41 protein-coding genes (1 of these 41 running past the window's edge) are annotated in these 57671 nt (G+C 65.0%); 6 read left to right on the top strand and 35 right to left on the bottom strand.

Annotated elements, in window-relative coordinates; all coding sequences use genetic code 11:
• Both P4U43_RS08400 and P4U43_RS08395 read right to left on the bottom strand, forming a co-directional pair.
• On the bottom strand, positions 1–949 hold part of the coding region annotated (locus P4U43_RS08400; RefSeq protein ID WP_277358325.1) for an amidohydrolase family protein (this coding region is incomplete at its 3' end). Its footprint begins 180 nt before the window's first position; 949 of 1129 annotated nt are visible.
• Positions 946–2172, bottom strand: coding sequence for an allantoate amidohydrolase (locus tag P4U43_RS08395; RefSeq protein ID WP_277358324.1), 1227 nt, complete (start codon positions 2170–2172; stop codon positions 946–948). The genes P4U43_RS08395 and P4U43_RS08400, both read right to left, overlap by 4 nt.
• A 119-nt stretch (positions 2173–2291) precedes the next feature.
• Between P4U43_RS08395 and P4U43_RS08390 the strand changes: the two genes are divergently transcribed.
• The gene (locus P4U43_RS08390; protein ID WP_277358323.1) at positions 2292–2669 is read left to right on the top strand and encodes a VOC family protein; all 378 of its coding nucleotides are present in this window, start codon (positions 2292–2294) and stop codon (positions 2667–2669) included.
• 22 nt (positions 2670–2691) lie between these two features.
• Here the strand turns inward: P4U43_RS08390 and hutU are convergent, their stop codons facing one another.
• On the bottom strand, positions 2692–4371 hold the full coding sequence (gene hutU / locus P4U43_RS08385; protein WP_277358322.1) for a urocanate hydratase: 1680 nt from the start codon (positions 4369–4371) through the stop codon (positions 2692–2694).
• Positions 4368–5129 carry an IclR family transcriptional regulator gene (locus P4U43_RS08380; RefSeq protein ID WP_277358321.1) on the bottom strand — a complete coding sequence of 254 codons (762 nt, stop codon included), beginning with the start codon at positions 5127–5129 and terminating at the stop codon, positions 4368–4370. The genes hutU and P4U43_RS08380 overlap by 4 nt, the downstream gene beginning before the upstream one ends.
• 51 nt (positions 5130–5180) lie before the next feature.
• Between P4U43_RS08380 and hutH the strand changes: the two genes are divergently transcribed.
• Positions 5181–6758: a histidine ammonia-lyase gene (gene hutH, locus P4U43_RS08375; protein ID WP_277358320.1), complete on the top strand. Its 1578-nt coding sequence runs from the start codon at positions 5181–5183 to the stop codon at positions 6756–6758.
• A 108-nt stretch (positions 6759–6866) separates the two neighbouring features.
• Here the strand turns inward: hutH and P4U43_RS08370 are convergent, their stop codons facing one another.
• The 10 genes from P4U43_RS08370 to P4U43_RS08325 form a co-directional block, all read right to left on the bottom strand.
• Positions 6867–7409, bottom strand: a complete 543-nt coding sequence (locus tag P4U43_RS08370) for an AMIN-like domain-containing (lipo)protein (RefSeq protein ID WP_277358319.1) — start codon at positions 7407–7409, stop codon at positions 6867–6869.
• A 217-nt stretch (positions 7410–7626) separates the two neighbouring features.
• Positions 7627–8805, bottom strand: a complete 1179-nt coding sequence (locus tag P4U43_RS08365) for a cation:proton antiporter (RefSeq protein ID WP_277358318.1) — start codon at positions 8803–8805, stop codon at positions 7627–7629.
• 7 nt (positions 8806–8812) lie between these two features.
• Positions 8813–9295, bottom strand: a complete 483-nt coding sequence (locus tag P4U43_RS08360; RefSeq protein ID WP_277358317.1) for a cation:proton antiporter regulatory subunit — start codon at positions 9293–9295, stop codon at positions 8813–8815.
• A gap of 50 nt (positions 9296–9345) precedes the next feature.
• The gene (locus P4U43_RS08355; protein WP_277358316.1) at positions 9346–10452 is read right to left on the bottom strand and encodes an NAD(P)/FAD-dependent oxidoreductase; all 1107 of its coding nucleotides are present in this window, start codon (positions 10450–10452) and stop codon (positions 9346–9348) included.
• Positions 10453–10498: 46 nt separating this feature from the next.
• Positions 10499–11236 (bottom strand): protein phosphatase 2C domain-containing protein, encoded by a 738-nt coding sequence (locus P4U43_RS08350; RefSeq protein ID WP_277358315.1) that lies wholly within the window; start codon positions 11234–11236, stop codon positions 10499–10501.
• Complete coding sequence (locus tag P4U43_RS08345) at positions 11233–12135, bottom strand: aminoglycoside phosphotransferase family protein (RefSeq protein WP_277358314.1); 903 nt, start codon at positions 12133–12135, stop codon at positions 11233–11235. The genes P4U43_RS08350 and P4U43_RS08345 overlap by 4 nt, the downstream gene beginning before the upstream one ends.
• Before the next feature lie 49 nt (positions 12136–12184).
• Positions 12185–13699 (bottom strand): Asp-tRNA(Asn)/Glu-tRNA(Gln) amidotransferase subunit GatB, encoded by a 1515-nt coding sequence (gatB, locus tag P4U43_RS08340; RefSeq protein WP_277358313.1) that lies wholly within the window; start codon positions 13697–13699, stop codon positions 12185–12187.
• The gene (gene gatA, locus P4U43_RS08335; RefSeq protein ID WP_277358312.1) at positions 13700–15199 is read right to left on the bottom strand and encodes an Asp-tRNA(Asn)/Glu-tRNA(Gln) amidotransferase subunit GatA; all 1500 of its coding nucleotides are present in this window, start codon (positions 15197–15199) and stop codon (positions 13700–13702) included.
• A gap of 2 nt (positions 15200–15201) precedes the next feature.
• Entirely contained in the window at positions 15202–15498 is a 297-nt protein-coding gene (gatC, locus tag P4U43_RS08330) for an Asp-tRNA(Asn)/Glu-tRNA(Gln) amidotransferase subunit GatC (protein WP_277358311.1), read from the bottom strand.
• Between the two features lie 42 nt (positions 15499–15540).
• On the bottom strand, positions 15541–16068 hold the full coding sequence (locus tag P4U43_RS08325) for a GNAT family N-acetyltransferase (RefSeq protein WP_277358310.1): 528 nt from the start codon (positions 16066–16068) through the stop codon (positions 15541–15543).
• Positions 16069–16310: 242 nt separating this feature from the next.
• On the opposite strand from P4U43_RS08325, the gene P4U43_RS08320 reads away from it, so the two are divergent.
• Complete coding sequence (locus P4U43_RS08320) at positions 16311–17831, top strand: HNH endonuclease signature motif containing protein (RefSeq protein ID WP_277358309.1); 1521 nt, start codon at positions 16311–16313, stop codon at positions 17829–17831.
• Between the two features lie 128 nt (positions 17832–17959).
• Complete coding sequence (locus P4U43_RS08315; RefSeq protein WP_277358328.1) at positions 17960–18415, top strand: ASCH domain-containing protein; 456 nt, start codon at positions 17960–17962, stop codon at positions 18413–18415.
• 110 nt (positions 18416–18525) lie between these two features.
• Here the strand turns inward: P4U43_RS08315 and P4U43_RS08310 are convergent, their stop codons facing one another.
• The 21 genes from P4U43_RS08310 to P4U43_RS08210 form a co-directional block, all read right to left on the bottom strand.
• On the bottom strand, positions 18526–19017 hold the full coding sequence (locus tag P4U43_RS08310; protein WP_056548625.1) for a GNAT family N-acetyltransferase: 492 nt from the start codon (positions 19015–19017) through the stop codon (positions 18526–18528).
• 86 nt (positions 19018–19103) lie between these two features.
• On the bottom strand, positions 19104–19568 hold the full coding sequence (locus P4U43_RS08305; protein ID WP_277358308.1) for a DUF2087 domain-containing protein: 465 nt from the start codon (positions 19566–19568) through the stop codon (positions 19104–19106).
• On the bottom strand, positions 19565–20401 hold the full coding sequence (locus P4U43_RS08300; protein WP_277358307.1) for an inositol monophosphatase family protein: 837 nt from the start codon (positions 20399–20401) through the stop codon (positions 19565–19567). Before P4U43_RS08300 ends, P4U43_RS08305 begins: the two co-directional genes overlap by 4 nt.
• Entirely contained in the window at positions 20398–22539 is a 2142-nt protein-coding gene (gene ligA, locus P4U43_RS08295) for an NAD-dependent DNA ligase LigA (RefSeq protein ID WP_277358327.1), read from the bottom strand. Before ligA ends, P4U43_RS08300 begins: the two co-directional genes overlap by 4 nt.
• A gap of 179 nt (positions 22540–22718) precedes the next feature.
• Positions 22719–22988, bottom strand: coding sequence for a WXG100 family type VII secretion target (locus P4U43_RS08290; protein WP_026544706.1), 270 nt, complete (start codon positions 22986–22988; stop codon positions 22719–22721).
• Between the two features lie 178 nt (positions 22989–23166).
• Positions 23167–27606, bottom strand: coding sequence for an FtsK/SpoIIIE domain-containing protein (locus P4U43_RS08285; RefSeq protein WP_277358306.1), 4440 nt, complete (start codon positions 27604–27606; stop codon positions 23167–23169).
• A gap of 56 nt (positions 27607–27662) precedes the next feature.
• Entirely contained in the window at positions 27663–28370 is a 708-nt protein-coding gene (locus P4U43_RS08280; RefSeq protein WP_056548635.1) for a flagellar basal body rod protein FlgC, read from the bottom strand.
• Positions 28371–28386: 16 nt separating this feature from the next.
• Positions 28387–30051 carry a serine/threonine-protein kinase gene (locus P4U43_RS08275; protein ID WP_277358305.1) on the bottom strand — a complete coding sequence of 555 codons (1665 nt, stop codon included), beginning with the start codon at positions 30049–30051 and terminating at the stop codon, positions 28387–28389.
• Positions 30048–31742, bottom strand: a complete 1695-nt coding sequence (locus P4U43_RS08270) for a hypothetical protein (protein ID WP_277358304.1) — start codon at positions 31740–31742, stop codon at positions 30048–30050. Before P4U43_RS08270 ends, P4U43_RS08275 begins: the two co-directional genes overlap by 4 nt.
• On the bottom strand, positions 31739–32617 hold the full coding sequence (locus tag P4U43_RS08265; protein WP_277358303.1) for a PP2C family protein-serine/threonine phosphatase: 879 nt from the start codon (positions 32615–32617) through the stop codon (positions 31739–31741). Before P4U43_RS08265 ends, P4U43_RS08270 begins: the two co-directional genes overlap by 4 nt.
• Positions 32614–33696, bottom strand: a complete 1083-nt coding sequence (locus P4U43_RS08260) for an RDD family protein (protein ID WP_277358302.1) — start codon at positions 33694–33696, stop codon at positions 32614–32616. Before P4U43_RS08260 ends, P4U43_RS08265 begins: the two co-directional genes overlap by 4 nt.
• 182 nt (positions 33697–33878) lie before the next feature.
• Positions 33879–36305 carry a transglutaminase family protein gene (locus P4U43_RS08255; RefSeq protein WP_277358301.1) on the bottom strand — a complete coding sequence of 809 codons (2427 nt, stop codon included), beginning with the start codon at positions 36303–36305 and terminating at the stop codon, positions 33879–33881.
• Positions 36302–37687: a DUF58 domain-containing protein gene (locus P4U43_RS08250; protein WP_277358300.1), complete on the bottom strand. Its 1386-nt coding sequence runs from the start codon at positions 37685–37687 to the stop codon at positions 36302–36304. Before P4U43_RS08250 ends, P4U43_RS08255 begins: the two co-directional genes overlap by 4 nt.
• A gap of 15 nt (positions 37688–37702) precedes the next feature.
• Complete coding sequence (locus tag P4U43_RS08245; RefSeq protein ID WP_056548647.1) at positions 37703–38674, bottom strand: AAA family ATPase; 972 nt, start codon at positions 38672–38674, stop codon at positions 37703–37705.
• Between the two features lie 72 nt (positions 38675–38746).
• A complete protein-coding gene (locus P4U43_RS08240) occupies positions 38747–44866 on the bottom strand; it encodes an Ig-like domain-containing protein (RefSeq protein WP_277358299.1) in 6120 nt (2039 codons plus the stop codon).
• Positions 44867–45000: 134 nt separating this feature from the next.
• Entirely contained in the window at positions 45001–51048 is a 6048-nt protein-coding gene (locus tag P4U43_RS08235; RefSeq protein ID WP_277358298.1) for an Ig-like domain-containing protein, read from the bottom strand.
• Between the two features lie 244 nt (positions 51049–51292).
• The gene (locus P4U43_RS08230; RefSeq protein WP_235563308.1) at positions 51293–52375 is read right to left on the bottom strand and encodes an adenylate/guanylate cyclase domain-containing protein; all 1083 of its coding nucleotides are present in this window, start codon (positions 52373–52375) and stop codon (positions 51293–51295) included.
• Between the two features lie 55 nt (positions 52376–52430).
• Complete coding sequence (locus tag P4U43_RS08225; protein WP_277358297.1) at positions 52431–53039, bottom strand: PH domain-containing protein; 609 nt, start codon at positions 53037–53039, stop codon at positions 52431–52433.
• A 41-nt stretch (positions 53040–53080) separates the two neighbouring features.
• The gene (locus P4U43_RS08220) at positions 53081–53965 is read right to left on the bottom strand and encodes a biotin--[acetyl-CoA-carboxylase] ligase (RefSeq protein WP_277358296.1); all 885 of its coding nucleotides are present in this window, start codon (positions 53963–53965) and stop codon (positions 53081–53083) included.
• Between the two features lie 47 nt (positions 53966–54012).
• On the bottom strand, positions 54013–54732 hold the full coding sequence (locus tag P4U43_RS08215) for a VIT1/CCC1 transporter family protein (RefSeq protein WP_277358295.1): 720 nt from the start codon (positions 54730–54732) through the stop codon (positions 54013–54015).
• 83 nt (positions 54733–54815) lie between these two features.
• Positions 54816–55664: an SDR family oxidoreductase gene (locus P4U43_RS08210; RefSeq protein WP_277358294.1), complete on the bottom strand. Its 849-nt coding sequence runs from the start codon at positions 55662–55664 to the stop codon at positions 54816–54818.
• Positions 55665–55893: 229 nt separating this feature from the next.
• Here P4U43_RS08210 and P4U43_RS08205 point away from each other — a divergent pair, with 229 nt between their 5' ends.
• Positions 55894–57528, top strand: a complete 1635-nt coding sequence (locus P4U43_RS08205) for an acyl-CoA carboxylase subunit beta (protein WP_277358293.1) — start codon at positions 55894–55896, stop codon at positions 57526–57528.
• Positions 57525–57671, top strand: a 147-nt coding sequence (locus tag P4U43_RS08200; protein WP_318533015.1) for an acyl-CoA carboxylase subunit epsilon, incomplete at its 3' end; no start/stop codon positions are given. The genes P4U43_RS08205 and P4U43_RS08200, both read left to right, overlap by 4 nt.

Below are 57671 nucleotides of genomic sequence, written 5' to 3'. Positions count from 1 at the left end.
CGGTGACCCGCGCCTGACCGAGGAGATTCATGTCCTGGGCGGTCAGGTGGGTCGCATGAACCACAGTCAACCGTTCCGAGAGTAGATCATGCCTGGCCAGCAACCCGGTCGGTGTGGTTCCGGTCGCCTCGAGACACTCACGGTTCTCGGCAGGCTGCTCGGAAAGGTGAATGTGCAGGGGTACGTCTGCGGGAAGGTGTTGTGCAATGTATGCAAGCGCAGGTTCATCCACGGCGCGCACGGAGTGCAGGGCAGCACCGACAGAGACCTGGGATGCGTCGAAGCTGCCCGTGATGGCGGTGTGCAGGGAGTGCCACCGGCTGAGCCAGGCGTCCGCGCTGCCGTCGGTGAAGCGTGCCTGTTCGGGCAGCACCGGCGCGCCGAAGCCGGCGGAGAGGTAGCAGGTGTCCAGCAGTGTCAGCCTGATGCCGGCGGTGACCGCAGCGCGGGCAAGCGCCAGCTCCATGGCATGCGGGCCGTCGTCGTGCGTTGGTGTTGCGTGCGTTGGCGCTGCGTGCGTTGGCGCTGCGGTTTCTGGCGGCCCGATACGCTGCTTGCCGTACTCGGTGCCGTCCTGTCTGTGGTGCACGTAGTGGAATTCGGCGACGCTGGTCCAGCCGGCCGTGACCATTTCGGTGTAGACGGCGGTCGCAAGTTCCTCGTACAGCTCGGGCGTGAGGGTACCGGCCGCCTGGTACATCGCGTTCCGCCACGTCCAGAACGTGCCCGTGCCGGCATGGGTTCGCCCGCGAAGCACCCGGTGAAATGCATGCGAGTGTGCATTTGCCGCAGCCGGGAAGACCACGCCGTTCAGCCGCAGATCATCGGGTTCCGGTTCAGCACCGCGGCTAACGGTGCGGACAACGCCGTTGTCACCGAACTCGGCCCGCACGCCCGCCGCAATGTCCCCCGGTTCCAGCCAGGCCTGCTCGCACCAGAGTGATTTCACAGCAGCCGCTCCAGGGCGTCGGCGAGCGCAACGGCGCCATAGTCGGCGTCGTCGTTTTCAACATGTTCCTCCGGGGAATGGCTGATGCCGGTCGGATTCCGCACGTACAGCATGGCTGACGGTGCGTGGGCGGCGAGGATGCCTGCGTCGTGACCGGCACCGGTAGGCAGGCCGGGAGCGCCCGGAATGGCGAGCTGCAGCTGCCGTTGGAGTTCTCCATCGAAGGTCACGGTGCCGCTGACGGACTCCCGGGTCAGCGCGGCGGTGCACCCTTCGAACGCCGCAGCCTTCTGCGCCTGGCCGTGGATCGACTCCACCAGCGAGGCCGTGGTGGCGTCGTCGGGATGCCGGATGTCGATCCACAGCTCCACCCGGGAAGCGATTACGTTGGTACCGCCCGGGATCGGCTGCAGCCTGCCCACAGTGGCGCGGGCTTCGGGCGTGGCGGCGGCGGTCTTGCGGATGGCGAGGATGACCTGTGCTGCGGCCACCATGGGGTCCGCGCGGTCCTCCATCAAGGTGGTCCCGGCATGGTTGCCCTGTCCGCTGATGGTCAGTTTCCAGCGGCCGTGGCCGATGATCGAGGTGCCCACGGCGATGGCGGAGTCGAGGTCGATGAGTCCGCGGCCCTGCTCGACGTGGAGTTCCACGAAGTCACCGATCCGGCGAAGTGCCTCGTCGTCCCTGCCCAGATGTGCGGGATCCAGCCCGTTGGCGCGTGCGGCCTCGGCGAATGTGACGCCGTCCGGATCCTTGAGATTCCGGGCTGTATCCGGGTCAATGGCACCGGTCAGCAGCCGCGAACCAAGGCACGCCACACCGAAGCGCGAGCCTTCCTCCTCGGGAAATACTGTGACGGCGAGCGCCCGCTGCGGCTGGACTCCGCGTTCCTTCAGGAGGTCCACTGCAGCAAGGGCAGCGGCGACGCCGAGCGGACCGTCAAATGCACCTCCACCGGGCACCGAGTCGAGGTGGCTGCCGGTGACGAGCGCGCCGTCCCGGGTGCCGCCGTCGTTCCGGTCAGCGCCATCGACATCCCACCAGGCCCAGAGGATGCCGTTGCGGTCAGTTTCGATATCCAGTCCGCGCCGACGGGCCTCCTGCTCGAACCAGGACCGCAGGTCCAGTTCAGCCGGAGAGAACACAGGGCGGGAGTAGCCGCCGCGGACCGTATCCCGCCCCACACCTTCGATTGATTCCAGCAGGTTGCTTACGCTGTCCATCGGTTTCCCTTCCGGTTCTTCAGAGTTTTCCCAGTGCCACAGGTACCCCTGTGCAGACTGATTGATCAGGCCTAGACTCACCAGCATCTCGCTAACCGATCAATCTGGAGGAGTTCATCGTGGCCGGACGTGTTGTACATTTCGAAATCCCTTTTGACAATGGCGATCGCGCCCGGGAGTTCTACCGCGAGGCGTTCGGCTGGGACGTGACCCAAATGCCCGAGTTCGACTACACCGCCGCCGGCACCGGACCTGCCGGAGAACAGGGTCCCACTGAGCCGGGCTACATCAACGGCGGCATGTTCAAGCGCGACGGCGGCCCGCTCTCCGGTCCGATCATCACGATTGACGTCGAGAACATCGAGGAGTCGATCGCGAAGGTCGAAGCGCTCGGAGGGTCCGCCGTCGGCGAGAAGATGACCGTCGGTGACATGGGGTTCGCCGCCTACTTCCGTGACCCCGAGGGCAATGTGATGGGCCTCTGGCAGAACCCCTGACCTTCCGGGCACGGACCCCGGGTCAGCCCTCCATGGGCACACGGACTCCACGCTCATGGGCCACCTCCCGGGCTCGCTCGTAGCCGGCGTCGACGTGGCGGATGACGCCGGTTCCCGGGTCATTGGTCAGGAGACGTTCGAGCTTCTCTGCTGCCAGCGCCGTTCCATCCGCTACGGACACCTGCCCGGCGTGGATCGAACGGCCGATACCGACTCCGCCGCCGTGATGGATGGAGACCCAGGTGGCACCGGAGGCAGTGTTGAGCAGGGCGTTGAGCAGCGGCCAGTCTGCAATGGCGTCGGAGCCGTCCGCCATGGCTTCGGTCTCGCGGTAGGGCGAGGCAACCGAACCCGAGTCGAGGTGGTCCCGGCCGATCACGATGGGTGCGGACACCTTGCCCTCGGCGACGAGCCGGTTGAAGAGCAGGCCGGCTTTCGCGCGGTCGCCGTAACCCAGCCAGCAGATCCGGGCAGGCAGTCCTTCGAACTCCACGAGCTCACCGGCGGCGTCGAGCCAGCGGTGCAGGTGTTCGTTCTCCGGAAACAGTTCCTTGAGCGCGGCGTCGGTGACGGCGATGTCGGCGGGGTCACCGGATAGGGCGACCCAGCGGAACGGGCCGAGGCCCTCGCAGAAGAGTGGCCGAACGTAGGCCGGTACAAAGCCGGGGAATTCGAACGCCCGCCCGTAGCCGCCCTTGCGTGCCTCATCGCGGATGGAGTTGCCGTAGTCGAAGACGGTGGCTCCGGCGTCCTGGAACCCAACCATTGCCTCGACATGACGGGCCATGGAGGTTTGGGCCTTCTTGGTGAACCCATCCGGGTCCCCTGAGGCTTCCCGCTCCCACTCGTCCATCCCGATGCCCTCGGGAAGGTAGCTCAGCGGGTCATGCGCGGAAGTCTGGTCGGTGACGATATCGATGGTGAACTCACCGTTCCGCTGGCGCTCCAGCAGCGCCGGCAGCACTTCGGCAGCATTCCCGACGACGCCGACAGACAACGCACGCTTCTGGCGTTTCGCTTCGAGGACCTGCTTCAGTCCGTCTTCAAGGTCAGCGGCAACGACGTCGAGGTAGCGCTTGGCGGCCCGCCGGCGCAGGCGGGTCTCGCTGACGTCAAGAATCAGCACCGCGCCGCCGTTCAGTGTGACGGCCAGCGGCTGGGCACCGCCCATCCCGCCGCAGCCGGCGGTGAGTGTGAGCGTTCCCGCAAGAGTCCCGCCGAATCTGGCCGTAGCCACGGCGGCGAAGGTTTCATAGGTTCCCTGCAGGATCCCCTGGGTACCGATGTAGATCCAGGACCCGGCGGTCATCTGCCCGTACATCATGAGACCCTCGGCCTCCAACCGCCGGAACTCGGGCCAGTTGGCCCAGTCTCCCACCAGGTTTGAGTTGGCCAGGAGGACCCGCGGTGCCCAGGGATTGGTGCGGAAGACGCCCACGGGTTTGCCCGACTGCACCAGCAGGGTTTCGTCGTCCTCCAGGTCCTTCAGCGTGGCCACGATGGCGTCGTATGCCTCCCAGCTGCGTGCCGCCCGGCCGGTGCCGCCGTAGACAACGAGGTCTTCGGGCCGCTCGGCCACCTCGGGGTCGAGGTTGTTCATCAGCATCCGCAGGGGTGCTTCTGTCTGCCAGCTTTTCGCCGTGAGTTCGGTGCCACGCGGTGCGCGGATGGTGCGCGACGGATCGTGCTGGGTGAAGGTCATGATTGTGCTCCTGACGTTGAGGACTCGTTCGTGGGAGAGGTTTCAGTTTCCTGCGGGGCAGTGTCTGTTCGGGCGGTGAGAATACCTGTGGCTTCGCCGGCGACCTGGCGCCCGATCCGGCGCGCGCCGTCGTCGGTGATCCGGTAGGAGGGCACAACGACACTCAGCGCTGCCACCACGTGTCCGCCGGACAGCACGGGTGCGGCGATCGCGGTGACGTCGGGTTCGATGCCGTTGCTGACCACCACGTAGCCGTCGTCGGGAGTCTTGCCGCTCAGGACAGCACCGGCGGCGGAACCGTCCAGCGGAATGCTCCTGCCCACCCAGCTGGTGTGGCGAACCGAGTGGGTTCCTTCCCGGACGGACAGGTAGATCCCGTGGCCATCGTGGGAGGGCACATTGAGGTAGGCGGACTCCCCCGTTGAGTCGACCAATCGTTCCAATGCGCCCTCCGCCAGCGACACCAGCGATTCGTGCGAGAGCGCCTGCGCGCCGAGCTGGACCACGCGCATGCCGGGCCGGTAGCCGTCGTCGTCCCTGCGGACAAAACCGGTGCCCTCGAGGGTGCGCAACAGCCGCAGCGCAGTCGATGCCGAAAGTCCGGCATCACGGGCAGCATCGGCCAGGGTCACCGAACCACGGTCACAGACCGTGCCGAGCAGGAGCAGGGCCCGCTCAACGGTGCGGGTGGAGGTATCCGCCACGAGTTCTTCCTTGCGTTCGGTGGAAATATGTATTTCACTTATTGAAACGCTCATTTCATCTGTTGGCAAGAGCGGTCGATTGCGGGACGAGAAAAGGGACAGGTCATGCCAGAAGAGAACACCGTGACAATCGGTTTAGGAGCACTGGCGCCGGCGGAGGTTGTTGCCGTGGCCCGGTACGGTGCGCGGGTGGAGCTCGGCGACGACTCGCTGTCTGCCATGCAGGACAGCCGCTCGGTGATTGATGCGCTCATCGATGATCCGACACCCCACTACGGCGTGTCCACCGGCTTCGGCGCCCTGGCAACCAAACACATTCCCGTCCAGGAGCGCACGCACCTGCAGCGCAGCCTCATCCGCAGCCACGCGGCGTCGTCGGGCGCGGAAGTCGACCGCGAGGTGGTGCGCGGGCTGATGCTCGGGCGGCTCTCCACCATGGCTACCGGCCGGACCGGCGTGCGGCCGGTCGTCGCGCAGACCTACGCGGACCTGCTGAACGCAGGCATCACTCCCGTGATCGGTGAATACGGGTCGCTGGGCTGCTCCGGCGACCTCGCTCCCCTGTCCCACGTGGCGCTGGCCCTGATGGGCGAGGGAGAGGTAAGGAACGACGACGGCGCGCTGCTGCCCGCCGCCGAGGCGCTCAGTGCCGCCGGAATCACCCCGGTCGAACTGCGCGAGAAGGAGGGCCTCGCCCTCATCAACGGCACTGACGGCATGCTGGGCATGCTCGTTCTCGCCTCTGCGGATCTGCACCGGCTGCTGCGGACCGCTGACCTTGCAACGGCAATGAGCGTGGAGGGCCTGCTGGGAACCGACAGTGTCTTCGCGGAGGATCTGCACCAGCTTCGGCCGCATCCCGGACAGATTGTCTCCGCGGCGAACATCCGTCGCGTGCTTTCCGGGTCGCGCCTCATCGGCGAACACGCCTCTGATGAGCGCAAGGCACACCGGTTCACGCGGGTCCAGGACGCCTACTCGCTGCGCTGCGCGCCGCAGGTTCACGGGGCCGCGCGGGCAACGCTGGCACACGTCGAGTCCGTCGCGGCGATCGAGCTTGGCTCCGCCATCGACAATCCGGTGGTGACCGTTGACGGCCGCGTTGAGTCGAACGGCAACTTCCACGGCGCGCCGATCGGCTATGCGTTGGACTTCCTCGCGATCGCCGTTGCGGACCTCGCATCCATGAGCGAACGCCGGACCGACCGGTTTCTGGACAAGAGCCGAAGCCACGGGCTCAATCCGTTCCTCGCGCATGATCCGGGTGTTGACTCCGGGCACATGATCGCCCAGTACACCCAGGCCGGCATTGTGTCCGAGCTCAAGCGCCTGGCTGTTCCGGCCTCCGTCGATTCCATCCCGTCCTCCGCAATGCAGGAAGACCATGTGTCAATGGGCTGGTCCGCCGGTTTGAAGCTGCGGCGGGCGCTGGACGGACTGACGCGCGTGGTGGCGATCGAGCTGCTGACCGCGGCCCGCGCGCTGGACATGCGCGACGGCGGAATCAGTACCTCCTGCAGTTCGCCCGCCATCTCTGCGGCGCGGGCCGCGCTCCGGGAGGTGGTGGAGGGACCGGGGACGGACCGGTATCTCGCGCCTGAAATTGAGGCGGTGCGGAAGCTGGTGGAGGCCGGGGCGGTTCTTGCCGCCGTCGACCGCGTGTTGGGCGAGCCGCTCGCCTAGGTCGTCCCCATTACTCCATTACCCCATCGCACGCGCAGTAATGGCGCTTTGAGTAACTCAAAGCGCCATTATGTGACTCCACACGCAGGAGGGTTGGGGGCGGATCCCCTACCAGCGATGAGCCACATCGATGACCAGCCGGGATGAGGTACCCGGCCCGTCGAGTGAAAAGACCCGGAACGGAAGGCGGGCGCGAACGCCGAGGCCAAACGTGGTGCGGCTCTCGAAGCTGTCCACGTAGGCCACCTGCCGGAAGGTTGTGAAACCGGCAACATTGACCGCTTCGGACCTGACGGTCGGACGGTAGGTTGCGTTGCCCCGTCCGTCCTGGGCCGGTGCGTTGACGGTCACCTGGATGTCGGCCCCACCGCGCAGCGGCGTGGCCAGGCCGGAGGTCCCGACGACGGCGCTTACGTACCGGACGGTGTAGCCGGCACCTTTGCCCCGAACATCGATCACGAGCCGGTCAAAACAGGCATGGCGGCCGGCCCGTACGTTCACCACCGGGGCACTGGTCTGGGCCGTGCTGGTCTTGGCCAGTGAGCCCCAGGTTATTCCGCAGTAGGGAGCAGCGGAGGCGGAAGACGGCACTACCAGCCCGAACCCGACAATAAGTAGCAGGCTCGCCAGCAGCGCACGGAGTGTGTGCATGATGCACCACCTTTCAAAGAAGTAGGTGGGATCATCGTAGGGCCGCGTTTCCGGGGAAGATCCGGTCTGTGAACCATCGGCGCCCAACCGTTACGGGCGGCGCATGTGCCGGATGTTCACCGGGCTTTTCGGCGGTAAATCGCAATCATTCGGACACCGCAATGACACCGTGTGTGTTGCGGGATCCTGTGTTGCTTCTGCTGGTTTACGCAGGGTTCTAGGCTGGCTGCGGCGTCATGCGTAGGACCAGACGCATGGCTGGTTCTGCGAGCCGTGCCGCAATTGGACCAAGGATGGCCATTAGCAGCACGTAGGCCGTTGCCAGTGCAGCAAGCTCGTCTGTGATGGCTCCGGACGCCACGGCAAGGCCGGCAATGACGATGGAGAACTCGCCGCGGGCGATCAGCGCTGCACCTGCGCGCGCACGGCCCAACTTGCCGACACCCTGCCGTTTCGCCGCCCACCAGCCGGTTGCCACTTTGGTTGCAGCCGTGATGGCGGCCAGGAGCAACGCGTAGCCGAGCACCGGAGGAATGGTCGCGGGGTCAGTATTGAGTCCGAACACCACAAAGAAGATGGCTGCGAACAGATCGCGCAGTGGTTCCAGGAGGCGGGTGGCATTGGTGGCAGTGGCCCCCGAGATCGCAATGCCGAGCAGGAAGGCGCCGACGGCGGCTGAAACCTGCATCGCCGCTGCAAAGCCCGCGACAAGCAGCGCACCGCCGATCAGCGTCAGCAGGAACACCTCGCGGTCCTTGGAGTCAACGATGGCGGAAACGGTGCGGCCGAAGCGGAGCGCGATCACCAGGACGATGGTGACCACCACCAGCGACACGCCGACTGCCTGAAGCCCGCCGGCAAAGCTGACCCCCGCGAGCACCGTAGTGAGGATGGGAAGGTAGATGGCCATTGCGAGGTCCTCGAAGACCAGCAGTGACAGGATGACCGGGGTCTCACGGTTCCCGAGGCGCCCCAGGTCCGTCAGCACTTTGGCGATGATGCCCGACGACGAAATGTACGTCACTCCGCCGAGGACGAGTGCTCCGACACCGCCCCAGCCGAGCATGAGGGCAACAATCGCGCCGGGCAGGAAATTCAGCAGGATATCGAGGACTCCCGCCATCCATGACTGTTTCAGGCCGGTCACCAGTTCGCCGGCGGTGTATTCCAGGCCAAGCAGCAGGAGCAGGAGGATGACCCCGATCTCACTGGCTATCTCGCTGAACTCCTCCAGCCCGTCCAGCTCGACAAAACCGCCCTGCCCGAAGAACAGCCCTCCGATCAGGTAGAGCGGGATGGGCGAGAGACCGATCCGCCCGGCGAGCCTTCCGAGGATACCGAGGCCAAGGAAAACCGCTCCCAGTTCAATGAGGACCAGCGCGCTGTGATTCTCCACGGGCGGCTCAGCCGCCGCTAAGAATCTCGGCCGCGGCGTCGAGCCCTTCGGAGGTTCCAACGGCCACCAGCAAGTCGCCGGCAGCCAACGTGAAATCCGGTGTGGGCGAGGCCTGGACCTGCCCTCGCCGGAGCACCGCAACCAGCGAGACGCTGGTGCGCGTGCGCATCTTCGTGTCACCGAGTTTGCGTCCGTCATACGGGGAGTCGACATCGATGAGGAATTGCCGGGTGTTGACCCCCGGCAGATCCCGGTGGTCTTCCGTCAACTGCGCCACAATCTCGTGGGATCCGAGCAGGTTACCCAGCGCAGAGGCCTCCTCGGCAGTCAACGGGATCGATGCCAGACACGCATCGGGATCATCGGCACGGGACACGATCAACTCCGTCTCTCCGCTGCGCTGGGTGACTGTGCCGATCCGGCGGCCCGACGCCGTCACAATGTCCTTGCGCACGCCGATTCCGGGCAGCGGCGTCTCTTCAACCTTCATGGTTTTACTCTAGACCCGCCGGTGCACTCGGGATGCTCAGGATTCCTGATTCAGCGTCCGGCGGCGAGCGCTGAGGCGAGAGACTGGCCGGCGGCGGCTCCTGCTCCAGTGCCGGTGATGAGCCCGGCCGACAGTTCGGCAATGGCCGACGACGTCTGGAACCCGTAGCCGCCCTGGCCCGCCAACCAGAAGAATCCCTCGGCTTCCGGATCGAATCCGACAACCGGGAGACCGTCTGCCACCTGGGTCCGCAATCCTGTCCAGGCGCGCATCACGCTCCCGATTCCGAGTGTGGTCATGGAATCAAGGCGAGCGATCAGTGCCTCCAGGTCCTCGGGACGCGGCTGTGCGTCCTCCGGCACGCTCGGGACCGTCTCGGCAGGTGAGATGAGGAGGCCGTCGTCGTCCCTGCGGAAATAGAAACTGTCATCCGCCGCCGCTACCATCGGCGAATCGGGGGCGGGGATATTGTCTGCGCCGACAACCGCTGCCGTCCGTCGGTAGGGCCGCATGCCCTGTGTGGCCACACCGGAGAGGACAGCCAGTTCATCAGCCCACGCGCCTGCCGCATTGACGACGACGGCGGCGTGCACTGCCTGCGAACCGGCACCGACTTCCCAGGCCGTCCGGAGCCGCTGGACTGAGTGAACGCGCGCGCCGGTCATGATCCTGGTGCCGCCTGCCTCCGCTGCCGACCGGTGATGGTCCAGCAGGACGTCCGTGTTGCAGCCGACCGCCGTGGTGTCGAGTCCGGCGGCGTTGTAACCCTGCTGCCGGGCGGCCGGCTCGATTTGCGGACAAAGCTGCACTGCTTCTTCCCATGGGAGGCGTTCCATGGCGCCGCTGGCTCTGGCAGCGACGTCGTTGTCCGAACCGATCAGCATGAAACTGCGGGGAGTGAGCACCGGCGAGGGTAGCTCATCTTCACGTTCCCGGATGAGCTGAAGCGTCCGTGCGGTGAGTTGCTGGATCGCCTCGGGCCCGTAACTGGGGATGAGCTGCCGGGCCGACCTCGAGGAGGTGTGGTACGCGAGGGAATGTTCCGCCTCGACGAGGATGATCCTCAACTGTGCCCGCTGGTCCGATGCCAGCGCGGCCGCGAGCGAGAGCCCCGCGATACCGCCGCCAACAATCACAACGTCCGCTGTCTCAGTCATTGCGCTCCTTCGTTCCGCTTCCCTGGCGCTTTCACACCAGCCACAGCTACTCCAGTGCGACGCACAGGACTGAGGCGTCATCGGCCGATTCGCCGATCTCATCCTGTGTGGTCCGCAGCATCAGCATAAGCTCCTGCGCGCCCATCGGAGTCTGTACAGCCTCAAGGAAATCCGCCGGGCCGCTGACCAGCCCGAGGTCCACCGCCCGCCACGCGCCGTCGGATGCCAGCGCCACGGTATGGGCAGGCCCGAGCGTGACCAGCCGGGCGTGTTGCGCCGCTGCCGGTTCACGGCGTGCAACCCAGACCCCTTCCGGCGTGTTTCGCTCCAGCCGTGCCCGGCGCAATTCGTCACGCGATGACGGTCCGTCCAGGGCCTGCCCCACGTGTCTGACCTCCCCGTCATTGAGGGCCGCCACCACGTGGCAGTCGGCGAGGCTGAGGACCGAGAGGGCGCCGTCGTCGTCGGTTGTGACCAGGGAGACCGCGGCGCTCGGGAAGCGCTGGGATTCCGGTCCCACCAACTGGTGGCCGAGCTCGTCCACTTTCGCCAGCGCGGCGGCCAGAACGGCGCGGGGGTCCTGTGGTCCGGCGCTTTCCGCCAGCGCCAGCCCCAGGACCTGCGCATACCAGGAAGGGTTCGACGCGCCGGGGAGATCGAGTTCGTCGAGCAGCGACGTTGCGCCGTCGATCATCCAGGCGGCGTTGGCGCGGTATCCGCATGCGTCTTCCATGACGTGGTTGTCACCCTCGGTCTGGACCCGCGAGACATGTGTGAATTTCATCGGCAAGGCCCTTCGTCGATCAATATGTCATCGGCGAGAACGTCCTCGAGGATGCGGATCCCCATCGTGTGGAAGGCGGGATTGTCATCGGATGTTGCTGCCATGGCTGCGGCGATACAGAGCGCCCAACCGCGTGCCCGCTGCCAGGTCGCGGAATCCACAGACCGTTCCCTGGTGACCGTCTCGATGAAGGTACGCCTTCCAATGCGGTCGAAGACGAGCCAGGCCGCGGCGAGGTCCGTGGCGGGGTCCCCTGCCGTCAGGTCGCCGAAGTCAAGGACGCCGGCGAGCCTGCCCTGCGGATTCAGGACGAGGTTCGCTGCGTGCAGGTCGCCGTGCAGCCACAGCGGCGGTCCGGTCCACTCGGGTTGGTCCCGCAGGACCCGCCAGAGGTGCAGGAGTTCCTCGGGCTGGCCGGCTGCGGCGATTCGCTCCTCCACAACCGCGCTCCGTGTGGACAGTGGTACTCCGCGGACCGTATTTCGTGGGGCGTCAGCCGGTGCCGGGCGGTGGAAAGCGTTCACGAACCGTGCCAGATCGGCGGCCGCGTTGAACCTGTGCGCTGCTTCGATGTCAGCCGCCACGGTCCCCTTCAGCCAGCGCGTGATGGACCAATACCACGGAAAGTACGACGACGGCGTGCCCGTCCGCACCGGAAGAGGCATGACAGTCGCGAGGCCCCGGCTCACTTCCGGCAGCCAACGCTGCTCGTTGCGGATGAGCTCCGCCGCCGCCTGCCGCCGCGGAAGGCGGACAGCGAGCTCGTCACCGAGCCTGAAGATCACGTTGTCCCAGCCGTTGGCCACCTCTAAGAGCGGCAACTCGGCGAAATCAGGGTGCTGGTCAGCGAGCAGGCGCATGACCAGGGCGGCGGTGACGTCCACCTCTGCTGGCGGCATTCTGGTCACGTTGTCCTCACCGCTGAACCTGATCTTCTGCTGATGCCGGCTAGCCCTCAACCCCGAGGCGTTCGAGGATGAGTTGACGAACTCGCCCGGCGTCTGCCTGGCCGCGGGTGGCCTTCATGACCCCGCCCACAATTGCTCCGACTGCCTGCAGCTTCCCGCCACGGATCTTCTCCGCGACATCGGGCTGCGCGGCAAGGGCGCCGTCAATCGCTTCGAGGAGGGCGCCGTCGTCTGACACGACCTCAAGGCCGCGCTGCGAGACTACTTCGGTGGGCGTGCCTTCGCCGGCGAGGACGCCGTCGAGCACCTCCCGGGAGAGCTTGTCGTTGATCTTGCCGGCGTCGATGAGGCCCTGAAGTTCCACGATCAGCGCAGGGGTTACGCCCAACTCGGCGGGTTCAACATCAGCGACCTTGGCTCGGCGGGAGATCTCACCCATCCACCATTTGCGTGCGGTTGCAGGCTTGACGCCGGCAGCGATGGTCTCCTCAATGGCGTCCATGACACCGGCGTTCACCACATCGCGGAACTCAGCGTCCGAGTAACCCCAGTCGGCCTGGAGGCGCTTGCGACGTGCGGCGGGAGGTTCAGGGAGCTCGCTGCGGAGCTTCTCGATCCAGGCGTCGTCGGTAACCACGGGCACCAGGTCAGGTTCCGGGAAGTAGCGGTAGTCGTCGGCATCGGACTTGGGGCGCCCCGCCGTCGTCGACCGTGTGTCCTCGTGCCAGTGGCGGGTTTCCTGCGTGATGGTGCCTCCGGCGTCGAGCACTGCGGCGTGGCGCTGGATCTCGTACCGGACAGCGTGCTCAACGGCACGCAGTGAATTGACGTTCTTCGTCTCGGTGCGGGTGCCGAACTTCTCCTGGCCCTTGGGCTTGAGGGAGACGTTGGCATCGCAGCGGACGTTGCCGCGCTCCATTTTTGCGTCGGAAACGCCGAGGTTCTTCACGATCTCGCGGATAGCTGCCACGTAGGCCTTGGCCAGTTCCGGCGCGCGCTCGCCAACGCCGACGATCGGCTTGGTGACGATTTCCACGAGGGGTACGCCGGCGCGGTTGTAGTCGACCAGCGAGAATTCGGCGCCCTGGATGCGGCCGGTGGCGCCGCCCATGTGCGTCAGCTTGCCGGCGTCCTCCTCCATGTGGGCGCGTTCGATCTCGATGGTGAACACGGTGCCGTCGGCGAGCTCGATGTCGATGGAGCCGTCGTAGGCGATTGGCTCGTCATACTGCGAGGTCTGGAAGTTTTTCGGAGTGTCCGGGTAAAAGTAGTTCTTCCGCGCGAAGTGGCATTTCTCGGCGATTTTGCAGCCCAGTGCCAGGCCGATCTTGATGGAGGATTCGACGGCTACCCGGTTGATGACGGGCAGAACGCCGGGAAGCCCAAGGTCGACCGGTGTGACGTTGGTGTTGGGTGTGTCTCCGAAGGCGTTCGGCGCTGAGGAGAACATCTTGGTGCGGGTGTTCAATTCAACGTGCACCTCGAACCCGAGGACTGGATCGAACTTCTCCATGGCCTCGTCGAAGGACAGAATTTCGGCGGTTGCAGTGCTCATTTACTTCACTCCAGCGATCTCGGGTGCCTGTGCCAGCAAAGGTCCGCCCCACGTGTCTTCCAGCAGCGCTTCCAGTGCAGCGCCTGCCCGGTAGAGCCGTGCATCCTGGCGCGCGGGGGCGAGGAACTGGATGCCCACCGGCAGTCCGTCAGCCAGGCCGCCGGGGACCGAGATGCCCGGCACGCCGGCCATGTTCGCAGGGATAGTGGCGACGTCGTTCAGGTACATGGCGAGCGGATCGTCCAGCTTCTCCCCCAGCTTGAAAGCCGTGGTGGGAGCCGTGGGCGAGATAAGAACGTCTGCCTGAGTGAAGGCGGCGTCGAAGTCCCGTTGGATCAGGGTGCGGACTTTCTGTGCGGAGCCGTAATAGGCGTCGTAGTACCCGGCGCTCAGTGCGTAGGTGCCAAGGATGATGCGGCGCTTCACCTCGTCTCCGAAGCCGGCTGCGCGGGTGGCGCCCATGACGCGCTCGATCGTGGGAGCGCCGTCGGGCACTACACGCAGACCGAAGCGGACACCGTCGTACTTTGCAAGGTTGCTCGATGCCTCCGAGGGCATGATCAGGTAGTAGGCGCCCAGCGCGTACTTGAAATTGGGGCAGGAAACCTCGACGACGTCGGCACCCGCTTGGCGCAGCAGGTCCAGTGCTTCAGTGAAGCGTGCCTGGACGCCGTCCTGATAACCCTCTCCCTGCAATTCCTTGATGACGCCGATGCGCAGGCCCTTGACGTCCGCGTTGCGTGCAGCCTCGGCTAGAGCGCCGACGGGATCAGTCAGCGAGGTGGAGTCGTGTGGATCATGGCCGCCGATGACCTCGTGGAGGAGTGCGGCGTCCAGCACCGTGCGGGTGACGGGGCCGATCTGGTCGAGGGAGGACGCCATGGCGATGGCACCGTAGCGGGACACGCCACCGTAGGTCGGCTTGACGCCGACGGTTCCCGTCACGGCACCGGGCTGGCGGATGGAACCGCCGGTGTCGGTTCCGAGCGCCAACGGCGCTTCGAAGGCGGCGACGGCGGCCGCTGACCCGCCGCCGGAACCGCCGGGGATGCGGTCGAGGTCCCACGGGTTGCGGGTTGGACCGTAAGCGGAGTGCTCCGTGGAGGAGCCCATGGCGAATTCGTCCAGGTTGGTCTTGCCGAGGATCGGCATCTTGACGTCGCGAAGGCGCCGGACGACAGTGGCGTCATAGGGGCTGTGCCAGCCCTCGAGGATCTTGGAGCCGGCTGTGGTTGGCTGGCCTTTGGTGACGATGAGATCCTTGACGGCAATAGGGACGCCTGCGAGCGGATGCATCGTATCTCCAATTGACCGCTCCTTGTCCACCTCGGATGCTACGCGAAGGGCTTCATCAGTGTTGACGTGGAGGAACGCGTTGATCGCCGGATCCACTTCACCGATGCGATCGAGGTGAGCCTGGACAGCTTCCACTGCCGACACCTCGCGGGAGGAAAGCTTCTCGGCAAGCTGGGCGGCGCTGAGCCTGGTGAGATCGGTCATTTCTACTCCTCGTCCAGGATTGCGGGGACCTTGAAGCGGCCGGCTGCGTTGTCCGGGGCGCCGCTGAGAGCTTCCTCGTTGGTGAGCGTTTCACCGATGACGTCATCGCGGTAGACATTGCTCAGCGGAATGGGGTGGCTGGTTGCGGGAACGTCATCACCGGCAACTTCGCTGACCGTCTTGATGGAGTCGACGATGACGGAGAGCTCGCCGGTCATCCGGTCCAGCTCCTCGCCGGTCATGTCGATGTGGGCAAGCCGTGCCAGATGCGCGACGTCCTCACGGGTGATCTCGGGCATGTTTCTCCAGGATCTCGAGATGGCTGGGTTTCGGGTTCTAGTCTACGGGCGGGAGGTGACAGTCCTGTCCGGTTGCAGCCCAAGCCTGAAGACCCATAGCTGGATGTCTTCGTCGCGCACCCACCAGTCACGGCCTGGCACGCGTTCGAACCCCAAGGATTCGTACAGTCGGTGTGCCCGCACCATGTCGGAGCCACTGGTCAGGCTGACGGCGTCGATGCCGTCCAGGGCGCGCGCGTAGTCAATGATCCACTCGACCATCCGGCGCCCAAACCCACCACGCTGGACGGCGGGATCCACAGCGAGCATGCGGAACTCCAGCTCCCCCGCGAGTGCGATGTCGGTGTAGCGCTGACCCTCGAACGTAATGGCAAAGGAACCGACGACTACGCCGTCCTCCTCCCCTACCCATACCTCGGCGTGTTCGGCCCTGTGCTCGATATCGGAGAGAATCTGCACGTAGGGGTGGTCTGGGTCGCTGAAGTAGCCGGCGTGAATGTAGGCGTCCCGGGTGATCCGGCGGACGTCGTCGTAATCTGCTGCAGTGACGCGACGGATAGTGAAGGGCATAACGCAAGCCTTGTCGTGGAGTGGGCGGATCTGAAGCGGGCGGAAGATCCGCCTATCTATTGTGACGCACCCGGTTCTTATTACCGGGCTTCCTGGATGAAAGCCGAGGCGCCCTCGCCACTGAATTCATTACGGTCAACCGGACGGCCTGAGACGCTTCCGATGTTGGTGAGGCGAGCTAACGGTTTATCCCGTTACCCACAGCCCCTTTCTTTCGAAGATGTCTTCTAATAGAATGAAGTATGAGCCTGACAGCCGCACTCGACGCCCTCCCCGGCGAACGGCTGCGCGCTCTCCCAGCCTTCGGATTCGATGATCCAGCCGGTTGCTCCGAACCTTCGATCAGCGAGCTGAAGCAGCTCCTTGCCGCGTACACCTCGCGTTTGGTGGCCGAGATCGCGGGAATGGGACAGGATAAACTCGCCGAGCATTTGACCGGGATCGAGGATCTGTCCCGGACGGTCGAGTACCTTCAGCTCGTTGCGGCAACGGCAGTGGATCGCAGCAGCGCCGCAGCGGGCGGCAAGCCCACCGACACCAACAACACCACGACCGACGACGACGGGACCCCCACCGGTGGTGGTGTCGGTTTCGCGTTCGGTTTGTCCGGTCAGTCCGGTGGGCGTTCAGCCTACCGGTGCACCGCCGGATACCTGCAGGACCGGCTACGGATCAGCAGAAGCGAAGCCAACCGCCGGCTCCGCCTCGGCGCGAAACTCATCCCCCGCACCACACTCACCGGAGAACCCCTACCCGCTACCTGTGCACACCTCGCAGCGGCGGTCTCAGCCGGAGTGGTGTCCGGCAAAGCAGCCACCATGATCAGCAGCGCACTGGACCGCGCACAGTTCACCACCGAACCAGCCGTGCTCAACACGATCGAAGCCCAACTCACCGCCAGCGCCACCCGCTTCGATCCCGATTTCCTCACCAAACTCATCGGCCGCGTCGAAGCACACTTGGACCCCGGCGGACCGGAACCGAGCGAGAAGGAACTCACCGCCCGCCAAGGCGTATTCCTCCGCGGCAAAAAACGCGGCCTCCACCTACTCGACATCGCCGCCACCGACGAACAATACGAATACCTCACCACCATCATGAACACCGCCACCAACCCCCGAACCACCAACCCCGGAGACAGCGGAAGCGACGCCGCGGCAATCGAGACCAGAACCCGCGCCCAGCTGCTCCTGGACGGACTCGTCGGAGCCTGCCAACTAGCCCTGGCCACCGACAAACTCCCGGCCACCGGCGGACAGCGGCCACAAGTCCTCGTCACCATCGACTACCAAACACTCCTCGGCGACCTCGAAATGAGTACCGGCACCTTCTCCCCCACCGCCGGGGCATCGCTCGCCTACACCGGGCCCGTCAACGCCCGCACAGCCCGCAAAATCGCCTGCGACGCCGACATCATCCCGGTCGTCCTCGGCGGACAAGGCGAAATCCTCGACCTCGGCCGCACACAACGGCTCTTCACAGCCAAACAACGCAAAGCCCTCATCGCCCGAGACCAAGGCTGCGCCTTCCCCACCTGCACCATGCCTGCCCACTGGACCGAAGCCCACCACATCCAACCCTGGTCACACGGCGGAACCACCAGCACCGACAACGGAATACTTCTGTGCAGCCACCACCACCATCTGATCCATCAAAACGAATGGACCATCCAGATACGGGACCGCCTCCCCTGGTTCATCCCACCCCCACACCTCGACCCGAACCAACAACCCCGACGCAACCACTACTGGACACTCTGCTGAACAAATCGCACCCGGCTGGACAACCACACGGCTGTCTGCGGCTATTGCGGCGGGCTGATGCTGCCTGCAACCATGATGACGTGCAGCCTGAACCAGTCTCTCCACCCGATCTCTCAGCAGCCAGCCTCATGTGGAACGCTTATGCCCAAGCACATCCCGAAGCAGTAGCTGCCTCGCCCGAATACACGGTTGATCACTTCGGTGATTCGAAGCGGTTAGCCGACGAGCTCCTGAGCCTGGTCATCGGCGGTCGGAAACGGGCTACCGCGGATCTCGTCGCTGAATTCCTGGCACGCGGTGACGAGCTACCGCGCATCGGTTCCCACTGGGTCGCGTGCGACAGCGAAGGAATGCCCCGCGTCGTCATACGCAGCACTGGCCTTCGTGTCGGCCCTTTCACCAGCGCTGACGCGGCATTCGCCGCCGACGAAGGCGAAGACGACGGAACCCTGGCAAGCTGGCAGCACGAACACCGGCGCTACTTCACACGGGTCAGCGCCGCTAGCGGCCGGCAATGGTCAGAGGATGACGAGATTATCTTCGAGCGCTTCGCTGTCACCTGGCCACCGGAACACGCTGACTGACTCCGGTGAAACCCGCTGACTCCCGGCGAACTCCGGCACTCCGGCACTCCAGCACTCCGGCACTCCAGCACTCCAGCGATCCGACATATCGTCGATCCGGCGAAACGGTCCTAAAGAGTCAACTTGTAGACGTGCAACGCAAAAGTGTCGGACAAGAGAAAGTTCCGGGCAGGAACTCGGACAAAGTCCATTGACTCGTACAACTTGTGCTGTCCATCCATGTTCGGTGCGATGGTCAGGACAACCGCCGACACGTCAGGATCCATGCGAGCCCGCTCGATCACGGCCGCCACCAGCGCGTGCCCGATCCCCTTGTGCTGTTCGCCGGGCTCAACTGCGAGCATCCGAAACTCGAGTTCACCGTCATGGGCGACATCACTGAAATCACCGCCGGCCCTCGTAACAAAAACCGATCCCACAATTTTTCCGGCCGATTCCGCAACCAGTAATGATGACCCGGAGTACCCCTCCTCAATCGCCGCCAGGATGTGGTTGTATGCGTACTCATCGTCTATGTAGCCGGCATCCGAATAGGCGGCCACAGTGATACGCCGGATCTCTGCGAAATCGTTCCTGTCCGCCGACCTGATATTAATGTCCATGGACGCCTCCTCTTGCGTTGGACGAGCGATGATCTGAGTGTGGCAGACCAACGAACCGCGAGCGCCGGACGAATGCAACGATCAGATTAATTTAGCCGGCAGGCTCTCCGGTACCGCGTTCCGTCTGGGTTGCGCACGAGAAACCCGAAGTCGACAAGCGCACGCCGAAGAGTCGGGATGTCCCCCGTAACCGTCGCTATCAATAGGTTCACTGCCGGCTCATCCAGCTCCTGATCAAGCGGGAACAACCGATCGGCAAGGTGCTCCAGCACCGCCAACCGGTCCACCTGGCCCGCCGGCAATCCATCGAGTCTGCCCTCGTGAAAGAACCGGTCCACTCCCCGTGGCCGCGCACCCGCCGCAGAACCCAGTACGTCCTTGAACATCCCGTCATTGACGGATCCATCGCTCAACAGCAGCCCCGATTCAACGAGCTTCGAAAACTCCCTGGACCGGGCGCTGACGTCCTCACCAAGAATGGCCCGCGCATACGCTTCCCGAAGAGGTTCTGAGGCCAGCGTCGAAAAGACCTTCTGCCAACTGACCGTCACGTCCTGAGCTCCAGACGTTCCGTAACATCAATAACCGACTGCGGACCAGCCACTGTGAAAGCCGAGAAGCGCTCGGCTTCATCCGGCCCGCCATCGAGGACCGAGGTAATGCCGGGCCGACGGACGGCCACGCCTGCTTCCTCGGCAATCAGCGCACCGGCCGCCCAGTCATGCTCATTCAACCCTCGCTCGACATAGGCATCCAGCGTGCCGTCAGCCACCATGCACAAATCCAGAGCAGCCGACCCGATCCGCCGCAGATCACCGTGCCCCGCCAACAGCTCACCCAGTTCACCCAACTGCTGGGAACGCTGCCCCGGGTTATAGGTGAAGCCACTCCCCACCAGCGTGCCCGGTCTGCCTTCAGCCGGACCGTGCAGCTGCCGCACGGTACCCCGTTCACGTACCCACGCACCCTGCCCGTGCGATGCCCAGTACACCCGGTCCAGCGCAGGCGCATGAACGACGCCCGCCAGCCACACGCCGTCGTTGTCCACGGCTGCTACAGACGTACCGTAGTAGACGATGTTCCGGATGAAATTGGTGGTTCCATCAAGTGGGTCTATGGACCAGCGGACGCCGGAAGATGATCCTTCAGGCACGGTGGTCCCGTACTCCTCGCCGGTGATCGCATCATGCGGGCGGGACCGCCAGATCACATCACGGACGGCCCGCTCGGCAGCCGTGTCGAAAGCCGTCACCCAGTCACTGTCCGAACTCTTGTTCTCCGCCTGAAGCTCACCCTCACCGCGCTTCCGCAACACTGCCGCACCCGCTTCAGCGGCCTGCAACGCAACGTGTAGCAGTTCTGCCGGGCTGGCACTGGTGTTCATACGCTTCCCTCCTCAAGCAGCTTCCGGAAACCGTCTTCATCCAGGACCGGCAGTCCAAGCTGCTCAGCCTTGTCCAGCTTGGTTCCCGCGTTCTCCCCCGCCACCACGTAACTGGTGTTCTTCGACACCGAACCCGACGCCTTGCCTCCGCGCTGAATGATGGCTTCCTTCGCTTCGTCACGGCTGAAACCCTCTAGAGAACCGGTGACGACGACGGTGAGCCCCTCCAGCGTGCGTGGCATGGACTCATCCACCTCATCCGCCATGCGAACTCCGTCTTCTGCCCACCGGTCGACGATCTCGCAGTGCCAGTCCTCCGCGAACCACTCCTTCAGAGCTGCCGCGATAGTTGGACCGACGCCGTCGACATTGGCAAGTTCCTCTTCGCTGGCACCGCGGATCCGATCCATCGAACCGAATGCCGTGGCCAGTGCCCGCGACGCCGTTGGCCCGACATGGCGGATGGACAGCGCAACCAGCACACGCCACAGCGGCTGCGATTTGGCTTTTTCCAGCTCCGCGAACAGCTTCCGTGTGTTCGCGGTTGGTTCCGAAGGTTTCTTTGCTGTTCCACGCGTATAGAAATAGGGAACGAGTTCCTGGCCGCTGACCACCCCCTTGATCTTTTTGTCCCGAAGGATTCGCACATCGGCGAGCTTTTCGGGGGTCAGCCTGAAGAGGTTCGCTTCGGTGGTCAGCGGCGGTTCGTGAGGTTCAGCGGGCTGGGTGAGGGCGATCGCCGCTTCCCAGCCCAGCGCCTCAATGTCGAAGGCACCGCGGCCTGCTACGTGAAAGACCCTCTCCCGCAGCTGGGATGGACAGGACTTTGCGTTGGGACAGCGGATGTCGACGTCGCCCTCTTTTGCAGGTGCCAACGGTGTCCCGCAGGAGGGACACTCGGTAGGCATCACAAACTCGTGGGGCGGCGGATCCTGCTTCGAGCGAAGCGCCACTACCGGACCGACAATTTCCGGAATGACATCGCCGGCCTTACGGAGCACCACGATGTCACCGATGAGCACTCCCTTGGCCTTGACGACCTCCTGGTTGTGCAGTGTGGCCATCTCCACGGTGGAGCCTGCGACCTTCACGGGAACCATCATGCCGTAGGGCGTCACGCGCCCGGTGCGGCCCACATTGACCCGGATATCCAGGAGCTTGGTGTTCACTTCCTCCGGCGGATACTTGTACGCGACAGCCCACCGCGGCACACGAGAGGTGTGTCCGAGGGCCCGCTGCAGGGCGAAGCTGTCTACTTTGACAACAATCCCGTCAATTTCATGCAGCAGATCATGACGGTGCTCGCCATAGTGCTGAATGAAGTCGAGGACCTCCTGATAGGAACCGAGCACCTTGAAGTACGGCGAGACGGGCAGCCCCCACTGCTCAAGCAAGCCGTAAGTTTCCGACTGGCTTTCGGCTTGCAGACCCTCGCGCGCACCGATCCCGTGCACATACATGTCCAGCGGCCGCTGGGCAGTGAGCGCCGGGTCCTTTTGCCGAAGTGAACCTGCCGCTGCATTGCGGGGATTGGCGAACGGTGCCTTGCCTGCTTCAACCATCGACTCGTTGAGCTGGGTGAATTCCTTCGAGGGAAAGAACACCTCGCCCCGGATCTCCACCTCCGCCGGATGCTCGGAGCCCTTGAGCCTGCGCGGGATTGTCTTGATCGTGAGGACATTGTGCGTGATGTCCTCTCCGGTTGCTCCGTCACCGCGGGTTGCTGCCCGGACTAGTTCCCCGTTGCGGTAGAGAAGGTTGACCGCGAGGCCGTCAATTTTCAGCTCGGTCAGCCACGACACGCCGCTTCCCGGACGCTGCGACTCGATACTGGCCTCGGCACGCCGGACCCATGCCTCGAGCTCATCCGTGGAGAATACGTCTTCCAGGCTGTACATCCGTTGCAGATGCTGCACGGGCGAGAAGGCGGCAGACACATCCCCGCCGACCTCCTGTGTAGGGGAATCATTGGAGATCAGCTCCGGGTGCTCTGCCTCGATCTGTTCCAACCGGCGGAACAGTTCATCGAACTCTGCGTCCGAGACCAGCGGCGCATTCTCGTTGTAGTACGCGAAACGGTGACGCCGAACCTCCTCAACCAGGCTGCCGTATTCCTCCTTCAGGGAGTCATCCGGCACCTCGCCGGCGGGCAGCTCGACGTTGGGACCTGCTTCGGAATGCGCATCGGCGTGTTGGTTCACTGTGGCCACGCTTCCTATCTTGCCCCAGACCTCCGACACTTGCCCGCGTTGAAGGATGGGGTCAACGCAAACGACCCACAGCCGAAGCCGCGGGCCGTTCAGCCGTCCGAAAGAACCTACGCGTTGGAGGTTGCTTCCTGATCCTGGCGGTTGCGCTGTACGGTTGCGCTGACTTCCTGCAGCTGGGCTGCAATCTGGGTCAGCTGCGCGCGGTGGGTTTCCCACTCGCCGCGGAAGCGCTCGGAATCCGGGCCAACCCAGGCTGTGTTGCCAAGCTGCTGCGTCAGCTGGTTGGCGGTCTGGTTCAGTTCTTCGGACTTCTGGGTAAGCAGCTGTGCCAGCTGTCCCATCTGCTCCGGGTTGTTACCGTGTGTAACGTTGCTCATTGTCCCCACCTTTCGTCTGTGGCGGTCCGGCATTTCCGGAACCGCCTGCCCAAGCCGGGATATCCCTCGCGGGCTCCCCTGCTGAGCGACCAACTACAACCTATCCAAGCCCGCTTGCCGGTGTCGATGGGGACCGCTCCCCAAGCAGCACTCCCCACGTACGGGCTGGATCGGCGTGTCAGTCCAGGCCGCCCATGGTTGTAGCGACCTGTAGCTTGTAGGCCTTTCCGCGGCCGATCACGTACCCGCGGCCCGGAATGAAGCGGTTTCCGGCCGTCCGTCCGAGCGACGTGTTCAGGAGCGTGTCGCCGTCGAGCTCGTTCGGGTTGAGCAGAAGCCCCCGCCTGCCCGACTTGAACGGACCGGACAGGTTCCAGGCGCTGGACCAGGTTGAGGTCTCAGCCTCCCCGACCACCCATTGCCCGGCTTTCACTGCAGCCTTCACCAGCGAGCCCAGCTCGAGTTCCGCCAGCGAATCGCTGAACTCCGTCAGTCCCTCGATAAAGAACGCCACCGATCCTTCGGCGCCGTCCGCCAAGGTTGCGAGCCGCGCTAGCTCCGGCTGTACCAGTGCCGCCGTTGCATGGGCCTCGTCCCACAGCCCGAGCGACGCCACCGTCGATCGCCGCGCACCGAGGTAGATCCGCCTGACATTCGGCGACGACTTCTGCAGCGCCGCTGCCAGCGTCACGAGCGCGACGGTCCGCCCGGACCCAGGCGGGCCGGACACCATGAAGGCCCCGGTTGCAGCAACGGCTGCAGGCTCGAGGTTGAAGTCGTCGACGCCGATCACTGCTGAACCCGCCTGCGCCTCCGGCAGCACGTCCAGATCGATCGACTCCGGCAGGCTGAGCACGCCGGGCGCCTGCGGAACGCCCTGGCGCAGCATGGCATCACGCATGCGTTCGACCTCGCGAGCCTGGAGTTCCAGGTTGGCGTTGCCGCCGAAGACGGCGAGCTGCACCTCCAGCCCGTCGAGCAGCCCGCGCCCGGGTGGAGACGAGCTCGAAAGTACGTCGCGCGGCACCCCGAGGGTCGAGTAGTCGTCCTTGGCTGCCATCCGCAGGATGATCCGGCGGCTGATCGATGACGCCAACGACGGCGGCAGTGCATTGGTGCGTTCACCGGTCACGACAATGTGCACACCCATGGGACGGCCATCGGTCGCGATCTGCTGGAACAGTTCGAAGTGGCGCTCCCGCCCCTTGAACTCGTAGGTCTCCCGGAAGGTGGTGATGCCGTCGACCAGGAGCAGGATTCTCGGTTCGTCCGGCCGGCCAGCCAGCCTCCGGTACTCGGAGATACTTCCGGCCCGCACCTCGGCGAACCGGTCTGCACGCTCGGTGATGATTCCGCGCAGGTACCGGAGCAGCCTGCCGATCCGCTCGGAATCATCCCCGTCAAGGATCGCGCCCACGTGGGGCAACTGACCGAGCATCTGCAGCCCATTGGACGCGCAGTCAATGCCGTACACCTGCACCGGACCACCCCGCACCGTCACAGCACACCCGATGGCGAGTGTCCGCAGGGCGGTGGACTTGCCGGACCCACCGGATCCAAGGATCGCCAAATTCCCGTCGACATCCGGCTGGTAGAAGACCGTGGGCTGCTCCTGGTGCTCCGGATCATCAGTGACGCCAAGCAGCAGCGATTCATCGGTACGCGGGTTGGGCAGCTTCGAGAAGTCGTATGCCTCGGCCAGTTCGGCCAGCCAGGGCTTGCGCGGCGGTTTGATGCCAAGCTCCAGCGCCGCCTGGGAAACATTGCCCACGATCCGCGCGATGTCATTCGGCCCACCCGGCTCGGAGACAACCTCATCAGCTGCAGACTCCCACCTCGTGCCTGAGCCGAAATTCATCTCGACCACGTCGATGCGCGGACGCGCAGGCGCACGCGTGGTCCAGCCCCCCGCATAGCCCGTCTGGAAGCTCTGGATGCGGCCGGGCCCCGTCTTGGCAGCACCACGGCCCGGAATGGTGGGGCTGAAGTAGGCAGCCATCGGCGTCCCGAGGATGTCCTGTGAATCATCCGTGTCAGCCATCCGCAAAGCAATCCGGAGGTTGGTGTTGGCGCGCAGGTTGTCCTTGATGACACCGGACGGCCGTTGCGTTGCCAGGATCAGGTGCAGGCCGAGTGACCGACCGCGCGCCGCTATATCGACCACCCCGTCGACAAACTCCGGCACTTCGCGGGCGAGCGCCGCGAATTCGTCCACAACGATGACAAGGGAGGGCGGCGTCTCCGGATCCGCATCCCGCTCCATGGCCAACAGGTCCTTGGCCTTCTTGCGGTTGAACAGGTGTTCCCGGTAGTGCAGCTCGGCCCGCAGCGAGGTCAGCGCCCGCCGCACCAGGTGCGGCGACAGGTCCGTGACCAGCCCAACCGTGTGCGGCAACTTCACGCAGTCAGCGAACGCCGCTCCACCCTTGTAGTCGACAAACAGGAACGTGAGCCGGTCAGGACTGTACGCAGCGGCCATGCCGAGCACCCAGGACTGCAGGAACTCGGACTTGCCGGCGCCGGTGGTTCCCCCGACCAGTGCGTGCGGGCCCTCGGTCTTGAGGTCCAGGTACATCGGCTCGACGCCCTTCGAACCCACCAGTGCACGAAGCGATCCCTGGTGCTTCCGGTTGGGCAGCGCACGGGACGCCACCGAGTTATTCTCCGTCCAGCGGTCGGCGACCGCCGTCGTCGCCTCCACCAGTTCATGCCCCGCCAACGTCACGTAGGAGACTGCACGCGGAAGATCCGAATCATCCTCCACAGGCTTGCCGACGTCGACGACGGGAGTCAGCATCCGCGCCAGCTGCCCTGCCAGCTCAAGATCCACGCTTTCGCAGCTGACCGGCGTCGACAGTTCACCCAACCGCACCTGGCCGCTGACATTCGCCGCGTCGCCGTCGACAAAGAGGAAGTCGCGGCAGGCCGCCGGCAGCGCCGCAACCGTCCCGGCAACCCACACAACATGGACGCCGACGTCCGCTCCTGCCTCGGCAACTCTGGTCAGGCGGGCGCGGTCAACCGTGACATCGTCCTCCACGACCACGAGGACCGACGGCGTGACCGGCACAGGCTGTTCCACTTCCTTCGTGGGGTCTAACCGCCCGCGAAGCGCGACCCCCGAGCGTTCGGCAGCGCGGACCGAGACGAGGTCCTCCAGCCGGGACAACAGCAGTCCCGCCGCGGCCGGTCCGGCCGCCAGATGGTCACCGGTCAACGGGCTGTGGACTGAGCCGGTGTGCGGGAGCCACTGCAGCCAACCCCACCGTTCCTTCGACTGCACCGAGGTCAACGCAACAACGGTCAGCTCGGCCGGTGAATGCAGCCCGATCGCCTGGATGACCAGTCCGCGTGCTACGTCGTCAACGATCCCGCGTGCCCCAGCGACGCCCAGTGCGCCGGACAGACGGAGATTCGCCACGATGGGTACGTCGTCAATGTAGGCGTACTCCTCTGCGGCGTCGCGGATCTCCTCGGAGAACTCGGGCAGTGTGTCTGAGCCGGCAGGTTCAGACAGCTCGATCCGGGACGGTGCACGGCCGGTACCGAACCGCAGGCTCAGGAAGAAGTCGTGCTCCGGGCGGTGCGTCCACAGCAGTGGGCCCAGTTTGTAGACGGCGTCGACCGTGTCCGCCACCGAGGGCGCCTCGGCATGCCGGACGGCACGCTCTACTTTCCGTGTCCTTTCGATGTCGCTGCGGAAGAACGCCATCGAGTCGCGGAACTGCGCCACAGCCTCCCGGAAGGTCCGCTTGGCGTTGATCCGCTGGTCGAGGTAGCTGCCCACCAGGATCATCGGCATCATGAGAATGAAAATCAGGCTGAACGGGCTGCGTGTAATGGAGAACATGATGGCGCCCAGCAGGATCGGCGCAATGAGCAGCAGGTAGGGGAAGCGCATGGGATTCGGCCGCCTCGGGCCCGCCGGAATCTGCTTGGGCTTTTCGACGAAGGCCGGTACAACGCGCGGCGAGCGGTTGAACTCTATGAGCGGGTTGGTGGGATCGGCGGAGTAGGCGCGGGTCAGCGGCACCACTGCAAGGGTGGTGTCTCCCAGCGTGATCTCATCCGCGCTGGTCAGGGTTGTCCGCTCCACCCTCGTGCCGCCCATGAGGAGGCCGTTCGCGGAGTTCGTGTCAATGATTTCAATGCCGTCGGCCACGTTGATCCGCGCGTGCCGCTTGGACATCATCGGATCGGCGAAGCGGATATCGCAGTTGCGGTCCCGGCCCAGGTAGCTGGCGCCGGCCGGCAGCGAAAATTCCTTGCCGGCGTCGGGCCCTGACAGAACCCGTAGCGTGGCGACCGCCGGCCCCCGGTCCTGTCCCGGCACGTTGAACTGGTCGCTGACCCGGCTGATAGTCACGGCGGAGCCGGGCCGCAGACCCGATTCAAACAGGCTGACGTCGGGATTGAGCGTTCGGCCGCGCATGCCGCCGGCAACGTAGGACTCCTCGACTGTCAGGGACAACTGACCAGGAGGTTCAGCCCCCGCACGCGCCGGATCAGCCACATACAGCTCGCGGGCAACATCGCTTACGGTAGCGAGCCCGTCCACGGTGACAGCGAGATCCTTCGCGGGGTCAGGATCACGCCGCAGGGTGAGGCGCAGCAACATGTCAGGAACACTCCGGGTGGTTGAGGTGGACGTCAGGACGGAACGGCGCGGACAGCTCAGTCCTCATCCGCCTTGCCCTTCATGGTTTCGAGCAGATCGAGGTCCTCGGGCGTGACCAGGTGCGAGGTCACGGCATGTTCCACCAGCCGGGCGCGCCGGTTGGTGGCGAGCTTGCCGCCGCCGCCGCGCAGGCCCACGACTCCCACCCGGTCCAGTTTGTCGCACACGTTGTCCAGCTTGCGGTTGAACTTGGTCAGCGCCCAGCCCAACCGTTGCGCAGCCGCCGCAGAGGATGGAATGGAACTGAACCCGGTCCCTTCACGGCGCAGCATCGGTTCAGCGAGCGCTACGATCAGCGCACGCTGCGAATCGGTGAAGCGAACCGGGCCGATCGTCGTTGTCCCGGAGCCGTCGTCGACCTGGCGCTCCTGGCGGAAGGCGGGGGTCTTGAGGTGCACGTCGAACTCGTAGGTAGTGGGGCCGGCCGTGAAGACAACGCGGGTCTGCCCGAAGACCAGCGGAATCCTGGCACCGGGCGCAACCCACGCCTGCATTCCGCCGGTGGTGTCCGCAACGGTGGCCGAGAGCATGGTGCCCACGTTATTGAGCCACCAGATTCCGTTCTGATGGGCAATCTGGAGGAACTTGCGGTGTAGGTACGGATTGTCGTCCACCTCAAGATCGCCTTCGCGACCGATGTTGAACGGCTCTCCGTCCTTCGGCTCATGCCACTCACCGCAATAATCTATTGCCAGTTCCCCCACGGGTATTCCCTTCAACTCACTCAGGCCAGCAGGCGCGTTCGGGCTCGGAAGCAGTTCCGTTTGCCCGCACTATCTGTATATCAGCGCAGGTGCGTCCGTCCGGATTGGCCGCGACGGGCGCCTCGGTCTGCACTGTGCGGTCCCAGTCCCCCTCCTCGGTGACGGTCACGGTCCGGAAGCGGTACACGTCACCTTCCTGCGGATCGGGATTGGTCCAGGTGAAGACAACAGTGTTACCGGACTCCCCTGCGGTGATACCCGTGGGCGCCGGCACAACGCCCTCAACACCGGCCAGCGCGTCCGGCGGCGGCTGGGTGGGCGGTGCCACGGTCGGTTGGTCTTCCGGTTGCCCGTTCACGATGGCGAATACCCCGATTCCGACGCCGGCCAGCAGCACCAGCCCCAGCAGGATGCCCACCAGTGGGCTGCGCTTGCGACGGACAGGTTCGGCGTCGGCTGGAGCGGCTTCCAGCCCCGTACCCACGGGCCTGCCGAGCGTCGTATCCAGACGGACGGAGTCGCCCTGCGGCTCACCCCCACGGAGGATGGTGCGGTCCCGCCACGCGTGGTCTTCGGTTGCGCTATTGTCTGCCGCGTCCTCCGCTGCTGGAGGTTGGTCGACCCTGGAGGACATGGACGACGACGGCGCGGAGTAGGTGGGCACGGAACCGTGCGAAGGGCGACTGGGCGCGGTGGGTGACGCCGTCGGGAAGGTGGGTGAAAAGGTGGAAGACTCCGGGTCGATGGAGACGACCTTGCGCACGCGGGTGGCTTCGGCGCCGTCGTCGTTCTGATACACGTGTTCGGTGTCATCCAGAACTTCAAACGGGGTGACCGAGATGCCCAGTTCCGTCTGGATCCGCTGCAACGAAAGCGCAAAGGAGTGTGCCGAGCTGTAGCGGGCGGCCGGGTTCTTGGCCATCGCTGTTGCCAGCGCAAGCTCCAGGGATTGCGGCACATCATCCCTGCCGATCGGGGCAAGCGGCATTGACCCGATGCGGTCCATCAACTGGCTCTGCGAATTGTCCAGGCCCGGGAACACGAAGGGCGAGCGGCCGGCAAGAAGCGTGTAGAGGGTGGCTCCGAGGGACCAGACGTCCATCCGGATCCCGTCCACGCTGCCGCCCTCGAATGCTTCCGGCGGGGACCAGGGGATGGACATGCCGAGGTCCTCATCGGCGCCGCCGTCCGTGGTGCCGGAGATGCCGAAGTCCGTGAGCGCAGGGCGGTTGTATTCGGTGACCAGGATATTTGCCGGTTTGATGTCGCGGTGCACGATGCCGGCGCGGTGGGCAGACTCGACGGCTGAAGCGACCTGAATGCCGATCGTCAGTGTTTCGGCCAGCGAGAGCCGCCCCTTGCGGTACCGCACGTCCAGGCTCGGGCGCGAGCAGTACTCCATCGCGAGGTAGGAGTGCCCGTCGTCGGTGATGTTCGCTTCGTAGATCGTGACGATATACGGGTGCGTGGAGAGCTGGGCCATGAGGTTGGCCTCGGACTCGAACGCCTTGCGGGCGCCTTCGGTCAGCAGACCGGACACCAGGACCTTGACGGCTACGCGACGGCGCGGACGGTCCTGCTCGTACAGGTACACGTCGGAGAAACCACCCGATCCGAGCAGGCTGACGTAGCGGTAGCCCGGGATGTGCGGCGGTGGTGCGGCGGCGCGCCGTGAAGTCATCGCAGGCCCTCGAAGCGCAGGAAGATGTCGTCACCGAGCTGGGCGACATCACCATCAAGGAGGAACGCGGTCTCCGATTCGCCCAGGCGGCGTGGCGGCTGGCCCGCGCGAATCAGCACCGTGCCGTTGGTGGCCTTGAGATCGCACAGCAGGACGTGCCAGCCGTCGAGCCGCACCTCGACGTGTGAGCGCGAAATATCCCCGCCGGCGCTGGTGACCTGCACCAGCTTCGGCATACCACGGCCCTGAACCCGTGAGACGGACGGCTGCCGGCCAATGATCAGCGACTGGTCCAGTTCCACCACCTCACCGGTTGAAATGCGCATGGTGCCAAGACTTGGCCGGCGGACCTCACGCGGTTCGCTGTCAAGGGGCTGGGAACAGACTTTGCAGTCCGATGCTTCCGGCGGATTGGCGTGACCCTGCCCGCACAGCCTCGCCAGCACCAAAGGTCCGGTACCGGGACGCGGCTCAGCTGCCGGTTGGGCAGGCTGCTGCGATGGTTGGACCTGCAGGTCGCTGCGCATGATCGTCTGGCCATCGTGATCTTCGGCGTCGGGGAGGCCGCGGGGCTGCTTCGGTGCGGGGGCGTCAGGCGTGATCGACGTGTCAGGCGTGATTGAGGTTGCGGACTTGTTTGAGGTTGCGGGCACTGTTGCCGTTCCGCCGGTCCCGGCACTCTTGCGTGCCCACGGTACGGAGTCGATCAGCTGCCCGGGTGCAGTCAGCGGTATCGGCGACGCATCGGCCGGCGGCGTGGACGGCTCCGGCTGTGGCTTTGACAGCTCTGACTGCTCTGACAGCTCCGCCTGCTGTGGTCGTTCCGACGGCCGTGACGGTTGTTCCGGCACCTGAGCAACGTCCTCCTGAACGTCTACCTCGTTCGACGGGTTAGCTTCCTCAGGTGGACGCACCGCAGCGTCCTCCACGCGCCGCATGACAGTTTGGTCCCACAGGTGGTCGTAGCCGGTGGTCTGGAGCTCGGGATCCGGTTCGGCCTGCTGGTTCTGGTCCTCACCGATGCTGTCCGCACCGTCCGCCGCACGTTGGCCGTCTTCATCGACGCCGTCAGTGGAGCTCAGATAAAGGCTCGGGTTGATTGTGGCGAGTTCCTCAGCCTCAGCAGCACCCGTCACAGCGCGTTCGGGATCAGCGGGTTCGGGCTCGGCGCGCACGGGATCAGCCGGCCCGACCGGCCCAAAAGACTTAACGGAGACGACAGACGCCCGGACAATCCCTGACTCAAGCGGCAGGGTAGCAGTGTCCCCGCCTGCCCCGGAATAACCGCCTGGGCCAATAGAACCGGCTGCGTCGACAGAGCCGCCGCTCAGCGTGAAGCCGTTTCCGCCGCCGTCGACGATTCGCTCCACCCACGTGGTCACCTGTTGCCCGGACAACTCAACCTGCGCGCCGCCGTCGTCGGTGTCGACACTCAGGTGAACATCGCCTCGAAGCAGTACATGGAGCCGGTCCGTGTGGGACACCACACCGAACGGAGGCATGGATTCGAGCCCCTGCCCAAAACCACCCGCGACGATCGGCAGCACAGCCTGCAAATTGGGGTTCTCCCCCAGTTGGTTCCAGAGCCGGTCGGTCAGCTCAGGTGCGGTGGCAGCAGGGACCAGCACTACGACGCCGGAACGCACCACACTGAGCCACCCCTCCCCTGGAAGGTAACGGACTGCGCTCACGAACGCTCCACCTCGGCGTTGGAAGCATCAGCGTCCGGAGCACCCGGACCATTCGGACCATCCGCAGCAGCGGTATCGGCACCGATCATGCGTGGCGCTGTGGTGTGGAGCTCGGCATCGGGGTCGATCCCGTGGGCGTCGATCACCACCACGGTCACGTTGTCGCGGGCACCATTGCGGAGAGTCTCCTGCACCAGCGCGTCAGCAGCCTGCTGCGGATCGGCCGTGGAACTGAGGAGAGTGTAGATGCGATCGTCGGAGACCTCGGTGCTCAGTCCATCCGAGCAGATGAGGATCCTGTCGTCCTCTTCCACCGGCATGAGCCAGTAGTCGGCCTCGGAATCGTCACCCGTTCCCAGCGCACGGGTGATGACATGCCGTCTGGGGTGGCCAACGGCCTGCTCCTGCGTGATGTGGCCGCGGTCCACCAGCTCCTGCACCTCGGAATGATCAACGGAAATCTGCCCGAACCGGCCCTGACACAACCGGTAGGTGCGTGAATCGCCCACATTGAAGAAGAGCCAGTAGGGCATCCCGGACTCTTCCACCAGGACGACGCCGGACAGCGTAGTGCCCGCCCGGCCTCCCGTCTCTGAGCGGATGTGCTCATCAGCAGTGCGCAGCAATTCCTCGAGATCCGCCGCTGAAAAGTGCGGGGCATGCTCGCCGATGATGCTGCTCTCCGCCAGGGTCCGCACGCAGATTCCTGAAGCGACCTCCCCTGCCTCGTGCCCGCCCATGCCGTCCGCCACCGCGAAGATCGGCTCGGACGCAATCAGGGAGTCTTCGTTCAATTGGCGCTTGAGGCCGCGGTCGGTCGCGTACCCGACGGTGAGTTCGATGTTCCGGTCCTTCATCTGTTCGAAATTGCTCATGCCTGTTCCACCCTGAAGCTGCGGTCGCCGAAGTACACAGTGGAACCGGGTGGCGCCCACGAAGGCTGGCCTCCCGGCAGCGGAGTACGTTCACCGTCCGCACCGCCCACGGCACTGCCGTTGGTTGAATGACGATCGGTCACCCACAGCCTGCCCGCGTCGACGCGCAGGTGAAGGTGGGTTTTCGAGACTGAGCGCCCCTCGTCCTTCACGGGGATCAGCTGTGCCGGCTCGTTGTCCTTTCCTGCAGGGTTGCGGCCGATCAGCGCCACGGATTCCAGCACCAGGTCGCGGCCGTCGTCGAGCAGGATACGCACAGCTTTACGGCCGGCCGGCTCAGCGTACGTTTTCACCGGCGCGGACCCCCGGGACATGACCGTCTCTCCGGCTTCCTCATCGGGGTGCAGGGTGCCGAAGTCAGGAAGCGGGGCCGTCCTGCCCGTTGGAACCTTCTCTGGCTGGAAGAGCACCGGTTCTGCTGTGCGCGCCACCGGTTCAGGCCGGGCAACGACCGGCGACTGGATGGGCTGGACGGCAGGCGGAACCGGTTGCGGAGCGAACGACGACGGCCCGTTGATTCCTCCGGTCAGCAGCGGATTGCGGCCGCGCCGGACATCGAACACAAACGTTCGCGCGGCTTTGTCATACCAGCCCTGACGCTTCCCGTGGGGGTCGAACAGGTTGGAGATCATGACGATCACGAAGCCAAGCACCGGAATGATCCCCGAGAGCGCGATGATGAGGTTGCGCAGAAAGACAGCCAGCCAGCCGGGCGCGAAGCCCTCCTCGTCGGTGGTCCGCAGGCCGAACATCAGGTTGCCAGGGGTCTTGCCGGTTTTCGCTTCCCAGCCCCAGAGGAAGATCCAGTAGCCAAGCGCCAGCAGGCTGCCTGCACCCATCACAACGAAAAACATGGACAGATCGACGACGGCGGAACTCGCCGACACCTGCTCGTAGCCAATCAGTGGCATACCGACCACGGCGGCCAGTGCGCTGATCAGCGCAGGCGGAATACCGTCAACCAGCTTTGCTCCGAGCCGCTTGCCTGCCGAACCGTTCTCAAGGTTGAGCTGAGCCATGGTGCCCCGCGTTCCTCCCTCACCGTTCATCCGGGCATCAGGATGCGCCAACGCACCGCCCGGTGGGTCCACTGTACGGACATGCGGGGCACGATTGGGAATGGAAGCGCCGCAGCGCACGCAATACGCCGTGCCGGCGGCCACCCGTGACGAACAACGCGGGCACTGGAGCCCGTCCACGCTCACGGGTCCTGCCTTCGCTCTGAACCACGGCGTGCTCCCCGGGCAGTGCTGCGCGGACGCACCTTTGACCGCGCCTCCCGGATGAGGGAACGCGGCGAGAAGCGGGCACGCTGCCGCCGGAACCAGCCAACCGAGCCGCGCATACCCTCCAACGATGACTCGACGGCGCTCCAGTACTCCTCGACCTCACGTTCGGTCGGTTCACCGTACGCAAAGATGTTGGCGTCTGCGCGCTGTGCGAGGAGCGTGGTTGATCCTGCGCTGGCGGGAAAAGCCGTTCCGAGTTCATGTGCACTCTCGCGGCGGGTTGCCCTGGCGTTGGTCTCCGCACCGAGGTCCGTAGCGAGGCTCAACACCTCGCTCCATCCTCCGCCGACCCGCTGGGAAGGCGCGCCGATGTTCGCGCGCCGCTTCCGCCGTCGTACTTTCAGCAGAAAAATGAGCAGCAGCGGAAGCAGCAGGACACCCAACGGGATCAGGGCGAGCGCTATAGCGCGGACCAGCGGACCCCAGTCATCCCAGAAGTCCTTGGTGCGGTCTTCGGCGTCCTGGGGCTCCGGTGCGGAATCCGGCGGCAGTTCGGCCGGTTCCTGCGGCGGCGGCGGAGGCTGGAGAACCTGCGGCTTAGGCGAGGACTTGGGCTGCTGTTGCGGCGGCACCGGTTCGTTGTCCTCCGGAGGGGTGGGGTCGAACGGAACCCAGCCGGCATTGTCGAAGGCGATCTCCACCCAGGCGTGCACGTCTTCACCGGTGAGGGCGAGGGGCGCTGAAGGGTCCTCGACCTCGTCCCAGTCGGGGTAGAAACCCATCACTACCCGGGCCGGAATGTTGAGCTTGCGAGCCATCAGGGCCATCGATACGGCGTACTGCTCGTCGTCGCCGACCATCTGCTCGGCGTCAAGGAGGGTGAGCATGCGGGCGGCGCCGTGGCCGGGCAGGGACGGCGCTTCACCGTCCTTGCCGTTGCTGAAGAAGCCCTGCGAGCTGAGCACCTGCTCGAGGCGACGCGCCCGCTCGATCGGGTCGGAAACTTCTCCCACGTATTCGCTCGCCTTGGACGCGATGATGGGCGGCTCGTTCTGGACGCGCGGGAGGCTAAGGTCCGCGAAGTCATACTGGGTGAGCACCTCGTCACCCGGAACCTCCGGGAAGACCACGTTGATGCTGTAGGTGTCGCCCGACTGCACCCCGATGGTGGACAGTGCGGTCAAGGCGTCATTGTTGTAGTACAGGGACCGGTTGAGGTCCTGTGAGCGTGGTCCGTCCAGATCCACGCCGAGCAGCTCGCCTCCCGTGGGCAGCCACACGCCGTTGTACGCCTCGACGGTGATGTCGAGGGTGGCGACGGTGCCTTCGTCCTCCGCGACGTCCGCGCTGCCGAGCTGCTGCGCATCCCCTACCCGGGCAAAGTTCCCGGCAGCCTGCGGATTCACGTTGTACACCACGCCGTCGTAGGCATCCATCGCGGCGAGCCGGATGCGCTGGCCCTCGGGCAGCCCGTCCACGGTCAGGAGCGTCTCATCAGCCTGGTCCTTGACGTACTTGCGGAAGCTGGTCAGTGGGCTGGGGTAGTCGAACAGATCAACCGGAGGCTCGACGACGTCGCGGAGCACATCGCGGTCCGTGTTCCCCGCCAGCACCGGACTCACCACGAGGGTAACAATGGTGCCGACGGCGAGGACAGCTCCGCCCAGTCCCAGCCGGCGTGCCGTGTTGGAGCGGAAAAGACCGCGAACTCCAACGACACCGACGCCGGGAGGGTCCGGCTGCGCAGCTGTATTTGCCGACAGCGCTCCGGTCTGGTCAGTTCGTGCAATGTCCCGGCGGTACGCCAGCCAGGCGGTTGCTGCGACGATCAGCAGGATGCCACGGAGTTCCGGCAGCGCTGCCCGGTTGGTGCCGAAGGCGATGCTGACGAGGAACAGTCCGAGGACCGGCAGGAGCACCCAGTACGGCGTGCGCACGCGCCAGGCCAGCAGCCCGGCGACCGCCGCGAGCAGGAGGGCTGAAAGGAAAGGCACCACAAGCATGCCGCGGCTGATTCCCACCGGATCCGCGACCGTCAGCAGATCCTTCCAGGAGAAGACGACGCCGACGATCACGACCCGCAGCGATTCAAGCGTGGGCAGGAACCCGAGGAAGGATTCCACCGGCGCGGCCAGCGCGTGTCCCAGCACCAGGTAGGCGCCCAGCAGGACCCCTGCAGTCGGCCAGAAACCCCAGCGGTGGCGGGTGCTCAGCCAGGCCGTGACGAGGCCGATCGCGATCCCACCGAATCCCGCCGCAAGATAGCGCAGGTCCCCGCCGAAAGTGGGGCCGAATCCAACGATTCCGAGACCGAGAAGGAGGACCAGGGCGCCGATATCGATGCCGGTCTGCAGCCTTCCCGGCAGCGTCCTTGCGGCGCGTCCCGCACGGCGGCTCATGCTGCTGCCTTCCGGAGGATGAGGGCGAGGTCGGACAGGTTGCCGAGGGTGAGCACGGTGAGATCTCCGATCGTGGCCCGTCCCGGATCCTGGTCACTCACGCAACGGATGGCAATGCATCTGATGCCGGGCGGAACCGAGGCGGCTGCGGAGCGGAGCTGGGACGGGGTGACGTGTGGGCCCACCACGAAGAACACAACCGAGGCATTCGGTACCGAATCCGCCGTCGTCCTCGCAAGGTCCACTGCGGTGAGGCGCCGGTTCCGGCCCTCGATCCGCGTCATGTCATCGAGCAGGTTGCGCCCGGTTTCGGAGCGCACGGGGCCGTCCTGGGTGAGCACGCTCAGGTTCCGCTGCTCGCGGATGGCCTGCAGTCCGATGGAGCCGGCAACGGACACGCCGAGCTCGAACTCGGCGTCTGATGCGTATTCGGATGTGTTGGTTGAGAGGGCAACGGCGAGGTGGGAGCGGCGGGTTTCCTCGAACTGGCGGACCATGAGCTGGCCGGTCCGCGCCGTCGTCTTCCAGTGAATGTGGCGGCGGTCGTCTCCGGGTACGTAATCGCGCAGCGCGTGGAAGGAGACGTCAGCGCTGGAGAGGTCCTTGGTGGGCAGTCCCTCCAGATCCTTGATGAAGCCGGCCGCCGAGCCGACCAGCGCCACCGTCCGCGGGTGCACGTACAGGTCGGTGGGTTCGGTCCAGAACACCTGGCGGCGCAGCAGGCTCAGCGGATCAGCGCGCACCGAGCGGACCGGCCCCACCACGATGACGGCGCGGCGCTGCGTGGGGATGGTGAACAGGTCTTCGTGCTGCTGGTTCGGCTTGAGTCTTGGCAGGTGGAAAATTGCCGTCGCCGCTCCTACCGGCAGCTCCAGCGAGGCCGGAAGCAGCGCCTTGGCTGAGGTGTTGGAGACGGCAACGCTTCCGACGGCGCGGTCCCCCACCGCCACGCGCGTACGCGTCAGGTCCAGCTCCACAGCGTAGGAGGAGCGGCCGAGAATGAATCCGACGGCCAGGAGAAAGAGAACCGTGCCCAGCAACGCTGCAACGAGCGCTTCCCGCCAGTCGAAGACAGAGCCGAGTATCCAGAGTGCGGTGACAGTTGCGGCAATGATCCACCCGAGCGGACTGACCACTCCCACTACGGGGCCACAGTATTTCCTCAGTCCGTCGAGGATCCGGCTGGCCACCGGCGCGCCTGCGTCCCGCGCCAGCTGCCAGGCTTCCCGGGTCAGTGACCGTGGGTGGAGACGGGACGACGACGCCGTGCGTTTCTGTCTTCCGGTCCGTTCCGGGGACGGCTGGGACGCCCGACGGCGCGCAGGATCAGCCGCGCGCCGTCGTGAGGCGCTTTTTTCCGCGGTTTCCGTGTTCGTTGCCATGAATCCTCAGGAGTGTCAGGCGGTGGCGCGTTGCTGGGGAGCTGACACGTCGGCAAGCACGCGGCGCAGGACGGCCTCGGGTGTTGCTCCGGCGAACTCCGCTTCCGGGTCCATGACAAAGCGGTGGGTCCACACGTACGGCGCCAGTTCCTTGACGTCGTCGGGCAGGACGTAATGCCTGCCCTGGCCGGCAGCCCAGACCTTCGCTGTGCGGACCATGGCCAGTGCCCCGCGCACGCTCACTCCGAGACGCGTCTCCGGTGCAGAGCGGGTCTCCTCCGTCAACCGGGAGATGTACTCGAGCACCGCGTTATCCACGTGGGTTTCCGTCGCCAGATCCGCCATGTCCTTGATGGCCTGGGTGGTGATGATCGGGGTCAGCGCCGCCGAACGGTCACGGGTTGCCGAGCCGCTGAGCAGTTGGACGGTGGAGGCATGGTCCGGGTAGCCGATCATGGTCTTGATCAGGAAGCGGTCAAGCTGCGCTTCCGGAAGACGATAGGTTCCGGCCTGTTCGATCGGGTTCTGGGTTGCGATCACCATGAACGGGCGGTCGTTGGTGTAGCTCACGCCATCCACTGTGACGCGGGATTCTTCCATGACCTCCAGCAGCGCCGACTGGGTTTTCGGCGAGGCGCGGTTGATCTCGTCTGCGAGCACGATGTTCGCGAAGATGGGGCCCTTGTGGAACTCGAACTCCTGCGTCTTCTGGTCATAGATGGTGATGCCCGTGACATCAGAGGGCAGGAGGTCCGGGGTGAACTGGATGCGGGAGTGCGTTCCCTGCACCGTCGCAGCGAGTGACCGTGCCAGCATGGTTTTTCCGGTTCCCGGAGCATCCTCGAGCAGCACATGACCCTCGGCGAGCATCGCGGTCAGGACAAGCCGTACCACGTGGGACTTGCCGAGGACTGCCTGCCCCACGTTGCCAACCAGCTTGTCAAACGTCCCGGCGAACCACGCGGCCTGTTCAGCGGTCATTGTCATGATGATCTGTTCCTTTTTCTCTTGCGGAATCCGTGCTGCCCACGGGAAAGAATACGTGCAGGACGTCGGCTGTCAGCACTGCGGCAGTTTGCTCTGGGCCGGCCCGCCGACGGTCACGTGGCCGGCGTCGATGTAGCGGCCAACGTTGCGCGGCCCTCCAACAATCCGGTACCACTGACCGGTCCGGCCGTAGCCATCGGTGTGGCTGATCCAGCAACCGACAGTGAACTGGTGCTCGGCGTAGAACCACGGGGGATTATTTCCGCCCACGCCTTCACAGGTGAACTCCTCGGGATCGTAGGTGGCCCGGTTCGCGGGGTCGGTGCAGCTGCGCTGCATATGTCCCAGGAGCCGTGTGTCGAGCTGGCTCGGTTGTTCCTTGCCCGCGCGGGCTGTAGCGTTCGCGATTCCCCCTGCTTCGCCGCGGGAGTTCAGCGAGCGAACCCGAATCTCGTGTTGTTGTTCGAAGTTGCCGCTGACCCGCCTCGAACCGGAATTGGCAACATTCTGCCACCCACCGCCGTCGATGCTGATCTGAATCTGCTTGACGTCATGAGCTCCGGTGTTGGGCGGTGCCCAGTTGAAGGTCACGCTGTTTTCGTTCTGTGTACCGTTCTGTCCGCTCGCCGAAGGCTTCCCGGGGTTGCCGTAGGGGCTTACCTGGTTGGAGGTGGCGGGTGAACTCGAGTAGCTGGCGCCGTCGCTGTTGACGATGGCAGTGACCGTAGCGGTCACTGCGGATCCGTTGGCGAGCCCGCCGATCTCCTGGCCGGGCCTGACCGTCATCTGACGACCATCGCTGAACACCGCCTGGTAACTGACTTCGGACGCTCGTGCGCCGTTGCGCTGCTCCGCGTTGAGTTCGCTGAAGCTGATTTGGACGTGGCGGCCCTCGGCGCCGGTACGAGTCTCCTTCAGGCTCACGTTACTCGGCGCTGCAGGAGAACCAACCGCGCGACGAGGTGCTGATTGGGCACCGTATTCGGTCCAGCCTGCCTTGTTGTAGGCGCGGACAGCGTAGCTGTAGTCAGCTTCGGCGTTGGGCACCACGATCGTCTGCTCGGACGCCTGGACCTCGGGCAGGGTACGCACCAGGGCGCCACCGCGGAACTCCTGCACCTGATACTTCGTCACCGCGTCACCATTGGGCGACACGTCTGCCCAGTCGACCACCAGCTGACTCTCCGTGCCCACCGAATCGGCACGCGTCGTCGTCGGCGCAGCAGGGATTCCCGGCAACCCAGCCGGAATCTCAGCCGCGGAGTAGTCGCTCCACTCCGACGGTTCCGGCGCGGCGTTGCGTGCCTGCACCCGGACTTTATAGGCGGTGCCGTTCTCCAGGCCTTCCCAGGTCAGCGGGCTGCCGGTTGCGCTGCGCTGGACCGCACCGTTGGGTGGTGCGGGCGAAATCTGCAGGTCATAGCCCTCGATCGGTGAGCCCTCGTTGGCGGGCGGTGTCCAGTTGACCGTCAGCGATCCGTCACCGAACACCAGCGCCGGCGGAGCGGGCTGGGCCGGCTGTGTGTCCGGACGCGCTACAGCCGATTCCGGCGACGGATCGGAGGTACCGATGTCGTTGGTGGCGGTGACCGTGAATACGTACTCGACGTTGTTGGTGAGCCCGGTCAGCGTGCACGTGGTCGCCGGGCATTCCTGCGTGAACCCGTTGTTGCTGGTGACTGTGTAACCGGTGATCGGCGAACCGTTGTCGGCCGGCGGATCCCAGGACAGGACCACCGACTTGTTCCGGGTGCTTTCGACCACAGGCGTTGACGGCGCCCTCGGCTTGCCCTTCACCGTCAGCACAATTTGCCCCGTCGCCAGGCGCGACTGGTCAGCCGTCTTGTCCTCCACCGTGTACTGCACCGTCATCGTCCCAACAAAGGACTCATCCGGCGTCACCAGAACCGACTCGCCCTGCTGCGACACGCTGCCGTTCCCGTCAGCGACCACATCGACAATGCGCAACGGTTCCTCCGGGAACGGGTTCACGTCGTTGGCCAGCACATCCACCGGGACGGGCTCACCCTGCACGGCGTCAGGCACCTCATCGTCATTCGCCACCGGAAGCGGCCGGTTCGACGCCAACACCGCCAACGCAACTGAACTCGCTGCGGTCTCCTCACCGTCAGATACCGAAATTCCCACGACGCCGGTGAGCCCAGCCTCAGAATTCTCACCGGGTGCCACGCTCAGAACCGAGCCGTCGAGGGACACTTCGAACCCGGCGGGTTGATCACCGGTCAGCGAGAACTCCAGGGTGTCTTCCGGGTTCGGATCGGATGCAAGGCCGGCCAGATCCAGGGAGACCGCCGGCTCAGCAACTGCAACTTCCAGCGATCCAGAGTTCAGGGTGGGCGGGATGTTGGGGCTTTCCGCAGCGGGGATCACGTTGGTGAGTACGGTCAGGGTTGAGCTCAACCCTTCGGGGTCGTCGGGGCCGGTGCCGTCGGTGACCTCGAAGGTGATGGAGCCCTTGCCGGCGTAACCGACGTCCGCGGCGTAGCGGAGGTTGTTCGGATCGACCACCCAGTCGTTGGCGTTGCTGGTCCCGATTGCGGAGACCTTCTCGGTCACCGTCAGCCGCGGCGTCCTGCCTTCCCGGACCTCCACCAACTCCCGCAGGTCGAGAGCCAGTTCCTCTCCTGCCTGCACGTCGATCGGTGCGTCACTGATGAGCGTGGGGTACTGCTCGCTCAGTCCCGGCACCCAAATCACGGCGGTGGCAACACCGCCGTCGATGTCCTCCACCGTGTACGGGATGATCTGAGCCTGCTCGGTGAGCTCAACGCGGACTGCGTTCTCCGCTCCCACTGAGGCGGTGACGGCTGCCGGATCGACCCGAACAACGAGGTCCTCGGCCACACCGTCAGGGTCCTCATCGTTTTTCAGGACCGGCACGTCCACAGCCGTCTGGCCGCGGGTCTCTTCCGACTCCACCCGATCATCACGGGCGATCGGCAACAACAGCGGAGCGTTCTGATCGACGGTGACACTGATATTGCCTGCGGCGGTGCCACCCCGGCTGTCCTGGATGCCATAGCGGACGCTGAAATCACCTTCTGCCTGAGGCGCACTGAACAGCACGCGGCCCTCGACCACCTCCGGAGTCATCTCCTCCGGCGTGCCCGCCAGAGCCTCCGGATCAAGCGCGATCGGGTCACCGTCCGGGTCCGAGTCATTTCGCAGCGCATCGACAGCGATCGCGCGCCCAGGCCGGAGGATCACACCATCGTTCACGGCGATGGGTTTCTGGTTCGCTTCCGCTGCAGGCGCTATGCCCACCTGAATGGTGCCGGTGTTCTCCAGGCCAAGCCGGTCACGGACCGTGTAGGTGAAGGTATCCGTACCCGCTCCGGTGGCCGATGCGGTGAAGTCGATGTAATTGGGGCCGGGAACCGCCGCGCCCATCGTCGGAGCGACGTCGATTCCTGTCAGGAAAGCGGAGTCACCGTCGGCGTCAATGCCGTCCAGCGGAACCGGGATGCGCACCGTCGATCCGGCGATCACACGGGCATCGAGGTTCTTCGGCACGGGTGGGGTATTCGGTGCATCCAACGGTCGGATATTGATCCGTACCTCTGCGGAATCGGTCTGCCCGGTGCTGTCCAACACCTCGTAGATGGCGTAGACAGTCTTCGCCGTGGGTCCAGCCACGAAACGCAGCGAGTTCTCCGACGCGAAGATCCGGCCGTCCGCGAGGTCGATCCCCTGGGCCAGGACAGGACTCAGCGTGAGTTCGTCGCCGTTGGGGTGGGTGTCATTGTCGAGCACCGGGATATTGACGACGTCTCCTGCACGCACTGTGACCTCGTCGGAGTTGGCCTGCGGCGGCAGCAGCGTTTCCGGGCCCTCCACGGGCAGCACGCTCACCTCACCGGTTGCCGAGGCCGTGCCGTTCGACATCGTGTAGGTGATGGTGGTCTGCTCGCTGAGATTCCGCACGTCATGGATGCGCAACACATTGTGATTCAAGATTGCAACGTCCACTGGCGAATCTGCCGGGACTTCGACGGACTGCACCACCAGGACGCCGCCGCCCGGGTCGCTGTCATTTCCGAGAACGTCGACCAACACGTCGCCATTCCGTGGCAGCAGTGCCACATCACGGACGGCGATCGGCGCGCCCTCCGCACCGTCGGCTTTCGCATCGACGCGAATGAGACCGCTGGCGCTCTGCGGGCCGTTGGTCACCAGGTATTCGACGTAATAGGTTCCCGCCGAATTCGGAGTAAAGGCGATGGTGCCGGTGTCATAGTCCGGCGTCACCACTGCATCCCCGCCGGTCAGCTCCGCCTTCGCGAGGCTCAACTGGCCGCCCGCCGGATCGAGGTCATTCTGCAGCGGGCTCAGTTGCGATTCCTGCCCGACGACGGCGGTGAAGTGGTCAAAATTGACCACCGGCGGCAGTGTCCCCGACGCACGCACATCGAAACTGATAACACCGGACACCTCTTCACGGCCGTCCGAGACGACGATGTTGACTTCCTTCACCCCCTGGCCCTTGCCGACATCGCGGAACGTCAACAATCCGTCCGAGCGCGTGCGCACCTGATCCCCATCCGGCGTCGGCTCCGCACTCACCAGGAACAGGTCATCGCCGTCGGGGTCCGTCCAGCTGGAGAGGATGTTCTGGCTGACCGACTTCCCCTCCTCCACAAGGATCTTCGTGGGACGCAGAGGATTTGGCGGCTCATTCGTGTCAGCCCCGCGAACCTCGACGTCGACCTGGGCGGCATCCGTGCCGCCACGTCCGTCCTCGACCTCGTAAGCGAATGTAGAAATACCCACAGGGGCATCTGCCGGCACCACAATCTGCAGTCCTGCACCGTTATAGATGGGCTGCACACTGCCTGCGGCCGGCTGGTCCCCGCTCAATCGCGCCGTGAGCAGGTCACCATCCGGGTCCGTGTCATTGGCGACGACGTTGAGGATGCTGGTCTTGCCTTCACGTGCACCGTAGGAGTCGTCTTCGGCGACCGGAGGACGGTTCTCACCCGTGCGGTCCGGGAGTGTGTTGACCGGGTTCTCACTCGCCGATTCCTGGTCCTCGTCATCGGAATCCTGCTTCGGCGGGATGATGTCGCCCCAGTTGTCCACAAGCTGCATGTTCTGCAGGACCAGCCAGACGTCGCCGGCGTTGACGTCGTTGAGGACCACAACGCTGCGGTTGACCCGGAACACCAGTTCCGATTCCGCACCGAGTTCAGGGATGTCCTGCCGCTGGTCGCTGGCGTCATCCGCGCAGTCGCGGACGTAGACGGCAGGCCCGGCCCACGCCGCGTGGACACAGCCGTCCAACTGCACCGGCGCAGCAGGAACCCCTGTCGCATCCAGCGGTGTGATGACCGGATCGCCACCATTCAGCGGCTGCTTGATCAGCGACGTCGGCGTCGCCACCACCGCAAAGCTGCCCGCCGGTCCGCTCTGCTGCAACCGGCCACCGGCAGCATCCGGCAGGGTGACCGCCTCCCCATCAGGCAAAATGAGCTGCCCGGATTCGCCGTCGAACACAACTGCCTGGTCTCCCACGGCGGCGATCTGCGCGTCACCGAACGTTGACAGCGTTTCCGCCTCGACGACCGTCGGCTCCTCGTAGGTGCCGTCGCGGGCGACCACGTAGGTAGAGACCGTCTTTGCGCCCGGGTCTGCGACCAGCACACGGTTATTCGAGGACACCGCCGCGACCGCACCGGAAGAACCGGTCACCACCGGTTCGGTCTCCTGATCGCTGAAGGCAGCGAGGTTCTGCACCGTTGTAATCCAGACCGCACCACCGGCGCGGTCGGTGACTGCCGCCGTCGTACCGCCCATCGCCACAGCCGCTGAACCGGGAAGCTGTACCTCGGTTCCGCGAACCACGTTGGCGACATCGACGGGGCTGACCTTCGACTGGTCGGAGTTGATGTTGAAGACCGTGGCCTGGTCCTGAATGATGTCGAAGCTGTCGCTATTCGCTGCGTACCCACCGTCCAGAAGCCTGGACTGGTAATTGAGGTGACCCACCATGCCGGTGTTCCGGTTGGTCACCCATACACCGCCGTCGTTCAGATCGACCTCGGCAGTGGCAAAACCGGGATAAAGGAGCGCACCGCCCACCACGGCGATGCTCACTGCGGAAGTGGTCGATACCGACAATGCCCGCTTGTGCCTGGTGCTGAAACGACGCAGGCGATCGAGACCACGATTCATGAGCTGAAATCCCCCCGAAGAATGTACGCCTTGCCCCTCAGGCGTCAAGGACGAGTCTATAGCCTGGCCTGCCGTCCTCCCATCGGCACCGGCACCCATGGGAGGAACGATCGAAGCCTTTGGTACGCGGGAAATCAGCAGCCGCCGTCCCTGCGCGGCATTCCGGCGGGAGGGTTGGCGCCGTGCCCCTGCGCGTGAATCCCCTTCATGATGAGTCCCTGGTTCTTTCCACCGGAGTTCTGGAAGTACCAGACGTTGCCGCCATAGATTACATAGCACCTTGACTTGAAGGACTCGCCGGCATTGATCCAGTGACCGCCGGTGCAGTCTCCCGGCCCGCCGTAGTTTGTAGGTCCGCTGGGAGGATCCATGCAGCTGCGAGAGCTCAACTCCGGTCCGCCGGCCGTGATGGTCCACTCTGTCGGCTTGGGAGGTGGCGGCGGTGGAGCCTCACCGCTTCTGGCTGTTGCTTCAGCAACCGGCCCGAATTCGCCCCGTGAATTCATTGACCGCACCCGGATGATGACACGCTCGTTATAGCCGTCGGTTTTGATGGTGCGGCTATTGGAATTACGGACGTTCTCCCACCCGCCGCCGTTGATCCTGATCTGGATTTGCTTCACATCGTGGGCACCCAGGTTCGGTGGATCCCAGCTCACGGTAACTTCTTTCTGTTCCTTGGCCCCGTCCCGGGCGCCCGCTCTCGCCGCACCGGGGCTGCCGAACGGATTAACCCGGTTGGAGCCTGCAGGTTGGCTACTGTAGTTGGCGCCGTCGCTGTTGACGATGGCGGTGACCGTCGCGGTCACTGCCGTGCCGTTCGGGAACCCGCCGACTTCCTGTCCCGGTCTGATGCCCATCTGGCGGCCGTCGCTGAAGTTCGCCTGGTAGCTCACCTCGGAGGCTCGGGCACCGTTGCGCTGATCAGCGCTGAGTTCGCTGAAGTTGATCACAACGTGACGGCCTTCCGCGTTGGTTCGGGTTTCCTTCAGGCTCACGTTGCTTGGCGCCGCAGGAGAACCAACAGCACGACGCGGCGTGGACTGGGCGCCATATTCGGTCCAGCCGGCCTTGTTGTAGGCACGGACCGCGTAGCTGTAGTCCGCCTCGGCGTTGGGAACGACGATGGTCTGCTCGGACGCCTGCACCTCGGGCAACGTGCGCACCAGGGCGCCCCCGCGGAATTCCTGCACCTGGTACTTCGTCACGGTGTCGCCGTTCGGCGCCACGTCTGCCCAGTCGACCACCAGCTGACTTTCCGTGCCCACTGAGTCGGCGCGCGTCGTCGTCGGCGCAGCAGGGATTCCCGGCAGGCCGGCCGGAATCTCGGCAGCGGAGTAATCACTCCACTCCGACGGATCCGGAGCGGCATTGCGTGCCTGCACCCGAACCTTGTAGGCGGTGCCGTTCTCCAGGCCTTCCCAGGTCAGCGGGCTGCCGGTTGCGCTGCGCTGGACCGCCCCGTTGGGTGGTGCGGGAGAGATCTGGAGGTCATAGCCTTCGACCGGGGAACCCTCGTTGGCTGGAGGTGTCCAGCTCACCGTCAGCGATCCGTCACCGAACACCAGCGCCGGAGGAGCAGGCTGAGCCGGTTGTGTGTCAGGACGCGCGACCGCCGATTCCGGCGACGGGTCGGACGTACCGATGTCGTTGGTGGCGGTGACGGTGAACACGTACTCGACGTTATTGGTGAGCCCGGTCAGCGTACACGTGGTCGCCGGGCACTCCTGGGTGAACCCGTTGTTACTGGTGACCGTGTAACCGGTGATCGGTGAACCGTTGTCAGCCGGCGGATCCCAGGACAGGACCACCGATTTATTTCGCGTGCTTTCGACCACCGGTGTGGAGGGAACGCCCGGCTTGCCCTTGACCGTGAGGAGAATCTGGGCCGTTGCGACGCGGGACAGTTCCCCGGTCTTGTCCTCAATCGTGTACTGCACGGTCATGTTTCCCACAAAGGACTCACCCGGCGTCACGAGGACTGAGTCTCCCTGCTGGGAAACGCTGCCGTTGCCGTCCGCGATGACGTCGACGATCCGCAGCGGCTCTTCCGGGAACGGGTTCACGTCGTTGGTGAGCACGTCCACCGTCACCGGCTCGCCCTGAACGGCGTCAGGCACTTCGTCGTCGTTAGCGACCGGAACCGGCCGGCTGGACGCCAACACCGTCAGCGCCACCAAACTGTTCGCCGTGTCTTCCCCGTCCGTCACGGAGATTCCGATGGTTCCGGTGGTGCCGACCTCGGCGCCGTCCTGGGCTGCGACGGTCAGCACCGAACCGGCGAAGGAGATATCGAAGCCGGCAGGTTGCTCACCGGTGAGCGAGAACTCGAGGGTGTCCTCAGGATTCTGGTCGGCGGCAAGACCGGCCAGATCGAGCGTGACTGCCGGCTCGGCGATGGCAACTTCGAGGGACCCGGAATCCAGGGTCGGCGGGAAGTTGGGGCTTTCCTCAGCGGCGATCACGTTGGTGAGGACGGTGAGGGTGGAGCTCAAGCCCTCCGGGTCATCGGGGCCGGTGCCGTCGGTGACCTCGAAGGTGATGGAGCCCTTGCCGGCGTAATCCGCGTCCGCGGCGTAGCGGAGGTTGTTCGGATCGACCACCCAGTCGTTGGCGTTGCTGGTGCCGATCGCCGTGACCTTCTCAGTGACGGTCAGGCGCGGCGTGCGGCCCTCGCGGACCTCCACCAGCTCGCGCAGGTCGAGAGCGAGTTCCTCCCCCGCCTGCACATCGATGGGAGCGTTGCTGATGAGCGTCGGATACTGTTCACTCAGCCCGGGTACCCAGATGACGGCGGTCGCGACACCACCGTCGATGTCCTCGACGGAGTACGGAATGGACTGCGGCTCCGGTGTCAGCTCGACGCGGACCACGTTCTCCGCACCCACGGCCGCGGTGGCATCGGCGGGGTCAACGCTGACTTCCAAATCCTCTGCGACGCCGTCCGGATCCTCGTCGTTTTTCAGGACCGGAACGTCCACGGCGGTCTGTCCGCGGGTCTCGGTCACCTCGACCCTGTCATCACGCGCGATGGGCAGGAGCAGTGGAGCGTTCTGGTCGACCGTCACGTTGATGTTGCCGTTGGCGGAGGCACCGCGATCATCAGCCACTGAGTAGCGGACGCTGAAGTCTCCCTCGGCCTGGGGTGCGCTGAACAGCACGCGGCCCTCGACCACCTCCGGAGCCATTTCCTCGGGGGTGGCAGTGACCCCCTCGGGATCAAGCGCGATGGGGTCGCCGTCGGGGTCTGAATCGTTGCGCAGCGCGTCGACGGCAATGGCGCGGCCGGGCCGGAGGATGACGCCGTCGTTGACGGCAATGGGTTTCTGGTTCGCTTCCGCGGCAGGAGCTATGCCCACCTGAATGGTGCCGGTGTTCTCCAGGCCAAGCCGATCGCGGACGGTGTAGGTGAAGGTGTCGGTCCCCGCTCCGGTGGCCGATGCGGTGAAGTCGATGTAGTTCGGTCCCGGGATCGCTGCGCCCATCGTCGGAGCGGCGTCGATGCCGGTGAGGAAGGACGAGTCGCCATCCGCGTCGATACCGTCCAGCGGGACCGGGATCCGGACCGTCGATCCGGCGATGACGCGCGCGTCGAGGTTCTTCGGTACCGGAGGCGTGTTGCGCTCATCGAGCGGCCGGATGTTGATCCGTACCTCCGCCGAGTCCGTCTGCCCGGTGCTGTCCAGCACCTCGTAGATGGCGTACACAGTTTTGGCTGTGGTGCCGGCGACGAAACGCAGTGAGTTCTCCGAGGCGAAAATCCGGCCGTCCCCGAGGTCGATCCCCTGAGCGAGTACGGGATTCAGGGTCAGCTCATCGCCGTTGGGGTGAGTGTCGTTGTCGAGCACCGGTATGTTGACGACGTCACCGGCGCGTACCGTGACCTCGTCGGAGTTGGCCTGCGGCGGCAGGGGCGTCTCCGGGCCCTCCACCGAGAGCACGCTTACTTCCCCGGTGGCGGACGCCTTGCCATTCGAGATTGTGTAGGTGATGGTGGTCTGCTCGCTGAGGTTCCGCACGTCGTGGATGCGCAGCACGTTGTGATCGAGTACCGCGACCTCCAGCGGTGAACCGGCCGGTACATCCACTGACTGCACCACCAGCACGCCACCCGAAGGGTCGCTGTCATTACCCAGAACGTCGACCAGCACATCGCCGTTGCGCGGCAGCAACGCCACATCGCGGACGGCGACTGGAGCCCCCTCAGCGCCGTCGGCTTTCGCATCAACCCGAATGAGGCCACTGGCGCTCTGTGGACCGTTGGTCACCAGGTACTCGACGTAGTAAGTGCCCGCCGCGTTGGGAGTGAAAGCGATGGTGCCGGTGTCATAATCCGGTGTTGCCACCGCATCCCCGCCGGTGAGTTCCGCCTTCGCCAGGCTGAGCTGACCACCTGCCGGATCGAGATCGTTCTGCAGTGGGCTGAGTTGGGATTCCTGCCCGACGACGGCAGTGAAGTGATCGAAATTGACCACCGGCGCCAACGTCCCTGCTGCGCGGACATCGAAACTGATGACGCCGGACACCTCTTCACGGCCGTCCGAGACGACGATGTTAACTTCCTTCACGCCCTGGCCCTTGCCGACGTCGCGGAAGGTCAGCAGCCCGTCCGAGCGGGTTCTCACCTGATCACCGTCCGGCGTCGGCTCCGCACTCACCAGGAACAGGTCATCGCCGTCCGGGTCCATCCAGCTGGAGAGGATGTTCTGGCTGACGGACTTGCCCTCCTCCACAAGAATTTTCGTGGAGCGCAATGGGTTGGGCGGCTCATTCGAATCAGCCCCGCGAATATCCAGGGTGACCTGCGCGGAATCGCTGCCTCCGCGTCCGTCGGACACTTCATAGGTGAAGGTGGAGTTGCCGGGCGTGGCGTTCGGCGGGACCACAATCTGCAGTCCTGCACCGTTGTAGATGGGCTGCACGCTGCCTGCGGCCGGCGGTTCCCCGGTCAGGGTACTCGTCAGGAGATCGCCGTCCGGGTCTGTGTCATTGGCGACGACGTTCAGAATAGTGGTGCGGCCGGCTCTTGCGCCGTAGGTATCGTCTTCGGCTACCGGAGGACGGTTTTCACCGGTGCGGTCTGGGAGCGTGTTGACCGGGTTCTCACTCGCGGACTCCTGGTCCTCGTCATCGGACTCATCCTTCGGCGGGATGATGTCACCCCAGTTATCGACCAACTGCATGTTCTGCAGCACCAGCCAGACATCACCGGCGTTGACATCGTTGAGAACGACAACGCTGCGATTGACCCGGAACACCAGTTCCGATTCCGCACCGAGTTCGGGGATGTCCTGCCGCTGATCACTGGCATCATCGGCGCAGTCGCGGACGTAGACCGCAGCTCCGGCCCAGGCAGCGTGGACACAACCGTCCAACTGCACCGGCGCAGCGGGAACACCGGTGGAATCCAGCGGCGTCACGATCGGATCCCCGCCACTCAGCGGCTGCTTGATCAACGACGTCGGTGTGGCCACCACCGCGAAACTGCCCGCCGGGCCGCTCTGCTGCAGACGCCCACCCACAGCATCCGGAAGGGTCACCGCCTCTCCGCCGGGCAGGACGAGCTGACCGGACTCGCCGTCGAACACCACTGCCTGATCTCCCACAGCGGCGATCTGCGCGTCACCGAACGATCCCAGTGCCTCCGCCTCGACGAGGGCGGGCTCCTCATAGGTGCCGTCGGGGGCAACCACGTAGGTAGACACCGTCGCAGCGGACGGGTCTGCAACCAGCACGCGATTGTTCGAAGAAACCGCAGCAACCACACCGGAAGAACCGGTCACCACCGGCTCGGTTTCCTGGTCACTGAAAGCAGCGAGGTTCTGCACCGTGGTAATCCAGACCGCACCACCGGCACGGTCCGTCACCGCCGCCGTCGTACCCCCCATGGCCACCGCTGCTGAACCGGGCAGCTGAACTTCAGTGCCGCGGACCACGTTGGCCACGTCGACGGGGCTGACCTTGGATTGATCAGAGTTGATATTGAAGACCGTGGCCTGGTCCTGAATGATGTCGAAGCTGTCACTGTTCGCTGCGTAGCCGCCGTCCAGGAGCCGCGACTGGTAATTAAGGTGACCCACCATTCCGGTGTTGTTATTCGTCACCCACACACCGCCGTCGTTCAGGTCAACTTCGGCAGTGGCAAAACCGGGATAAAGCAAGGCACCGCTGATCACACCCATGCTGACGGCAGAGGCAGTGGATACCGATAATGCTCGTTTGTGTTTGGTGCTGAATCGTCGAAGGCGGTTCAGTAGCTTCACAATGTTCCCCGGGTGAGACGCTGGACGGCCGCTTCCTCACTCAATAGGAGGCGGCCGGAATACTTGACCGATTAAAGTGTTGCATGACTTCGCAAACCGGCCGACCGGCACTCGTGGGTACTTGTGCCCATCGGTGAGGCGTTGTCAGTCGTGAATGAAACAGTCAGTCGAGAACCAGGCCGGTGCCGGTGCCGCGCGCGAGCGTCACGGGGTGAACTTCCCCGAAACCGCGTACGGTCCGCGCTTTGTGGGGCATCAGCACAAAGCGTTCGTTCTCGCGCAGGGTTGCGGCGGTGGAGGCGTCGATCAACACCGTGCCGGGCTCCGCCAGCGAGGTCAGGCGGGCCGCCAGGTTCACCGTGGGCCCGTAGATGTCACCCAGTCTGGACAGGATCCGGCCCCACACCATGGAGACGCGCGCCGAGGGAAGTAGGTCGTCCTCGGTGAACGCCTTGGCGAGCGCCAGCGAAATTTCAGCGCCGGCCTCGGGCGTCTCGGCAATGTAGAGCACTTCATCGCCGATGGTCTTCACCAGGCGTCCGCCGCCGACAGAGATGATCTCCGCGCTTCGGTTTTCGAACCGCTGCACCAGTTGGGCGAGGGTGCGTTCATTCATCTGCCGGGACAGGCTCGTGTAGGAGACCAGGTCCGCGAACCCGACGGCGCGGGCCAGCGGCAGCGGTGCGTCGTCCTCGGCTCCTTCAGGCCCTCCCGCGCTAGAGGCGAGCCCCGACTCCGAGCGGACGGCCAGCCGTTGGACCGCTGCGTTCATCTGGCGGCGCCACGCGTAGACCAGCGTCTTCTCGAGCGGCTCGAGCAGGTGCGGAAGCTCGGCAACGAGGTTCCGGCGGGCAGCGGAGTCGGAGATTCCACGCTGAACCACCATCTCCTCGACAAGCGCCTCAATCTGCCACACCACCATGCGATCCGTCATCTGCCCGATGGCACGGGTGATGGAAATTGCCGCCGATTCCGTCAGCTGCTCTTTGCGCACCAGTTCGATGATGGTGGTCAGGGCTTCCATGTCCTTTTCGGTGAACGCGACGTCGTCGTCCCCGATGTTGGGAAATCCCATTGCGCGCCAGAGCTTCCGCGCGGACAGCAGGGACACCCCGGCACCTGTTGCCACATCCCTGCGGCGCAGCGTTCGTTCAGCGCCGAGCAGTTCAACCTCGAGGCGCCGGATGGCGTCGCGGTCCAGCTTCTCCGGCGGCGGAGGCAGGTCTGCCCGGTTGAACGCCGGCATGGAAAGGGTCAAGGGGTTGTCGGGGTCATCGGCAAAGGAGCCGGTGCCACCGGCTTCAGTTCCATCCGTGCCGCTGTTGGCGCTCATCACCGCTCCTGTTCCATGCTTCGTCTTCTACCCCGTCCACCGGCTCCGCTTCCATATCTACACCATCGAACATGGCGGTCAGCGGTAGGTCGCTGATCGCAGCCACCATGTACTCCTTGAACGTATGCACCTGCGGAACCTCGCGGAAGGAGAGGATCCGGTCTCGGCCCAGATCAACAAACAACGTGCCTCCACCGGTAAGCCGCTCGACGAGGGCCTGCTCGATGATGATCTGGAAGATTCCCGTCAGCCGAACTTCCCGCTCACTGCGCCTGGTGATACCTGCCCGCCGGATCAGCCGCCGGCTGGTCAGGATATACCGGGTGCCGGCCCAGCGCAGCAGCGGCCGGAGGAAGACGCGGAACAGGAAAAGCAGCATAAGGAGCAGGAATACGGTGACAATCGCCGGGCCCCATTGCTCCCACCCGAGCGGCAGCTGTGACCGGCTGAACCAACCGAGCCCGTAGCCGGCACCGGCCAGAATCAGCAGGGCCAGGCAGAACGGAACCAGCAGGCGCCGCGGGTGTGGCCGGGTACGCACCACCACGTGCTCCCCCGGCTCGAGTCTTATCCGCATGATCGTGCATCCGGTGCGTGCCGCATTGGTCGAGCTCCTCCTTACAGCGTCAGCGGCCGCAGATGTACGACGTCGCCCGCCGAGACCGTATGCCTCTCACCATCCTCATCGCGCACCACCAGGGCACCGTGGGAATCGAGATTCATGGCACGCCCGGTGATGACGCTGCCGTTGGGCAGATCAGCCTGGACATCCTGGCCCAGCGTCACCATGCGTTCGCTGACCCGTGTGAGCAGCGAGGCGCCGCCCTTCCAGGGGCGGGTTGCGTCGCCGTCGACCGCGGTGAAGTCACCGTAATGTGCTGACAGGCGGCGCAGATAGGCCTTCAGGAGGATGTTCCGGTCCGTGGTGGCGGCGTATTCAAGCAGCAGGCTGGTGGCGGTGGGGACCGGCAGTTCCTGATCGGTGAGGCTGACGTTCACACCCGCACCGACGACGACGGCGGGCGGCTCGGCGTTGGCGCCCGGCACGAGCTGGGCGAGGACACCGGCCAGCTTGCGGCCGTCAACGTGGACGTCATTGGGCCACTTGAGTTGGGGAGAGATTTCGGTGCGTTCCTCGATGCTCTCCGAGAGCGCGAGCGCCGCCAGCAGGGACATCCACGCGTAACTCTGCGTTGGTAGGGGCCGGCCCTCCGGATTATGGGGGCGCAGCAGAACGCTGACGAACAGCGAGGAGCGCTCCGGCGCCGTCCAGATCCTGTCCAGCCTGCCGCGGCCGGCCGTCTGCTCCTCGGCGGTGAGCACGCTGAGATCCGGCCAGTTCCCGGGATCCTCGACGCAGTGCTCCGCAAGGTCGGTGTTGGTTGAGCCCGTTGCCTCCACCAGGTCCAGCCTGCCGTAGGGACCCTGCGGGCGGCACAGCGCCTCGCGCAGGCCGTTCTCGTCCAGGCCCGGACGTTCAAGGTTGGAGTAGCGGGATGTCATTGTCCAAGCCTACTGGGCGCCGGAACCGCGCTGGAGACGGCCCGCAGTCAGACGATTCCGGTGGTTCCCAGGAGGGATCCCACGGCGTAGGTGACGGCCATGGCAAGCGCTCCGCCGAGGACGAGCCTCGCCATCGCCCGGCGCCGGGAGCTGCCCCCGACCTGCGCGCTGACTGCACCGGTGATGGCCAGTGCAACAAGAACCGCTACAAACGTGAACGGGATGCGGACACCTGCGGGGAGGATGAGAATTGTCAGGAGGGGCAGGACGGCCCCTGCCGCGAAGGATGCAGCAGACGCAAAGGCAGCATGCCACGGATTGACGACCTCGAGTTCGTCGATGTTCAGCTCCGCTGAGAGGTGCGCGGCGAGGGCATCGTGCTGGGTCAGCTCCTCGGCGACCTGGCGGGCAGTTTCGCTGCTGAGCCCACGCTGCTCATACAGACCGGCCAGCTCGGTCAGCTCTCCGTCCGGATCATCGCGCAGTTCCTGGCGCTCCTTCTCGATCAAGGCTTCCTGGCTGTCCCGTTGGCTGCTCACCGAAACATATTCGCCGAGCGCCATGGACACCGCTCCGCCGACGACGGCGGCCGTTCCAGCGATGAGGATCGGGGCGACAACATTAGTCACTCCTGCGACACCGACGACGGTGGCGGCAGTCGATACGATACCGTCGTTTGCTCCCAGGACTGCGGCGCGAAGCCAGTTCAAGCGAGCTGCAACCCCGTTGTCATGCGGTTCAGCCGCGTGTCCTCCTGGATCAGTCATGACAGAAGTACAGCACCGATGACCGGTTCCCACCAGGCAGATGCAGGGCCCGGCCGGCGCACGGCTGCCGGGCAGCCGTCAACCTAGAGGAAGATGTCCGGCACCAGTCGGTCCTCGGGAGCGCCGAGGCTGTAGCGGCTGAAGTCGGTGACGCCTTCGGAGCGCAGGACTTCCTCGTCGGTGAAGAAGTTCCCGGTGCACTCGCGCGCCGGCCGGACCAGCACGGCGTGGGCGGCGTCAGCGACGATGTCCGGTGTCCGGGCAGCCTTGATGAGTTCGCTCCCGCCGGGCATGTTGCGGATCGCCGCGGTGTCGATCAACGTGGCCGGCCAGAGCGAGTTGACGGCGATGCCTTCGTCCCGGAGTTCCTCGGCGAGCCCGAGCGTTGTCAGGCTCATGCCGTACTTGGCCATGGTGTAGGCAAGGTGCTTTCCCGCCCAGACCGGATCCAGGTTCAGCGGCGGGGAGAGCGTCAGGATGTGGGCATTCGTAGCCTTACACAGCGCCGGCAAGGCGAACTTGCTCAGCATGAACGTCCCGCGCACGTTGATGTCCGCCATCAGGTCATAGCGCTTCATGGACACGTCGGCCGTTTTCGAGAGGTCGATCGCCGACGCATTGTTGATAACGACGTCGATACCTCCGAATTCGGCGACCGTCGCCTCCACCGCCGAGGCGACGTCGTCGTCGTTTCTTACATCCCCCACGAGGGCCAGCGCTCCGCCGCCGGCTGCGCGGATCTCTTCCGCGGCGGTGTGCACGGTGCCTTCGAGACTGGGGTGGGGCTCGCCCGTTTTGGCGAGAATGGCGACGTTGGCGCCGTCACGCGCCGCACGGAGGGCGATGGCCAGGCCGATCCCCCTGCTGCCGCCGGACATGAGGATGGTGCGCCCTGAAAGGGTGCCGGACACAGGTGCGCCATTGCGGGTCATAGGTGACACCATAATCGGCACAGGGGGTGGGGAACCTAATTGTTACTCGTGGGTAACTTCGGGGCGGGCGCTAAGTCTTTCAAGAAGTTGTTGTAGGTGTTCTACAGCTATGCGGGTCGTTTTGCTTACTAGACTGGGCGAGAAGCCCGGTTCTTTGGAGGAAACCTACTTAAGGCCCCTCGAGACCGGCTACTCGCCCGCCACCAGGACACCAATCGGAAGAGACTCGATGCAACCCGAAACGCTTCCCCTCGAGCAGGGCACCGAAGACGCAGTCGACACCGGGCCAGACCTCCAGACAACCGCAGGCAAGCTAGCCGACTTCCGGCAACGCCAGGAACGGACGTTAGCGCCTTCCGGCCCGGAGGCGATCGAGAAGCAGCATGCCCGGGGCAAGGGCACGGCACGCGAGCGCATCGACCTGCTCGTGGACCCGGGTTCCTTCGTGGAGTTCGACGCCCTTGCCGTCCACCGGTCCACGGCATTCGGCATGGAGAAGAAAAAGCCCGTCGGCGACGGCGTGGTATCCGGCTACGCCACCGTGGACGGCCGGCAGATCGCGATCTACAGCCAGGACTTCACGGTCTACGGTGGATCGCTCAGCCAGGTCAACGGCGAGAAAATCGTCAAGGTTCAGGAATTCGCGCTCCGTAACGGCTGCCCGCTGGTGGGGATCAACGACGGCGGCGGCGCACGCATCCAGGAGGGCGTTGCATCGCTCGCGATGTTCGCTGACATCTTCCGCAACAACGTGCATGCCTCCGGCGTGGTCCCGCAGATTTCGCTCATCATGGGCCCGTGTGCCGGCGGCGCGGCGTACTCCCCCGCGCTGACCGACTTCGTGGTCATGGTGGACAAGAGCTCGCACATGTTCATCACCGGCCCCGACGTCATCAAGACCGTCACCGGCGAGGACGTGGACATGGAAACCCTGGGAGGCGCGCGGCAGCACAACTCCACCACGGGAACCTCCGCCTACCTGGCCACCGATGAGCAGGACGCCATCGACTTTGTCCGGGAGCTGCTCGACTTCCTGCCCTCCAACAACCTCGCCGAAGCACCGCTGACCGAGTTCACCGAGGACCTCGAAATCAATGAGGCTGACACTCAGCTGGACACGCTCATCCCCGACTCCGCCAACCAGCCGTACGACATGCACACCGTTATCTCAACAATCGTGGATGACGGCCATTTCCTGGAGATGCAGTCTCTCTATGCGCCGAACGTGGTGATCGGCTACGCCCGCGTGGAGGGCCACACCATCGGAATCGTCGCCAACCAGCCGATGCAGTTCGCGGGCACCCTGGACATCGCTGCCTCAGAGAAGGCCGCACGGTTTGTCCGCCATTGCGACGCGTTCAACATTCCCATCCTCACCCTGGTGGACGTCCCGGGCTTCCTGCCGGGCAAGGACCAGGAGTTCAACGGCATCATCCGTCGCGGCGCCAAGCTCCTCTATGCCTACGCCGAAGCCACGGTTCCCAAGATCACCGTCATCACCCGAAAGGCCTACGGCGGCGCGTACATCGTCATGGGTTCCAAGAAGCTTGGCGCGGACCTCAACCTCGCCTGGCCCACGGCGCAGATCGGCGTCATGGGCGCACAGGGCGCGGTGAACATCCTGTACCGCAGTCACCTGAAATCAGTAGCCGACGCCGGAGGCAACGTTGAAGCCGCCCGCAGCGAGGTGATCAATCAGTATGAAGAGGAACTGCTGAATCCCTACCAGGCCGCGCAGTTGGGTTATGTGGACGCGGTGATTGCGCCGTCGGACACCAGGATTCAGGTTGTCCGCGGTCTGCGCGCGCTGCGCGACAAGCGCGCTTCGCTGCCCGCCAAGAAGCATGGGAACATCCCGCTGTGAGCGCGGACCTCTCGCCTACAGAAGAAGCCGAGCCGCTGTTTCAGGTGGTGGCAGGGAACCCGACGGCGGAGGAGCTGGCGGCTCTCGCCGTCGTCGTGCTTGGACTGCAGGCGAACGACGACGGCGCGCGCCGGCACGCGCCG

The organism is Arthrobacter vasquezii, assembly GCF_029455255.1.
Lineage (GTDB): Bacteria > Actinomycetota > Actinomycetes > Actinomycetales > Micrococcaceae > Arthrobacter_D > Arthrobacter_D parietis.
This window is presented reverse-complemented; position numbering and strand designations above follow the sequence as displayed.

Bases quoted from the DNA above. Each gene is read 5' to 3' on its own strand.
- P4U43_RS08395 (WP_277358324.1), bottom strand. From the start codon at position 2,172: ATGGACAGCGTAAGCAACCTGCTGGAATCAATCGAAGGTGTGGGGCGG.
- hutU (WP_277358322.1), bottom strand. From the start codon at position 4,371: ATGACCTTCACCCAGCACGATCCGTCGCGCACCATCCGCGCACCGCGT.
- P4U43_RS08380 (WP_277358321.1), bottom strand. From the start codon at position 5,129: ATGAGCGTTTCAATAAGTGAAATACATATTTCCACCGAACGCAAGGAA.
- hutH (WP_277358320.1), top strand. From the start codon at position 5,181: ATGCCAGAAGAGAACACCGTGACAATCGGTTTAGGAGCACTGGCGCCG.
- P4U43_RS08370 (WP_277358319.1), bottom strand. From the start codon at position 7,409: ATGCACACACTCCGTGCGCTGCTGGCGAGCCTGCTACTTATTGTCGGG.
- P4U43_RS08360 (WP_277358317.1), bottom strand. From the start codon at position 9,295: ATGAAGGTTGAAGAGACGCCGCTGCCCGGAATCGGCGTGCGCAAGGAC.
- P4U43_RS08355 (WP_277358316.1), bottom strand. From the start codon at position 10,452: ATGACTGAGACAGCGGACGTTGTGATTGTTGGCGGCGGTATCGCGGGG.
- P4U43_RS08350 (WP_277358315.1), bottom strand. From the start codon at position 11,236: ATGAAATTCACACATGTCTCGCGGGTCCAGACCGAGGGTGACAACCAC.
- P4U43_RS08345 (WP_277358314.1), bottom strand. From the start codon at position 12,135: ATGCCGCCAGCAGAGGTGGACGTCACCGCCGCCCTGGTCATGCGCCTG.
- gatB (WP_277358313.1), bottom strand. From the start codon at position 13,699: ATGAGCACTGCAACCGCCGAAATTCTGTCCTTCGACGAGGCCATGGAG.
- gatA (WP_277358312.1), bottom strand. From the start codon at position 15,199: ATGACCGATCTCACCAGGCTCAGCGCCGCCCAGCTTGCCGAGAAGCTT.
- gatC (WP_277358311.1), bottom strand. From the start codon at position 15,498: ATGCCCGAGATCACCCGTGAGGACGTCGCGCATCTGGCACGGCTTGCC.
- P4U43_RS08325 (WP_277358310.1), bottom strand. From the start codon at position 16,068: ATGCCCTTCACTATCCGTCGCGTCACTGCAGCAGATTACGACGACGTC.
- P4U43_RS08320 (WP_277358309.1), top strand. From the start codon at position 16,311: ATGAGCCTGACAGCCGCACTCGACGCCCTCCCCGGCGAACGGCTGCGC.
- P4U43_RS08315 (WP_277358328.1), top strand. From the start codon at position 17,960: ATGTGGAACGCTTATGCCCAAGCACATCCCGAAGCAGTAGCTGCCTCG.
- P4U43_RS08310 (WP_056548625.1), bottom strand. From the start codon at position 19,017: ATGGACATTAATATCAGGTCGGCGGACAGGAACGATTTCGCAGAGATC.
- P4U43_RS08300 (WP_277358307.1), bottom strand. From the start codon at position 20,401: ATGAACACCAGTGCCAGCCCGGCAGAACTGCTACACGTTGCGTTGCAG.
- P4U43_RS08290 (WP_026544706.1), bottom strand. From the start codon at position 22,988: ATGAGCAACGTTACACACGGTAACAACCCGGAGCAGATGGGACAGCTG.
- P4U43_RS08285 (WP_277358306.1), bottom strand. From the start codon at position 27,606: ATGTTGCTGCGCCTCACCCTGCGGCGTGATCCTGACCCCGCGAAGGAT.
- P4U43_RS08275 (WP_277358305.1), bottom strand. From the start codon at position 30,051: ATGACTTCACGGCGCGCCGCCGCACCACCGCCGCACATCCCGGGCTAC.
- P4U43_RS08265 (WP_277358303.1), bottom strand. From the start codon at position 32,617: ATGAGCAATTTCGAACAGATGAAGGACCGGAACATCGAACTCACCGTC.
- P4U43_RS08260 (WP_277358302.1), bottom strand. From the start codon at position 33,696: ATGGCTCAGCTCAACCTTGAGAACGGTTCGGCAGGCAAGCGGCTCGGA.
- P4U43_RS08255 (WP_277358301.1), bottom strand. From the start codon at position 36,305: ATGAGCCGCCGTGCGGGACGCGCCGCAAGGACGCTGCCGGGAAGGCTG.
- P4U43_RS08250 (WP_277358300.1), bottom strand. From the start codon at position 37,687: ATGGCAACGAACACGGAAACCGCGGAAAAAAGCGCCTCACGACGGCGC.
- P4U43_RS08245 (WP_056548647.1), bottom strand. From the start codon at position 38,674: ATGACAATGACCGCTGAACAGGCCGCGTGGTTCGCCGGGACGTTTGAC.
- P4U43_RS08240 (WP_277358299.1), bottom strand. From the start codon at position 44,866: ATGAATCGTGGTCTCGATCGCCTGCGTCGTTTCAGCACCAGGCACAAG.
- P4U43_RS08235 (WP_277358298.1), bottom strand. From the start codon at position 51,048: ATGGGTGTGATCAGCGGTGCCTTGCTTTATCCCGGTTTTGCCACTGCC.
- P4U43_RS08230 (WP_235563308.1), bottom strand. From the start codon at position 52,375: ATGCCGGCGTTCAACCGGGCAGACCTGCCTCCGCCGCCGGAGAAGCTG.
- P4U43_RS08225 (WP_277358297.1), bottom strand. From the start codon at position 53,039: ATGCGGATAAGACTCGAGCCGGGGGAGCACGTGGTGGTGCGTACCCGG.
- P4U43_RS08220 (WP_277358296.1), bottom strand. From the start codon at position 53,965: ATGACATCCCGCTACTCCAACCTTGAACGTCCGGGCCTGGACGAGAAC.
- P4U43_RS08215 (WP_277358295.1), bottom strand. From the start codon at position 54,732: ATGACTGATCCAGGAGGACACGCGGCTGAACCGCATGACAACGGGGTT.
- P4U43_RS08210 (WP_277358294.1), bottom strand. From the start codon at position 55,664: ATGACCCGCAATGGCGCACCTGTGTCCGGCACCCTTTCAGGGCGCACC.
- P4U43_RS08205 (WP_277358293.1), top strand. From the start codon at position 55,894: ATGCAACCCGAAACGCTTCCCCTCGAGCAGGGCACCGAAGACGCAGTC.